This is a genomic window from Pseudomonas sp. R2-60-08W (assembly GCF_003852335.1).
Taxonomy (GTDB): Bacteria; Pseudomonadota; Gammaproteobacteria; order Pseudomonadales; family Pseudomonadaceae; genus Aquipseudomonas.
Window position 1 is genome coordinate 5,227,501 of record NZ_CP027731.1, and the last position, 57,671, is coordinate 5,285,171.

General features: G+C 60.1%; 50 protein-coding genes, 1 rRNA gene and 1 pseudogene (2 of these 52 only partly in view). 27 read left to right on the plus strand and 25 right to left on the minus strand.

What is annotated here, in order from left to right; all coding sequences use genetic code 11:
• Both C4J90_RS23935 and tyrS read right to left on the minus strand, forming a co-directional pair.
• A 16S ribosomal RNA gene (locus C4J90_RS23935) occupies window positions 1-665 on the minus strand; it reaches 872 nt to the left of the window's first position.
• A gap of 497 nt (window positions 666-1,162) precedes the next feature.
• Entirely contained in the window at window positions 1,163-2,362 is a 1,200-nt protein-coding gene (tyrS, locus tag C4J90_RS23945) for a tyrosine--tRNA ligase (RefSeq protein ID WP_124420957.1), read from the minus strand.
• 208 nt (window positions 2,363-2,570) lie between these two features.
• Here tyrS and C4J90_RS23955 point away from each other — a divergent pair, with 208 nt between their 5' ends.
• Both C4J90_RS23955 and C4J90_RS23960 read left to right on the plus strand, forming a co-directional pair.
• Entirely contained in the window at window positions 2,571-3,983 is a 1,413-nt protein-coding gene (locus C4J90_RS23955) for a peptidoglycan DD-metalloendopeptidase family protein (RefSeq protein ID WP_124421246.1), read from the plus strand.
• Between the two features lie 3 nt (window positions 3,984-3,986).
• Window positions 3,987-5,078 (plus strand): anhydro-N-acetylmuramic acid kinase, encoded by a 1,092-nt coding sequence (locus C4J90_RS23960; protein ID WP_124420958.1) that lies wholly within the window; start codon window positions 3,987-3,989, stop codon window positions 5,076-5,078.
• A gap of 74 nt (window positions 5,079-5,152) precedes the next feature.
• Here the strand turns inward: C4J90_RS23960 and erpA are convergent, their stop codons facing one another.
• On the minus strand, window positions 5,153-5,503 hold the full coding sequence (gene erpA / locus C4J90_RS23965; protein WP_003176443.1) for an iron-sulfur cluster insertion protein ErpA: 351 nt from the start codon (window positions 5,501-5,503) through the stop codon (window positions 5,153-5,155).
• Between the two features lie 154 nt (window positions 5,504-5,657).
• Entirely contained in the window at window positions 5,658-6,692 is a 1,035-nt protein-coding gene (gene argC / locus C4J90_RS23970; RefSeq protein WP_124415718.1) for an N-acetyl-gamma-glutamyl-phosphate reductase, read from the minus strand.
• A 135-nt stretch (window positions 6,693-6,827) separates the two neighbouring features.
• On the opposite strand from argC, the gene hemJ reads away from it, so the two are divergent.
• The 6 genes from hemJ to coq7 all read left to right on the plus strand — a co-directional run bounded on the left by hemJ (window position 6,828) and on the right by coq7 (window position 11,243).
• Window positions 6,828-7,256, plus strand: a complete 429-nt coding sequence (gene hemJ / locus C4J90_RS23975; RefSeq protein WP_124420959.1) for a protoporphyrinogen oxidase HemJ — start codon at window positions 6,828-6,830, stop codon at window positions 7,254-7,256.
• Between the two features lie 24 nt (window positions 7,257-7,280).
• Complete coding sequence (locus tag C4J90_RS23980) at window positions 7,281-8,243, plus strand: nitronate monooxygenase family protein (protein ID WP_124364623.1); 963 nt, start codon at window positions 7,281-7,283, stop codon at window positions 8,241-8,243.
• A 69-nt stretch (window positions 8,244-8,312) separates the two neighbouring features.
• A complete protein-coding gene (locus tag C4J90_RS23985) occupies window positions 8,313-9,275 on the plus strand; it encodes a DUF805 domain-containing protein (RefSeq protein ID WP_124364624.1) in 963 nt (320 codons plus the stop codon).
• 62 nt (window positions 9,276-9,337) lie between these two features.
• Window positions 9,338-10,126, plus strand: a complete 789-nt coding sequence (locus C4J90_RS23990) for an SDR family oxidoreductase (protein WP_124420960.1) — start codon at window positions 9,338-9,340, stop codon at window positions 10,124-10,126.
• A gap of 45 nt (window positions 10,127-10,171) precedes the next feature.
• A complete protein-coding gene (locus tag C4J90_RS23995) occupies window positions 10,172-10,510 on the plus strand; it encodes a histidine triad nucleotide-binding protein (RefSeq protein ID WP_124364626.1) in 339 nt (112 codons plus the stop codon).
• A gap of 85 nt (window positions 10,511-10,595) precedes the next feature.
• Window positions 10,596-11,243, plus strand: coding sequence for a 2-polyprenyl-3-methyl-6-methoxy-1,4-benzoquinone monooxygenase (coq7, locus tag C4J90_RS24000; protein WP_124364627.1), 648 nt, complete (start codon window positions 10,596-10,598; stop codon window positions 11,241-11,243).
• A gap of 141 nt (window positions 11,244-11,384) precedes the next feature.
• On the opposite strand, the gene C4J90_RS24005 is transcribed toward coq7, so the two are convergent.
• Window positions 11,385-11,807 carry an OsmC family protein gene (locus tag C4J90_RS24005; RefSeq protein ID WP_124364628.1) on the minus strand — a complete coding sequence of 141 codons (423 nt, stop codon included), beginning with the start codon at window positions 11,805-11,807 and terminating at the stop codon, window positions 11,385-11,387.
• A gap of 245 nt (window positions 11,808-12,052) precedes the next feature.
• On the opposite strand from C4J90_RS24005, the gene crp reads away from it, so the two are divergent.
• Window positions 12,053-12,697, plus strand: coding sequence for a cAMP-activated global transcriptional regulator CRP (crp, locus tag C4J90_RS24010; protein WP_124364629.1), 645 nt, complete (start codon window positions 12,053-12,055; stop codon window positions 12,695-12,697).
• Here the strand turns inward: crp and C4J90_RS24015 are convergent.
• The 4 genes from C4J90_RS24015 to C4J90_RS24030 form a co-directional block, all read right to left on the minus strand.
• Entirely contained in the window at window positions 12,694-13,389 is a 696-nt protein-coding gene (locus tag C4J90_RS24015; protein WP_124364630.1) for a lipoate--protein ligase family protein, read from the minus strand. The genes crp and C4J90_RS24015 overlap by 4 nt on opposite strands.
• A 157-nt stretch (window positions 13,390-13,546) precedes the next feature.
• Window positions 13,547-14,383, minus strand: a complete 837-nt coding sequence (gene trpC, locus C4J90_RS24020) for an indole-3-glycerol phosphate synthase TrpC (protein WP_124415722.1) — start codon at window positions 14,381-14,383, stop codon at window positions 13,547-13,549.
• Entirely contained in the window at window positions 14,380-15,429 is a 1,050-nt protein-coding gene (gene trpD / locus C4J90_RS24025; protein ID WP_057723690.1) for an anthranilate phosphoribosyltransferase, read from the minus strand. The genes trpC and trpD overlap by 4 nt, the downstream gene beginning before the upstream one ends.
• A 9-nt stretch (window positions 15,430-15,438) precedes the next feature.
• On the minus strand, window positions 15,439-16,032 hold the full coding sequence (locus C4J90_RS24030; RefSeq protein WP_124364632.1) for an aminodeoxychorismate/anthranilate synthase component II: 594 nt from the start codon (window positions 16,030-16,032) through the stop codon (window positions 15,439-15,441).
• 425 nt (window positions 16,033-16,457) lie between these two features.
• Here C4J90_RS24030 and estP point away from each other — a divergent pair.
• A pseudogene (gene estP, locus C4J90_RS24035) lies at window positions 16,458-18,380 on the plus strand (esterase EstP).
• Between the two features lie 137 nt (window positions 18,381-18,517).
• Here the strand turns inward: estP and trpE are convergent.
• From trpE to C4J90_RS24085, 10 genes are all read right to left on the minus strand, one after another.
• Window positions 18,518-19,999, minus strand: a complete 1,482-nt coding sequence (gene trpE / locus C4J90_RS24040; protein WP_124408325.1) for an anthranilate synthase component I — start codon at window positions 19,997-19,999, stop codon at window positions 18,518-18,520.
• 68 nt (window positions 20,000-20,067) lie between these two features.
• Complete coding sequence (locus C4J90_RS24045) at window positions 20,068-20,886, minus strand: phosphoglycolate phosphatase (RefSeq protein ID WP_124364635.1); 819 nt, start codon at window positions 20,884-20,886, stop codon at window positions 20,068-20,070.
• Window positions 20,883-21,557 carry a ribulose-phosphate 3-epimerase gene (gene rpe, locus C4J90_RS24050; RefSeq protein ID WP_065937054.1) on the minus strand — a complete coding sequence of 225 codons (675 nt, stop codon included), beginning with the start codon at window positions 21,555-21,557 and terminating at the stop codon, window positions 20,883-20,885. Before rpe ends, C4J90_RS24045 begins: the two co-directional genes overlap by 4 nt.
• Window positions 21,558-21,641: 84 nt before the next feature.
• Window positions 21,642-22,790, minus strand: coding sequence for an iron-containing alcohol dehydrogenase (locus C4J90_RS24055; RefSeq protein ID WP_124364636.1), 1,149 nt, complete (start codon window positions 22,788-22,790; stop codon window positions 21,642-21,644).
• Between the two features lie 215 nt (window positions 22,791-23,005).
• A complete protein-coding gene (locus tag C4J90_RS24060; protein WP_124364637.1) occupies window positions 23,006-23,830 on the minus strand; it encodes an ABC transporter permease in 825 nt (274 codons plus the stop codon).
• A gap of 12 nt (window positions 23,831-23,842) precedes the next feature.
• Complete coding sequence (locus C4J90_RS24065; protein ID WP_124420961.1) at window positions 23,843-25,069, minus strand: ABC transporter permease; 1,227 nt, start codon at window positions 25,067-25,069, stop codon at window positions 23,843-23,845.
• Window positions 25,070-25,209: 140 nt separating this feature from the next.
• The gene (locus tag C4J90_RS24070) at window positions 25,210-26,250 is read right to left on the minus strand and encodes an ABC transporter substrate-binding protein (protein WP_124420962.1); all 1,041 of its coding nucleotides are present in this window, start codon (window positions 26,248-26,250) and stop codon (window positions 25,210-25,212) included.
• 43 nt (window positions 26,251-26,293) lie between these two features.
• The gene (locus tag C4J90_RS24075) at window positions 26,294-27,406 is read right to left on the minus strand and encodes an ABC transporter ATP-binding protein (protein WP_124364640.1); all 1,113 of its coding nucleotides are present in this window, start codon (window positions 27,404-27,406) and stop codon (window positions 26,294-26,296) included.
• 204 nt (window positions 27,407-27,610) lie between these two features.
• Window positions 27,611-28,240 carry a response regulator transcription factor gene (locus C4J90_RS24080; protein ID WP_124364641.1) on the minus strand — a complete coding sequence of 210 codons (630 nt, stop codon included), beginning with the start codon at window positions 28,238-28,240 and terminating at the stop codon, window positions 27,611-27,613.
• A gap of 18 nt (window positions 28,241-28,258) precedes the next feature.
• Window positions 28,259-30,253, minus strand: coding sequence for a histidine kinase (locus C4J90_RS24085; protein ID WP_124420963.1), 1,995 nt, complete (start codon window positions 30,251-30,253; stop codon window positions 28,259-28,261).
• 77 nt (window positions 30,254-30,330) lie between these two features.
• Here C4J90_RS24085 and C4J90_RS24090 point away from each other — a divergent pair, with 77 nt between their 5' ends.
• Window positions 30,331-31,305, plus strand: a complete 975-nt coding sequence (locus C4J90_RS24090) for an alpha/beta hydrolase family protein (protein WP_124420964.1) — start codon at window positions 30,331-30,333, stop codon at window positions 31,303-31,305.
• A gap of 132 nt (window positions 31,306-31,437) precedes the next feature.
• Here C4J90_RS24090 and C4J90_RS24095 read toward each other — a convergent pair whose 3' ends face one another.
• Genes C4J90_RS24095 through C4J90_RS24105 form a run of 3 tightly spaced genes read right to left on the minus strand, consistent with a single transcriptional unit; the run spans window position 31,438 to window position 33,903 of the window.
• Window positions 31,438-32,205 (minus strand): TerB family tellurite resistance protein, encoded by a 768-nt coding sequence (locus C4J90_RS24095; RefSeq protein ID WP_124420965.1) that lies wholly within the window; start codon window positions 32,203-32,205, stop codon window positions 31,438-31,440.
• A gap of 1 nt (window position 32,206) precedes the next feature.
• Window positions 32,207-32,881: an N-acetylmuramate alpha-1-phosphate uridylyltransferase MurU gene (gene murU / locus C4J90_RS24100; protein WP_124364645.1), complete on the minus strand. Its 675-nt coding sequence runs from the start codon at window positions 32,879-32,881 to the stop codon at window positions 32,207-32,209.
• Window positions 32,878-33,903, minus strand: a complete 1,026-nt coding sequence (locus C4J90_RS24105) for an aminoglycoside phosphotransferase family protein (RefSeq protein WP_124420966.1) — start codon at window positions 33,901-33,903, stop codon at window positions 32,878-32,880. The genes murU and C4J90_RS24105 overlap by 4 nt, the downstream gene beginning before the upstream one ends.
• 130 nt (window positions 33,904-34,033) lie before the next feature.
• Between C4J90_RS24105 and C4J90_RS24110 the strand changes: the two genes are divergently transcribed.
• From C4J90_RS24110 to C4J90_RS24160, 11 genes are all read left to right on the plus strand, one after another.
• Complete coding sequence (locus tag C4J90_RS24110; protein WP_124420967.1) at window positions 34,034-36,835, plus strand: LPS-assembly protein LptD; 2,802 nt, start codon at window positions 34,034-34,036, stop codon at window positions 36,833-36,835.
• On the plus strand, window positions 36,816-38,150 hold the full coding sequence (locus tag C4J90_RS24115) for a peptidylprolyl isomerase (protein WP_124365212.1): 1,335 nt from the start codon (window positions 36,816-36,818) through the stop codon (window positions 38,148-38,150). Before C4J90_RS24110 ends, C4J90_RS24115 begins: the two co-directional genes overlap by 20 nt.
• Window positions 38,147-39,136 carry a 4-hydroxythreonine-4-phosphate dehydrogenase PdxA gene (gene pdxA / locus C4J90_RS24120; RefSeq protein ID WP_124420968.1) on the plus strand — a complete coding sequence of 330 codons (990 nt, stop codon included), beginning with the start codon at window positions 38,147-38,149 and terminating at the stop codon, window positions 39,134-39,136. The genes C4J90_RS24115 and pdxA overlap by 4 nt, the downstream gene beginning before the upstream one ends.
• Window positions 39,133-39,945 (plus strand): 16S rRNA (adenine(1518)-N(6)/adenine(1519)-N(6))-dimethyltransferase RsmA, encoded by an 813-nt coding sequence (rsmA, locus tag C4J90_RS24125; RefSeq protein WP_124364649.1) that lies wholly within the window; start codon window positions 39,133-39,135, stop codon window positions 39,943-39,945. The genes pdxA and rsmA overlap by 4 nt, the downstream gene beginning before the upstream one ends.
• Before the next feature lie 209 nt (window positions 39,946-40,154).
• Entirely contained in the window at window positions 40,155-40,535 is a 381-nt protein-coding gene (gene apaG, locus C4J90_RS24130; protein WP_124420969.1) for a Co2+/Mg2+ efflux protein ApaG, read from the plus strand.
• Complete coding sequence (locus C4J90_RS24135; RefSeq protein WP_124420970.1) at window positions 40,535-41,386, plus strand: symmetrical bis(5'-nucleosyl)-tetraphosphatase; 852 nt, start codon at window positions 40,535-40,537, stop codon at window positions 41,384-41,386. The genes apaG and C4J90_RS24135 overlap by 1 nt, the downstream gene beginning before the upstream one ends.
• A gap of 9 nt (window positions 41,387-41,395) precedes the next feature.
• The gene (gene glpE / locus C4J90_RS24140) at window positions 41,396-41,725 is read left to right on the plus strand and encodes a thiosulfate sulfurtransferase GlpE (RefSeq protein ID WP_124372048.1); all 330 of its coding nucleotides are present in this window, start codon (window positions 41,396-41,398) and stop codon (window positions 41,723-41,725) included.
• A 285-nt stretch (window positions 41,726-42,010) separates the two neighbouring features.
• Window positions 42,011-43,933 (plus strand): PrkA family serine protein kinase, encoded by a 1,923-nt coding sequence (locus tag C4J90_RS24145; RefSeq protein WP_124364653.1) that lies wholly within the window; start codon window positions 42,011-42,013, stop codon window positions 43,931-43,933.
• Between the two features lie 99 nt (window positions 43,934-44,032).
• Complete coding sequence (locus tag C4J90_RS24150; protein ID WP_124364654.1) at window positions 44,033-45,304, plus strand: YeaH/YhbH family protein; 1,272 nt, start codon at window positions 44,033-44,035, stop codon at window positions 45,302-45,304.
• On the plus strand, window positions 45,301-46,866 hold the full coding sequence (locus C4J90_RS24155; RefSeq protein WP_124420971.1) for a SpoVR family protein: 1,566 nt from the start codon (window positions 45,301-45,303) through the stop codon (window positions 46,864-46,866). The genes C4J90_RS24150 and C4J90_RS24155 overlap by 4 nt, the downstream gene beginning before the upstream one ends.
• Before the next feature lie 63 nt (window positions 46,867-46,929).
• Window positions 46,930-48,162, plus strand: a complete 1,233-nt coding sequence (locus C4J90_RS24160) for a multifunctional CCA addition/repair protein (protein ID WP_124420972.1) — start codon at window positions 46,930-46,932, stop codon at window positions 48,160-48,162.
• A 72-nt stretch (window positions 48,163-48,234) separates the two neighbouring features.
• On the opposite strand, the gene folK is transcribed toward C4J90_RS24160, so the two are convergent.
• The gene (gene folK, locus C4J90_RS24165) at window positions 48,235-48,753 is read right to left on the minus strand and encodes a 2-amino-4-hydroxy-6-hydroxymethyldihydropteridine diphosphokinase (RefSeq protein ID WP_124364657.1); all 519 of its coding nucleotides are present in this window, start codon (window positions 48,751-48,753) and stop codon (window positions 48,235-48,237) included.
• Window positions 48,744-49,097 carry a dihydroneopterin aldolase gene (gene folB, locus C4J90_RS24170; RefSeq protein WP_015886183.1) on the minus strand — a complete coding sequence of 118 codons (354 nt, stop codon included), beginning with the start codon at window positions 49,095-49,097 and terminating at the stop codon, window positions 48,744-48,746. The genes folK and folB overlap by 10 nt, the downstream gene beginning before the upstream one ends.
• Window positions 49,098-49,171: 74 nt before the next feature.
• On the opposite strand from folB, the gene plsY reads away from it, so the two are divergent.
• Window positions 49,172-49,741: a glycerol-3-phosphate 1-O-acyltransferase PlsY gene (gene plsY, locus C4J90_RS24175; protein ID WP_124420973.1), complete on the plus strand. Its 570-nt coding sequence runs from the start codon at window positions 49,172-49,174 to the stop codon at window positions 49,739-49,741.
• A 19-nt stretch (window positions 49,742-49,760) separates the two neighbouring features.
• Here the strand turns inward: plsY and tsaD are convergent, their stop codons facing one another.
• Window positions 49,761-50,786, minus strand: a complete 1,026-nt coding sequence (gene tsaD, locus C4J90_RS24180) for a tRNA (adenosine(37)-N6)-threonylcarbamoyltransferase complex transferase subunit TsaD (protein ID WP_124364659.1) — start codon at window positions 50,784-50,786, stop codon at window positions 49,761-49,763.
• 202 nt (window positions 50,787-50,988) lie between these two features.
• Here tsaD and rpsU point away from each other — a divergent pair, with 202 nt between their 5' ends.
• From rpsU to C4J90_RS24200, 4 genes are all read left to right on the plus strand, one after another.
• On the plus strand, window positions 50,989-51,204 hold the full coding sequence (gene rpsU, locus C4J90_RS24185; RefSeq protein WP_002551877.1) for a 30S ribosomal protein S21: 216 nt from the start codon (window positions 50,989-50,991) through the stop codon (window positions 51,202-51,204).
• A gap of 440 nt (window positions 51,205-51,644) precedes the next feature.
• A complete protein-coding gene (gene dnaG / locus C4J90_RS24190; RefSeq protein ID WP_124415732.1) occupies window positions 51,645-53,615 on the plus strand; it encodes a DNA primase in 1,971 nt (656 codons plus the stop codon).
• Window positions 53,616-53,682: 67 nt separating this feature from the next.
• On the plus strand, window positions 53,683-55,533 hold the full coding sequence (gene rpoD / locus C4J90_RS24195) for an RNA polymerase sigma factor RpoD (protein WP_124364661.1): 1,851 nt from the start codon (window positions 53,683-53,685) through the stop codon (window positions 55,531-55,533).
• Window positions 55,534-55,666: 133 nt separating this feature from the next.
• Window positions 55,667-57,671 carry the 5' portion of a bifunctional diguanylate cyclase/phosphodiesterase gene (locus C4J90_RS24200; protein ID WP_124420974.1) on the plus strand. The gene runs 1,739 nt beyond the window's last position, so the window shows 2,005 of its 3,744 coding nt (coding positions 1-2,005); it begins with the start codon at window positions 55,667-55,669; the stop codon falls past the right edge of the window.

The following is a 57,671-nucleotide window of genomic DNA, read 5'->3' on the forward strand; positions in this document are numbered from 1 at the left end:
CCACCCTCTACCACACTCTAGTCAGTCAGTTTTGAATGCAGTTCCCAGGTTGAGCCCGGGGATTTCACATCCAACTTAACAAACCACCTACGCGCGCTTTACGCCCAGTAATTCCGATTAACGCTTGCACCCTCTGTATTACCGCGGCTGCTGGCACAGAGTTAGCCGGTGCTTATTCTGTCGGTAACGTCAAAACAATCACGTATTAGGTAACTGCCCTTCCTCCCAACTTAAAGTGCTTTACAATCCGAAGACCTTCTTCACACACGCGGCATGGCTGGATCAGGCTTTCGCCCATTGTCCAATATTCCCCACTGCTGCCTCCCGTAGGAGTCTGGACCGTGTCTCAGTTCCAGTGTGACTGATCATCCTCTCAGACCAGTTACGGATCGTCGCCTTGGTGAGCCATTACCTCACCAACTAGCTAATCCGACCTAGGCTCATCTGATAGCGCAAGGCCCGAAGGTCCCCTGCTTTCTCCCGTAGGACGTATGCGGTATTAGCGTCCGTTTCCGAACGTTATCCCCCACTACCAGGCAGATTCCTAGGCATTACTCACCCGTCCGCCGCTCTCAAGAGAAGCAAGCTTCTCTCTACCGCTCGACTTGCATGTGTTAGGCCTGCCGCCAGCGTTCAATCTGAGCCATGATCAAACTCTTCAGTTCAAACATCTTTGGGTTTTTAAGAAACCCTAAACTTGGCTCAGCAATCGTTGGTTACATCTTTGATTTCTCGCGGAGTAACTTGTGATGCTGATAATCTTGTTGACTATCAGTCTGACTCCACAAGCACCCACACGAATTGCTTGATTCAGTTGTTAAAGAGCGGTTGGTTAAGAGCTATTCGTCTCAACCGAGGCGCGCATTCTACAGCAGCCTCATTTGCTGTCAAGTGGTTATTTTCAGAAGTTTTCGAAGTTTTCTTCAACAACTTCAACCACTTGCGCTTGCGATCTCTCGTAAGCGGGAGGCGAATTCTACAGCGTTACACGCTGCTGTCAACACCTCTTTTTCAACTTCCTTTTGGCTTCGATGAACTGAAGCAACTTACTGTCAAAACTTACTTAACTCATTGTTTACCAAGAAGTTTTCCGTTTCGACTGCGCCGGAAGTGGGGCGAATTATAGAGCGATATAATTCGCCGTCAAGCCCTAATTAACGACTTATTCGGATTTGAGCGTGATACGCGCAAATGCCTTCTTGCCCGCCTGGCAAACGTGAGTCGCGCCCAGCTCGTATATAAAGGTGCGATCAACCACCTCGCCATCTATACGCACACCACCCGAACCGAGAAGGTCACGGGCAACCGCTGAGTTCTTCACCAGGCCCGCCTTATTAAGGACAGCTGCGATCGGCATTGCCTCTGCCGCCGTCAACTCGATCTCCGGCAGATCGTCCGGCAACTCGCCATCCTTCATACGATTACCGGCCGCACGGTGAGCGTTGGCCGCAGCCTCTTCACCATGAAAGCGCGCCACGACCTCTTCGGCCAGCTTGATCTTCACATCACGCGGGTTGGCACCTGCCTCCACATCAGCACGCAGCGCATTGATCTCATCCATCGAGCGGAAGCTCAGCAACTCGAAGTAACGCCACATCAACGAGTCCGGAATGGAAACCAGCTTGCCGTACATCACGCCCGGGGCCTCCTGGATACCGACATAGTTGCCCAGCGACTTGGACATCTTCTTGACACCGTCCAACCCCTCCAGCAACGGCATGGTCAAAATGCACTGAGCTTCCTGCCCATAGGCACGCTGCAGCTCACGCCCCATCAACAGGTTGAACTTCTGATCCGTCCCGCCCAGCTCGACATCCGCACGCAACGCCACCGAGTCATACCCCTGGACCAACGGGTAAAGAAACTCATGGATAGCGATCGGCTGATTGGTGGAATAGCGCTTGTCGAAGTCATCGCGCTCGAGCATGCGCGCGACGGTGTATTGCGACGTCAGGCGGATGAAGTCCGCCGGCCCCATCTGGTCCATCCAGGTGGAGTTGAATGCCACCTCGGTTTTGGCCGGATCAAGGATTTTGAATACCTGGGTCTTGTAGGTCTCGGCATTGTCGAGCACTTGCTCGCGAGTCAGCGGCGGACGCGTTGCGCTCTTGCCGCTCGGGTCGCCGATCATCCCGGTGAAGTCACCGATAAGGAAGATGACTTGATGACCCAGCTCCTGGAACTGACGCAGCTTATTAATAAGCACGGTATGGCCAAGGTGCAGATCCGGCGCGGTTGGGTCAAAGCCGGCCTTAATACGCAGGGGCTGGCCACGCTTGAGCTTTTCGACCAGCTCAGCTTCGACCAACAGTTCTTCCGCACCACGTTTTATCAGCGCTAGCTGCTCTTCAACCGACTTCATAACAGACCCGCAAGGCTCAGATTCAAAAGGGAACCAACCATACAAGATCAGGGACTAATTACAAGTTTTGCCCTGCGCACGGACACCATTGCGCAAGCCCAGCGTTCGCGAGCTTGCGCCACAGATGATTTGGTTATATTTTATACAGTTATTTCATCTTCATCATGTCATTCATCTTTTCCATTTCATCTTCAAAGTCAAAATACCTATGACCACTGAACCGTCTAAAGCGCCGCCGCTTTACCCGAAGACCCACCTGCTCGCCGCAAGTGGTATCGCCGCCCTTCTCAGCCTGGCACTCCTGGTATTCCCTTCCAGTGAGGTAGAAGCCAAACGAACATCCCTAAGCCTCGACCTGGAAAGCCCTGTCGAGCAACTGACACAAGATCAAGACGCTTCCGACGCGCAACAAGCCACAAATACCCCTGCTGAGTCTCCGTTCGCACAGATTGAAAATACGCCCGAAGAAACTCAGGAAGCCGCCCAGGAAAAGCCCGCAGCAGTTGCAGCCAAGAGTCCTCAGCACCGTGAAGTGATCGTGAGTAAAGGCGACACACTGTCAACGCTGTTCGAAAAGGTCGGATTGCCTGCCGCCACCGTCAATGACGTCCTGGCCACTGATAAGCAAGCCAAGCAATTCACCCAGCTCAAACATGGGCAGAAGCTTGAGTTCGAACTGACGCCCGATGGCCAGTTGAACAACCTGCACACCAATATCAATGACCTGGAAAGCATCAGCCTGAGCAAAGGCGCAAAGGGTTTTGCCTTCAATCGCATCACCACCAAACCGGTCATGCGCTCTGCCTACGTACACGGCGTGATCAATAGCTCGCTGTCGCAATCCGCCGCCCGGGCGGGCCTGTCCCACAGCATGACCATGGACATGGCCAGCGTATTTGGCTACGACATCGACTTCGCCCAGGACATTCGCCAGGGTGACGAATTCGATGTGATCTACGAGCAGAAAGTTGCCAACGGCAAGGTGGTCGGCACTGGCAACATCCTTTCTGCGCGCTTCACCAACCGCGGCAAAACCTATACCGCAGTACGCTACACCAACAAACAGGGCAACAGCAGTTACTACACCGCAGATGGCAACAGCATGCGCAAGGCGTTCATCCGTACACCGGTGGACTTCGCTCGTATTAGCTCGCGTTTCTCCATGGGTCGCAAGCATCCAATTCTGAACAAAATCCGCGCTCACAAAGGTGTCGACTATGCCGCTCCCCGTGGCACGCCAATCAAGGCAGCTGGCGACGGTAAGGTTCTGTTGGCCGGGCGTCGCGGTGGTTACGGCAACACGGTGATCATCCAGCACGGCAACACCTACCGTACGCTGTATGGCCACATGCAAGGGTTTGCCAAGGGCGTCAAAACCGGGGGCAACGTGAAGCAAGGGCAAGTGATCGGTTACATCGGCACGACCGGCCTGTCCACCGGGCCGCACTTGCATTATGAATTCCAGGTCAACGGAGTACACGTTGATCCATTGGGCCAGAAACTGCCGATGGCCGACCCGATCGCCAAAGCAGAACGCGCGCGCTTCATGCAACAAAGCCAGCCGCTGATGGCCCGTATGGATCAGGAGCGCTCCACCCTGCTGGCTTCGGCGAAGCGTTAAGGCATGCCGCGTTATATCGGTGTGATGTCCGGGACCAGCCTCGATGGCCTGGATATCGCCCTTATCGAACAAGATTCGGCGATCAGTCTGATCGCCACCCATTACATCCCCATGCCTGCCCCCCTGCGCGCCGAGCTGCTCAGCCTGTGCGCCAGCGGCCCGGACGAGATCGCCCGTTCGGCAATCGCCCAGCAATCCTGGGTGACACTCGCCGCTCAAGGCATCCACACTTTGCTGGACCAGCAAAACCTCACACCCCAGGACATCCGTGCGATTGGCAGCCACGGGCAGACCATCCGCCATGAACCTTCCCGAGGTTTTACGGTACAGATCGGCAATCCTGCGTTGCTCACCGAGCTGACTGGCATCACGGTGGTCAGTGACTTCCGCAGCCGCGACGTTGCCGCAGGCGGTCAGGGCGCACCCTTGGTACCTGCCTTCCACGAGGCGCTGTTCGGTGAAAGTACCGGCAAGCGTGCGGTGTTGAATGTCGGCGGTTTCAGCAACCTGAGCCTGATAGAAACCGGCAGGCCGGTATCGGGCTTCGACTGCGGCCCGGGTAATGTCTTGCTGGACGCGTGGATTCATCATCAACGTGGCGAGCACTTTGATCGTGACGGGCAATGGGCAGCCAGCGGCAAGGTTCAGCCGCAGTTACTCAACACGCTGCTCAGCGACCCTTTTTTCGCGACCAAAGGCCCGAAAAGTACCGGCCGGGAAGTTTTTAACCTGCGTTGGCTGCAGCAACATCTCGACGGGCTGCCAGCGTTTCTTCCCGAGGACGTGCAAGCCACATTGCTGGAGCTGACCAGCCTGACCATCGTCGAATCTCTGCAAAGCGCCCAACCTCAGACAGAAACCCTGTTGATATGCGGCGGCGGCGCCCACAACGGGACGCTGATGCATCGATTGGCCGCGCTGCTACCGTCCACACAGGTCAGTAGCACCGCGCTCTATGGCGTAGACCCCGACTGGGTGGAAGCCATGGCCTTCGCCTGGCTGGCCCACTGCTGCCTGGAAGGCATCGCCGCGAACCGACCTAGCGTCACAGGTGCTCGCGGGCTGCGCGTGCTGGGCGCGATCTACCCGGCCTGATCTCCAGGCAGCAAAACGCCGCTTGGCCGATCAAAGCCAAGCGGCGTTTTTTATGCGTGCAGATCAGGCTTCGATCAGATCGAGAACGAAGACCCACAACCACAGGTCGTCGTAGCGTTAGGGTTCTTGATCACGAAACGCGACCCCTCGAGCCCTTCCTGGTAATCCACTTCAGCACCCGCCAGGTACTGGAAGCTCATCGGATCAACGACCAGGCTCACGCCCTCGCGCTCAACGATGGTGTCGTCATCGGCCACATCTTCATCGAAGGTAAAACCGTACTGAAACCCTGAACAACCGCCGCCCGTAACGAATACGCGCAGCTTCAAGCGATCATTACCCTCTTCATCGACCAGGCTCTTCACCTTGTGCGCAGCACCGTGGGTGAATTGCAAAGCCGTGGGGGTGAAGGATTCAACGCTCATGCTGATAATCTCCCGGCGTAGCGCCGCCATATGCGTAATGGCCGGTATTATCCGCTTCTCCTAGAAAAGCGGTCAACTATTATGGGAGCAGCGACAAGCTTCAAGAAGTTGAGGTCCAAGCTTGCCGCTGACAACTTGAAGCTTGCGGCTGCCTTTAAGGCAACATGCCCGCATGGGACAAGCCCAACTTCTCATCCAGACCAAACAGGATGTTCATGTTCTGCACCGCCTGGCCCGATGCGCCCTTGACCAGGTTATCGATCACCGACAATACCACCACTAGGTCGCCATCCTGCGGACGATGCACCGCAATCCGGCACACGTTGGCGCCCCGCACGCTACGGGTTTCCGGATGGCTGCCCGTCGGCATCACATCGACGAACGGTTCGTTGGCATAACGCTTCTCGAACAATGCCTGCAGGTCTACCGAGCGATCGACAACGGTCGCGTACAACGTGGAGTGGATCCCACGGATCATCGGCGTCAGGTGCGGTACGAAGGTCAGGCCCACATCCTTACCCGCAGCACGGCGCAACCCCTGGCGGATTTCAGGCAGGTGACGATGCCCTTTTACCGCATAGGCCTTCATGCTTTCCGACGTCTCGGAGTACAGCGAGCCCACTGCGGCCCCACGACCGGCTCCGCTGACGCCCGACTTGCAGTCCGCGATCAGACGCGAAGCATCCGCCAAGCCGGCTTCCAGCAGCGGCAGGAAACCCAGCTGGGTCGCAGTCGGGTAGCAACCCGGCACCGCGATCAGGCGGGCCTGCTTGATCTGTTCACGATTGACTTCCGGCAAGCCGTACACCGCCTCCTCGAGTAACTCTGGCGCGCCGTGGGGCTGGCCGTACCACTTGGCCCACTCATCGGCATCTTGCAGGCGGAAGTCCGCCGACAGATCGATAACCTTGGTGCCCGCCGCCAATAGCTCGCCAGCCAACGCGTGCGCAACCCCGTGAGGCGTGGCGAAGAACACCACATCGCAGGCGCCCAACGTCTTGATGTCCGGCACACTGAAGGCCAGGCCGTCATAGTGGCCTCGCAGATTGGGGTACATATCGGCCACGGCCAGGCCAGCCTCGGAGCGTGAAGTGATAACCACCACCTCAGCCTGCGGATGCTGAGCCAACAGACGCAGCAATTCGACACCGGTGTAACCCGTGCCGCCGACGATACCGACCTTGACCATAAACCTGCCCTCAACGAACCCACTGGAAAGCCGTCGATAATAGGGGCCGTATCGCCCTGCGACAACCGCCAACGTGACGTACGGGCGCATGAGCTACTACTATCTTCGCTACCGTGAACCTGGGAATTACTGAAAATGCTCTATCTATGGGTCAAAGCCTTCCATATCGTCAGCATCGTCTGCTGGTTTGCCGGGTTGTTCTACCTGCCACGCCTGTTTGTCTACCACGCCCAAAGCGAAGACACCGTCAGCAAGGAGCGCTTCAGCGTCATGGAACGCAAGCTGTACCGGGGCATCATGGGCCCGGCGATGGTTGCCACGCTGGTCTTCGGCATCTGGTTGCTGGTGCTCAACCCCGGTATTTTCCAATCGGGCGCGTGGATCCACGCCAAACTCACCCTGGTCGTCCTGCTGATCGGCTACCACCACATGTGCGGCGCGCAGGTAAAACGCTTTGCCCGTGGCGAAAACACCCGCAGCCATGTCTTTTATCGCTGGTTCAATGAAGTGCCCGTTCTGATATTGCTGGCGGTCGTAATTCTGATCGTGGTCAAACCGTTTTAACGTCAATTACCCGGGGAACCTCCAATGTCGCTGCCCGCCCTGCTTGAACAACGTTTGCGCCTGCCTGTGGTGGCTGCGCCGATGTTCCTGATTTCCAACCCGCAACTGGTGCTGGCCTGCTGCCGCAACGGGGTCGTCGGCAGTTTCCCGGCGCTCAATCAACGCGAAAGCAGCGGTTTCAAGGCCTGGCTGGAGGAAATCGAAGCCGGCCTGGCGCTGTTGGATAACCCGGCGCCCTATGCCGTCAACCTGATCGTGCACAACAGTAACCCACGACTGGCGGCCGACCTGGCGATCTGCGTCGAGCACAAAGTGCCCATCGTTATCACCAGCCTCGGTGCGGTGAAGGAACTGGTCGATGCCGTGCACAGCTACGGCGGCCTGGTGTTTCATGACGTAACTACTCGTCGCCATGCCGAAAAAGCCGCTGAAGCGGGCGTCGACGGCCTGATCGCGGTCGCCGCCGGCGCGGGTGGTCACGCCGGCACCTGGAGCCCGTTTGCGCTGATTGCCGAGATACGCCAGTTCTTCGACAAAACCCTGTTGCTGGCCGGCTGTCTCAACCACGGTCGGGAGATTCTCGCCGCCCAAGTGCTTGGCGCGGACCTGGCGTATTTCGGCACGCGCTTTATCGGCACCACCGAAAGCCATGCCCCGGATGCGTATAAAGAGATGCTGCTCACAGCGCGCGCCGCCGACATCGTGCACACTCCGGCTGTTTCCGGCGTACCTGCAAGCTTTATGCGCCAAAGCCTGGAAAACGCCGGTTTTGATCTCGCTGCTCTTCAAGGCAAAGGTGAGGTCAACCTCGGCTCCAAGCTCAAACCGTTGAGCGATGAGGCCAAAGCATGGAAGACTGTATGGTCTGCCGGCCAAGGCGTCGGTGAGATCAATGATTTGCCGAGCGTGGATGAACTCGTCGCGCGACTGGATGCGCAATACCGCCAGGCACGCGAAAACGCGGCACAATTACGCTGGCCACGTTGAACCAAATACCAGGCCTGCCAATTGGACAGCCTGCATACCCTCCCCTGATCAAGTGACAAGGATGCCCGCATGAGCGACAGCCGTTTCAAGATTGTGTTCGACGGAGCCTTGCGCCCGGGTGTCGAAAGCACCACCGCCAAACTGAACCTCGCCGAGCTGTTCAAGAGCGATGTCGAAGCGATCGAAAAGCTTTTCACCGGCCGCCCGGTCGCGCTCAAGCGCGATCTGTCCCGCGCCGATGCCGACACCTACCTCACCGCCTTGCAAAACGCCGGCGTCGAGGCACGTATCGAAGCCGAACAACCCGTGGCTTTCAGCCTTGCCGAAACCCACGAGACAGGCGCATCGGCCTCGGACTTCTCGCACGCCGCCGCATCGCCTTACGCACCGCCACGCGCTGCGGTCGGTGATAACTTGCCGGAGTACGCCACGCTCAAAGTCTTCACTATCCACGGGCGTATCGGTCGCCTGCGCTATCTCGCCTGGACGCTGGCACTGACCGTCGCGATGCTTGTGGCTGCAGGCATCATCAGCACCGTGGGTTTCGCGGTGGCCACTGCCTCGCCAACGATCGCGATCATTCTCGGTTCGCTGCTGGGCTTTGCACTGTTCGTTGCGCTCGTCGTGGTAAGCGTGCAAATCGGCGTGCAGCGCCTGCACGACCTGGGCTGGTCTGGCTGGCTGTACTTGCTGAACCTGGTTCCGCTGGTGAACAGCGTGTTCCCTCTGCTGCTGCTGGTACTGCCGGGTAACACTGGCGCCAACCAGTACGGTGCGCCCCCACCGCGCAACTCCACAGCGGTTAAAATCCTGGCTTCGTTGTGGCTGGCGTTTATCCCGTTGATGCTCATCGTCGTGGTCACCCTGGGCATGAACGGCTACCTGGATCAACTCGAAGCCAACATGGGCAGCAGCTATGAAAGCAGCTCCCTGAGCACCGATGAAGACGCCGACCAGAGCGGCATCGTTGATGAAGACGCCGCGCAAAGTGCTGACGACGCGGCCGAACCTGTAGACTCTCCAGAACAGTGAAGAAACGCCCGCCGCCTGTGATGCCTCTGTCACAGGCCGGCGGCGTTGCGATGGAGAAAGGCATGACCCGTTACGCTCTGATCACCGGTGCCTCCAGTGGTATCGGCCTGGCTTTGGCCGAAGCCCTGGCCCGACGTGGCCGCAGCTTGATTCTGGTGGCCCGCCAGCGTGATCAGTTGGAAAGCATTGCGATCGAATTGACTCAGCGTTTCGGCGTCGAGGTGCTATTTCGCGCCTGTGACCTCGGCGAGCCGCTGCGGTTGTCGGGTTTTTTGCTGGAACTCGAAGAAGGTGAGCGGCAGATCGACCTGCTGGTCAACTGCGCCGGTATCGGCACCAGCGGGCCGTTCCTGGCCCAGGACTGGATGACCGAGCAGGACCTGATCGAAGTCAACATCCTCGCCCTGACCCGCATGTGCCATGCGTTGGGCAATGCCATGGCGCTGCACGGCGGCGGGCAGATTCTCAACGTAGCCTCGATCGCCGCCTTCCAGCCAGGCCCGTGGATGAGCAGCTACTACGCAAGCAAAGCCTATGTGCTGCATTTTTCCGAAGGCTTGCGCGAGGAACTGAAGACCTGTGGCATCAAGGTCTCGGTGCTGTGCCCAGGCCCCACGCGCACCGCCTTCTTCGGTAGCGCGCAAATGGACACCGCAAAGCTCGACCGCAGCCAACAGTTGATGAGCCCCGAAGAAGTCGCGCTCTATACCGTGCGTGCGCTGGAGAAGAACAAGGCCATCATCATCCCCGGACGGCGCAACCGCTGGCTGGCATTCAGCCCACGCCTGAGCCCGCGCTGGCTGACCCGCAAAATTGCCGGCGCCATCAACAAGGCCTATTGCCCGCGTTGACCGCTTAAGTACACTCACCTTCACTTTCACCCTGGAGAAACAGCTGTGGATACTCTGTTCACCAAGATCATCAACCGGGAAATACCCGCGAACATCATCTATGAAGATGACCAAGTCCTCGCTTTCCACGACATCGCCCCACAGGCGCCGGTCCATTTTCTGGTCATCCCGAAAAAGCCCATTCGCACCCTCAATGACCTGACCGAAGACGACAAAGCCCTGGCCGGCCATATCCTGTTCACCGCCCAGCGCCTGGCGGTGGAACTAGGCTGCGAAAAAGGCTTCCGCGTGGTGATGAACTGCAACGAAGACGGCGGGCAGACCGTTTACCACATTCATATGCATGTGCTGGGTCAGCGCCAGATGAACTGGCCGCCGGGCTGAGTGCGCAGGGGCAAATTGACTCAGCGCAAACGCGCCGTCCTCTCTTGCGGTAAACTGGCCGCCGAGATTCTTCCCGGAGGTCAGCATGACTACCCAACGTCACTACTCGCCGATTGACCGTCTGTTGCTGCAAGCCGACACGGCCATGCGTACGCTGCTGCCGTTCAGCGGCCAACCGTACCGCCCGTCACCCGCCATCGTGCAGCCGGACGCACAGATGAGCGAGACCGAAACCCGCCATGTGGCCGGGCTGATGCGCATCAACCACACCGGTGAAGTCTGTGCCCAGGCGTTGTACCAGGGCCAGGCCCTGACCGCCAAGTTACCGCAGGTACGTGCAGCGATGGAGCACGCGGCCGAGGAAGAGATCGACCACCTGGCGTGGTGCGAACAACGCATTCGCCAGCTGGGCAGTCATCCCAGTGTGCTGAACCCGCTGTTCTATGGTTTGTCGTTCGGTATCGGCGCCGCTGCCGGCCTGATCAGTGACAAGGTCAGCCTCGGTTTTGTCGCAGCCACCGAACGTCAGGTCTGCAAGCACCTGGACGAACACCTTGAACAACTGCCGGCCGAGGACGAAAAATCCCGAGCCATTCTTGAGCAGATGCGCATCGATGAAGAACATCACGCTGAAAGCGCACTGGATGCCGGTGGCTTCCGCTTTCCTGCGCCGGTGAGATTCGGCATGAGCATGCTGGCCAAGGTCATGACCAAGAGCACCTACAGAATCTGAAGCATGAAGATCATTCCCACGCTCCGCGTGGGAATGCCACCCAGGACGCCCCGCGTCCCGCTTTCAGCGCAAAATCCGGCACCTGCGCAAGGGTGACGCGGAGCGTCACGAGATGCATTCCCACGCAGAGCGTGGGAACGATCAACCCAACTCGACGATTTCGTAGTCATGGGTAATGGCCACACCGGCCGCGCCCAGCATGATCGACGCCGAGCAGTACTTCTCCGCCGACAGCTCGATGGCACGCTTGACCTGCGCTTCCTTCAGCGCGCGCCCCTTGACCACAAAATGCATATGGATCTTGGTAAACACCTTGGGATCTTCGGTTGCGCGTTCGGCTTCCAGAAAGGCTTCGCAGCTTTCCACGGCCTGACGGGATTTTTTCAGGATACTGACCACGTCGAAATTGCTGCAACCGCCGACACCCAGCAGCAACATTTCCATCGGGCGTACACCCAGGTTGCGGCCACCGGCTTCCGGCGGGCCGTCCATCACCACCACGTGGCCACTGCCCGATTCACCGAGGAACATGGCTTCGCCCGCCCATTGGATGCGTGCCTTCATCGCCCAGACTCCACTGCTAAAAAAGGGTCGCCAGCTTAGCACATGGCCTCGCAGCGGCAGCGCTCTGCAGGAAAACGATCAATAACAGCGTTTGCCGGTGAAATACGCTAATCGAGTCAGAATGTGTCTGGTAAGCTGGCGCCAAATCAATGGCGCATTGCCATCGTTTGTACAGCGTGTATCAATGCCGGTCGCGCTGATAAAAACAAATCCAACCACATCGTGCAGTTTTTCGGGATACAACCATGGTTGCTCTTACTCCCACACCCAAGATCAAGAACCTCGACAAGCTGCTGATGCATTGCCAGCGCCGGCGTCATCCGGCCAAGCACAACATCATCTGCGCGGGCGAGCGCTCCGAAACACTGTTCTTCATTATCAAGGGCTCGGTCACCATCCTGATTGAGGACGAAGACGGTCGCGAAATGATCATCGCCTACCTCAACACCGGGGATTTCTTCGGCGAGTTGGGGCTGTTCGAGCAGGCCGGCAAGGAGCAACAGCGCAGCGCTTGGGTGCGCACCAAGGTGGAGTGCGAAGTGGCTGAGATCAGCTATACGAAATTTCGCGAACTGGCCCAACATGATCCCGACATTCTGTATGCCCTGAGTGGGCAGATCGCCCAACGTCTGCGCGATACCACGCGCAAGGTCGGCGACCTGGCGTTCTTCGACGTGACCGGGCGTGTCGCTCGCTGCCTGCTGGAGCTGTGCAAGCAGCCAGACGCCATGACCCACCCCGACGGGATGCAGATCAAGGTCACGCGCCAGGAAATCGGGCGCATCGTGGGCTGTTCGCGGGAAATGGTGGGGCGTGTGCTCAAGGATCTGGAAGAGCGCAACCTGGTGCACGTCAAAGGCAAGACGATGGTGGTGTTCGGAACCCGTTAGCCTGGCAGCAAGCCTGCCAACATCTGACGGTACAAGGTGTCGAGCCGGCTGAGCGCGTCCGGCACGGGAAACACTTCGTGCAGCGCGATATGGCTCTCGGCACGCACGCGCTGTTCCAGGCCACAGGCTTGATTGAAACGATTGACCGCCGCAACCAACTCATCGCGATCGTTATCCAGCAATAAAGCTCCGTGTACCAACCCCACTGGGCGACCACCGCTCTGCCGCCAGCGTTGGGCCGTGCCGACCATTTTTCGACCGTTGAGATTGACGTTGTAACGACCGTCGCAGAACGCGCCATCGATTTCGCCAATAGACGCCTCGCCGCCCAATTCAAGCAACACATCGCAGATCGGTTGGCACAGACGCTGGTAGCCGGTTTCGATGCGCCCTTGATCCCCCTCACTGCGCGGCGGCGCATAGACCAAGGCAATATTGACCGTGGCGGCCGACTGCGGCACCGGCTCACCGCCGGTTTCGCGCAACAGCACCGGCCAACCGGCCTCTGCCGAGACTCGGCTGGCCGCTTCAAAAGCCGGCAATCGGCTCAAACGTCGCGGCATGACCAAGGCTTGATCGTTGGGTTGCCAGAACAACAGCCCGTATTCCCGCTCACCTGCGCAGACGGCGGCCAGCAAGTCCTGCTCGGCGGCAAGGCCTGCTTGCACAGTCATCGAAACCAGCTTAGTCATCAACATTGACCTACCTGAATAAGCACAAGACCAATGTGGGAGGGGGCTTGCTCCCGATGGCGGTGTATCAGTTGTGAATCAGTCAACCGACCACCGCTATCGGGAGCAAGCCCCCTCCCACACTTTTACTGCATTTCACATACCGACTGCGCCGGAATCAATCCAGTGTGGAACCGCTGACCGCCCCACCCCGCTCGGGGAAGAACAGACGCTGCAGTTCCGCCCCTGGGTTCTCGGCGCGCATGAACGTCTCGCCGACCAGGAACGAATACACCTCGCTGATCTCCATCAGCTCCACATCGGCGCGGTTGACGATGCCGCTCTCGGTGATCACCAAGCGGTCACGCGGAATACGCGGCAGCAGGTCGAGGGTGGTTTCCAGGCTGACATCGAAGGTGTGCAGGTTACGGTTGTTGACCCCCACCAGCGGTGTGTCGAGGGTTTTCAGTGCGCGCTCCAGCTCGTCGCCGTCGTGCACTTCGACCAGTACATCCAGGCCCACGCTCTTGGCTACAGCGGCCAGCTCGGCCATCTTCACGTCATCCAGTGCGGAAACGATCAGCAGCACACAGTCAGCGCCCAAGGCACGGGCTTCGACGATCTGGTAAGGATCAACCATGAAGTCCTTGCGGATCACCGGCAACGTGCACGCGGCGCGCGCCTGCTGCAGGAACAGGTCGGAGCCTTGGAAGAAATCGACATCGGTCAGTACGGACAGGCACGTCGCCCCGCCCTTTTCATAGCTGACGGCGATTTCCTGTGGCACGAAGTGTTCGCGGATCACGCCTTTGCTCGGTGAGGCCTTCTTGATCTCGGCGATCACCGCCGGCTGCTTCTTCTTGGCCTGTTCGAGCAAGGCCTTGGCAAACCCTCGTGGCGCATCAGCAGCTTTTGCCAGGGCTTCCAGCTCGGCCAGGCTCACACGGGCACGGCGCTCGGCGACTTCTTCAGCCTTGCGCGCCAGGATTTTTTCCAGAACGGTCGGAACACTCATGCTTCATTCTCCATCTTGAATACGGCGGTGAATGCTCCGAGTTCTTCAAGTTTCTCGCGAGCCAGACCGGTGTGCAGCGCATCGTGGGCCAAGGCGACACCTTCCTTAAGACTATAGGCATGGTCGGCTGCGTAAAGTGCCGCGCCAGCATTGAGCACAATCATTTCCGCGGCTTTTTGACCGTTTTCGGTCTTGCGTCGCCCCAAGGCATCACGAATCAATTCCAGCGACGCCGCCGGGCTTTCCACCGCCAGGCCGTGCAGGCTTTGGCTCTTCATGCCCAGGTCCTCAGGCTCGACCCAATATTCTGTAACTTGGTCGTTCTTCAACTCCGCCACGAAGGTTGGCGCCGCCAGGCTGAATTCGTCCAGGCCATCTTTGGAGTGCACCACCAGCACATGCTTGCTGCCCAGGCGCTGCAGCACTTCGGCCAATGGCCGGCACAACGCCTGGCTGAATACACCGACGACTTGATGCTTCACACCGGCCGGATTCGTAAGCGGGCCGAGCATATTGAACAGGGTACGCAGGCCGAGGTCCTTGCGCGGGCCGGCCGCGTGTTTCATCGCGCCGTGGTGGGATTGGGCGAACATGAAGCCAATGCCGACGCTGTCGATGCAGCGTGCCACCTGTACCGGCGTCAGGTTCAGGTAGATGCCGGCCGCTTCCAGCAGGTCCGCGCTGCCACTTTTGCCGGACACCGCGCGGTTGCCGTGCTTGGCCACGGTGCAACCCGCTGCCGCGACCACGAACGAGGACGCCGTCGATACGTTGAAGATGTTCGCACCGTCGCCGCCGGTGCCGACCACATCGACCACGCCGTCGAGGGTCTTGAGTTCGACCTTGTCCGCCAGCTCGCGCATCACCGATACGGCACCGACGATTTCGTCGATGCTTTCGCTCTTCATGCGCATGGCCATCATAAAGGCGCCGATCTGTGCGTCGGAGCATTGGCCGGTCATGATCTCGCGCATCACATCGCTCATTTCAGCGGTGCTCAGGTCCAGGTGACCGACGATACGGCCCAGGGCAGTCTTGATATCCATGGAAAGTCCTTAGCGCGTGCCGCCGCTCTGCTTGAGAAAATTGGCGAACAGCTCGTAGCCCTGCTCGGTCAGGATCGATTCAGGGTGAAACTGCACCCCTTCGATATTCAGTGTCTTGTGGCGCAGGCCCATGATCTCGTCGACCGAGCCGTCTTCCAGCTGGGTCCAGGCCGTCAGTTCCAGGCACTCGGGCAGGGTGTCGCGCTTGACCACCAACGAGTGATAACGGGTCACGGTCACGGGCAGGTTCAAGCCGTGGAACACTCCCAGATCCTTGTGGAATACCGGGCTGGTCTTGCCGTGCATCACCTGGCGCGCGCGCACCACATCGCCGCCAAACGCCTGGCCAATGGACTGATGGCCCAGGCACACGCCGAGAATTGGCAGCTTGCCGGCAAAATACTGAATGGCTTCCAGGGAGATGCCCGCTTCGTTCGGTGTGCACGGGCCAGGCGAAACCACGATGCGTTCCGGATTCAGTGCGGCGATCTCGGCGACGGTCAGTTCGTCGTTGCGCACGACCTTGACCTCGGCACCCAGCTCGCCCAGGTACTGCACAACGTTGTAGGTAAAGGAATCGTAGTTATCAATCATCAGCAACATGTGGGTTCAAACCTCTTGAATTCACTGATTTCAAATGACCGCCTTCCAAGCGTGTGGCCCGCTGCCAGACGCACGTTCCGGTTGCCGGGGTGAACGGCAAGGGGCGTCAGACAAAGGGTAAAAGAAGGCAAATCGGTACAGATCCGGCCAGGCCGGCAGGGAAAAATGTCAGGCGCGCCAACGCCAACGGGCGTGTGCCTTGACTACTCGCATCAAGAGTTTGCTGATGATCAACACGGGGAGGGTCTCATTCATACGTTCAGGCACAGTAACGTAGCCTCGCCAGCGGTGCAATATAGAGCAGCAAATACGGGCTTATGCTCGTTGGGATGCGCGTAGGAAAATTCGGTTTTGCGCTATAGAAAACGCTCAATACTTTGCTAGTGTTTCGATTCCGACATAAAAACAACTCAATGGAATTTTCCATGCCCAGAGCTCCGTTCTTCGCCCCCCTGGCTGCCGGCCTGCTTTCCCTGGCTTGCGCGCAGGCCTATGCGGCACCGTCACCCTACTCAACCATGGTGGTGTTCGGCGACAGCCTGGCTGATGCCGGTCAGTTCCCCGACGGCAGCGCCGGATCGACGTTGCGCTTTACCAACCGCACCGGGCCGACGTTCCAAGGGGATTACGGTCTCGTTTCTTCGACCTTGCTCGGCGCAAAGCTGGGTGTAGCGCCAAGCGACCTGAATGCCTCCACCTCACCGGTGCGTGCGGTCCAGGGTTTGCCGGACGGCAACAACTGGGCAGTCGGCGGCTACCGTACCGACAATATCCTCGACTCGATTACCTCGGTCTCCAACGCTGCGATCCCACCCGGCAATGCCGGGGGCGGCACGGTGCTGCGCAGTCGACAGGGTTACCTGCCGGCAAACGGCGGGCTGGCCGATCCAAATGCGCTGTACTTTCTGTCCGGAGGCGGCAATGACTTTCTCCAGGGTCGCGTACTCAGCCCCGCCCAAGCGGTCGCCGCCGGCGGGCGCCTGGCGGACAGTGCCCAGGCCCTGCAACAAGCCGGCGCGCGTTACATCATGGTATGGATGCTGCCCGACCTCGGACTGACGCCGGCCATCAACGGCACCCCGCAGCAGGCAGCAACGTCGGCCTTGAGCACTGTGTTCAACCAGTCCCTGGTACAGCGCCTGTCGCAGATCGATGCGCAGGTGATCCCGCTGAACATTCCATTGTTATTGAACGAAGCCTTCGCCGATCCGGCACGCTTCGGCCTCGCCACCGGGCAAAACTTGACCGGCACCTGTTTCAGTGGAAACAGTTGCACCGCCAACCCGGTCTACGGCATCGGCGGCACCAATCCGGACCCGACCAAGCTGATCTACAACGACTCGGTCCACCCCACGGTGGCGGGGCAACAGCTGATCGCCGACTACGCCTATTCCCTGCTCGCGGCGCCCTGAGAGCTGACCCTGCTGCCGGAAATGGCCCAAGGCACATTGCGCGCCCATCAAGATGAGTTGCGCAACCAATGGCAGGCAGACACCGGCCACTGGCAAGCCGTGGGCCAATGGCGAGCGATCGTGGCGGGAGGGGGTCAGCGTCTGGATTTCGATGACCAGAGCAGCTCGGCCAGCGGCGATGGCAGTGGCTATAACCTCAACATCGGTGGCAGCTACCGACTCAACGAGGCCTGGCGCGTGGGCGTCGCCGCAGGCCTGTACCGCCAGACACTGGAAGCCGGCGCCAGCGATTCGGATTACAAGCTCAACAGCTACATGGGCACGGCGTTCGCCCAGTATCAGCAGAATCACTGGTGGGCCGACGCCGCCTTGACCGGCGGCAAGCTGGACTTCGACAGCCTCAAGCGCAAGTTCGCCCTGGGCGTCAGCGAAGGTTCGGAAAAGGGTGACACCGATGGCTGGCTGTGGGCCTTGAGCGGTCGCGTGGGTTATGACATCGCCGCGCCGGGCAGTGACTGGCACCTGTCACCCTTCATCAGCGCCGATTACGCGCGGGTCGAAGTGAACGGCTACTCGGAAAAAGACAGCCGCTCCACCGCCCTGACCTTCGATGACCAGCAGCGCGACTCCAAGCGCCTGGGCGTCGGGCTGCAGGGCAGCTATCGCATTAACCCGCACACCCAGGTGTTTGGCGAAGTGGCCCACGAGCACGAGTTCGAAAATGACACCCAGAGGGTGAATATTTCGCTCAACAGCGTGCAGGGGATCGACTTCAAGCTGGACGGGTATACGCCGCGCAGCAATTCGGATCGCTTGAGCCTGGGGGTCAGCCACAAGCTGACGCAGGACCTGGCGTTACGGGCGGCGTATAACGTGAGGAAGGATGACAATTTGACCCAGCAAGGGGTCAGTGTCGGGGTGAGTCTGGATTTCTAACGAGACCTTACAACCAACACAAAATCCATGTGGGAGGGGGCTTGCTCCCGATAGCAGAGTCTCAGTCACTGCATCTGTAACTGATACACCGCCATCGGGAGCAAGCCCCCTCCCACATTTTTGATCGGCGCCAGCCGCTAGCCCTGCGGCGTTTGCTCAGCCAACGCCACCGCACGGAACATCGCCCGGCGCTTGTTCAGGGTTTCTTCCCATTCAAGGGCGGGCACCGAGTCAGCCACGATGCCGCCACCGGCCTGCACATGCAGTTCGCCGTCCTTGATCACTGCCGTACGGATCGCAATCGCCGTGTCCATGTTGCCGTTCCAGGCGAAATACCCCACGGCGCCGCCGTAGACGCCCCGCTTGACCGGCTCCAGTTCGTCGATGATTTCCATGGCGCGAATCTTTGGTGCGCCCGACAAGGTACCGGCCGGCAGAATCGCACGCAGTGCGTCCATCGCAGTCAGGCCGGCCTTCAGCTCACCGGTGACGTTGGACACGATATGCATCACATTGGAATACCGCTCGATGACCATCTTCTCGGTCAACTTCACCGAGCCGATTTCCGAGACACGCCCGGTGTCATTACGCCCCAGATCGATCAGCATCAGGTGCTCGGCGATTTCCTTGTCGTCGCTCAACAGGTCTTCTTCCAGCGCCAGATCCGCTTCTTCGGTGGCGCCACGCGGGCGCGTGCCGGCGATCGGGCGCACGGTGATCAGGTTGTCTTCGACGCGCACCAGCACTTCCGGCGAGCTGCCCACTACGTGGAAGTCACCGAAATTGAAGAAGTACATATACGGCGTCGGGTTGAAACAGCGCAGCGCTCGGTACAGGTCGATCGGCGCGGCCTTGAAGTCGATGGACATCCGTTGCGAAGGCACCACCTGCATGCAGTCACCGGCGAGGATGTATTCCTTGATGGTATCGACTGCCCGCTCGTAGTCCGCCTGGGTAAAACTGGAGCGAAATACCGGGTCGGCGGCGGGCGGACGGCTGAGGTCCAGGCCACGGCGCGGGGTGATCGGCTGGCGCAGTTTTTCCAGCAGCGCTTCGAGGCTGGCCTGGCCTTGCTCGAAGGCATCCGCCTGGGCAGGGTCGGCCAGCACAATCGCGTGCATCTTGCCGGCAAGGTTGTCGAACACCACCACCGCGTCGGAGACCATCAGCAAGATGTCCGGCACGCCGAGCGGGTCCGGGTTCGGGCATTTACCCAAGCGCTGCTCCACGTAGCGCACGCAGTCGTAACCGAAATACCCCACCAAACCGCCGTTGAAACGCGGCAGGCCGGGAATGGTCGGCACGTTGTAGCGCGCCTTGAAGGCTTCGACGAAGGCCAGCGGGTCTTCTACGTCATGGCTTTCGATCTCGAGGCCATCATGGGTGATGCTCACATGATGGTCATGCACGCGCAGTACCGTGCGGCACGGCAGGCCGATGATCGAATAACGGCCCCACTTCTCGCCGCCCTGTACCGATTCCAGCAGATAAGAGTTCGGCTCGTCGGCCAGTTTCAGGTAGATCGACAGCGGCGTGTCGAAGTCGGCCAGGGTTTCACAGGCCATGGGGATACGGTTATAGCCGGCAGCGGCCAAACGCAGGAATTCTTCGCGGATCATCAGGTGCCTCGTGGTGTGAGGGTCAATCGGTCAGGTAGGCAAACGGGCCGCAGCGCGGCGGGGATCAGTCAGGCGCGCCAACGCCAACGGGCCAGGGCCTTGATGACTTTCATCCAGAGTTTGCGAGTGACCACCACGATGGCATTTCCAGTAGGGGACGGGTCGATGTCGGGCAACGTTATCTCAGCGCCCGCGCCCAAGCAACCGGGGATTAACAGGCGCAGGTCATCGATGACCAGCGCTGGCGATTCTTCTGCAATCGGCCGGCCATGGTTGTAGCCGTAACTCAAGGCCACGCACTGCACCCCCGCCGCTTTTGCCGCCAAGACATCACTGCGCGAGTCGCCGACGAACAACGATTGGGACGCCGGAATATTCGCCATTTTCATCACGAAAAACAGCGCCGCCGGATCAGGCTTTTTCTGCGGCAGGGTATCGCCGCCGATGATCCAGCGAAAATACCGGCCGATCTTCATCTGGTCCAACAGCGGAGCGACGAAGCGCTCCGGCTTGTTGGTGATCAGGGCCATTTCCACGCCCTGCTTGCTCAACCACTTGAGCGTGTCACGCACGCCGGGATACACCACCGTCCGTTCGTGGCTGCTTTCGTAGGCGGCATTGAAGAGTTCCAGGGCATGTTCGGCTTCAACCTCATCCACACCGGTGGCGTCGATATGGCCTGCCAGTGCCCGTCGCACCAACATCGGCGCACCGTTGCCGACCCATTCACGCACCGCTTCGATTCCCACAGGCTTGCGCCCCAGCTTGAGCAGCATCTGGTCCACCGCCGCCGCCAGGTCAGGCACCGAGTCGATCAAGGTACCGTCCAGATCGAACATCACCAGCCGTGGCAATTTGCCGGGGAACAGCTGCTCAAAGCCGCTCATGGACGCGCCAGCGCCAGTTCGGCATGCATCTTGGCGATCACTTCCTGGTAATCCGGCGCATTGAAGATCGCCGAGCCGGCCACAAAGGTGTCGGCGCCCGCCGCAGCGATTTCACGGATATTGTTCACATTGACCCCGCCGTCGATCTCCAGACGGATATCCCGGCCCGACGCATCGATCAGCGCCCGCGCTTCGCGCAGTTTGTTCAGGGTGCCGGGGATGAACTTCTGCCCGCCAAAGCCTGGGTTGACGCTCATCAGCAGGACCATGTCGACCTTGTCCATCACGTACTCCAGCACACTCAGCGGCGTGGCCGGGTTGAACACCAGGCCGGCCTTGCAACCGCCTTCGCGGATCAATTGCAGGGTACGGTCGACGTGCAGCGTGGCTTCCGGGTGGAAGGTGATGTAGGTCGCGCCGGCGTCGATGAAGTCGCCGACGATGCGGTCCACCGGGCTGACCATCAGGTGCGCGTCGATCGGAGCGGTAATCCCGTATTTACGCAGCGCAGCGCACACCATCGGGCCGATGGTCAGGTTGGGCACGTAATGGTTGTCCATGACGTCGAAGTGCACGAAGTCGGCACCGGCGGCCAATACCTTGTCCACTTCTTCGCCCAGGCGGGCGAAGTCGGCGGAGAGAATCGATGGAGCAATGACGAAGGGCTGCATGACGCACCTTTTTTGAGCTAAATCACGATGGCGCGCATTGTATACCTCATGCTTTGCCGTGCGCACCGTGACCTACCTCAACGGCTAGTACGCAGCCCGGTAGATTTTCTCGATATCGGCCGCACTGAGCTGGCGCGGATTGTTGCGCATCAGGCGTTCAATACCCGCCGCTTCAGTGGCCATCGCCGGGATAGCCTCCTCCGGCACGCCGAAACTGCGCAGGCCCGATGGAATCTCGACGGCGGCGCACAGTCGCGTCATCGCCTCGACGGCCTGGTCGGCGGCATCATTCACACTCAGCCCGCTGACATTTACCCCCATGGCCTGGGCGATGTCGCGCATCCGCTCGACACAGGCCAGCTTGTTCCAGTGCATCACATAGGGCAGCAACAGTGCGTTGCTCACGCCGTGGGCGATGTTGAACCGGCCGCCCAACGGATACGCCAGCGCATGCACCGCGCCGACGCCCGCGTTGCCAAAGGCCATGCCGGCCATCAGGCTGGCGGTGGCCATATCGTCACGGGCCTGCAGGTTGGCCGGGTTGGCATAAACCTTGGGCAAGGCGCCGGCAATCAGCTTGATCGCGCCGATCGCCAGGGCATCGGTGATCGGCGAGGCGTTCAGCGACAGGTAGGATTCAATGGCATGCACCAGTGCGTCGACGCCACTGGCGGCCGTGACGCTGCGTGGGCAGGTCAGGGTCATTTGCGGGCTGATCAGCGCGACATCCGGCAGCAGGTAGTCGCTGACGATGCCTTTTTTCAGCTGGGCGACCTTGTCGGAAAGAATCGCCACATTGGTCACCTCGGAGCCGGTGCCGGCGGTAGTGGGAATCGCGATCAGCGGCGGGCCCTTGCGCGGCACCTGGTCGACGCCGAACAAATCCGCCAGGGCGCCGTGGTAACCGGCGTACGCGGCCACGCTCTTGGCGATGTCGATGGCACTGCCGCCGCCCACGCCGATCAACCCGTCGTGCCCGCCATCGCGGTAGGCCTGCATGCAGTCTTCGACAATGGCGACTTCCGGGTCGGGCAGCACGCGGTCGAAAATTTCATAAGTCCGCCCGCCCAGATGCTCAAGTGCCAGCGCGACGGTGCCGGACTTGACCAGCGCGGCATCGGTGACAATCAGCGGGTTATCCACATCCAGGCGCGTCAACTCGGCGCCGAGTTGCTCAATGGCGCCAGCGCCGGTCAGCAGTTTGTGGGCGATCTTGAATGAGGAAGTACTCATGTGCGCGGCCTCTTGTCGGTGATGGGCTGGCACAAGAATAGCTGACCGAAACAGGTTGTCTGCTATTCAGGATCCGAATACTGATTTCCGAGCCAATATAAATCCACTGTGGGAGGGGGCTTGCTCCCGATAGCATTTTGTCAGTCGACTTATTCATCAACTGAAGAATGCTATCGGGAGCAAGCCCCCTCCCACATTTTGATCTCCTACAGGCTTTAGACCTGGGCGGTGCGCAGCTTCTCGCTACGGCCACGCAGCCATTCCAGGGTCAGCAACAGCACCACCGAGAACCCGATCAGCAGGGTCGCCGCTGCGGCAATGGTGGGGCTGAGGTTTTCACGGATGCCGCTGAACATCTGCCTGGGCAATGTGGCTTGCTCCGGCCCGGCGAGGAACAGCGTCACCACCACCTCATCGAACGACGTGGCGAAGGCAAACAGCGCCCCGGAAATCACCCCCGGAGCGATCAGCGGCAAGGTCACCCGGCGAAACGCGGTCAATGGTGATGCGCCCAGACTGGCCGCCGCCCGCACCAGATTGTGGTTGAAACCCTGCAAGGTCGCCGACACGGTGATGATCACAAACGGCACGCCCAGTACCGCATGTACCACGATCAGCGAGAAGAAGCTGTTGCCCAGGCCCAGCGGGGCAAAGAACAGGTAACTGGCCACGCCAATAATCACCACCGGCACCACCATCGGCGAAATCACCAGGGCCATCACTAAGGCTTTGCCAGGGAAATTGCCACGGGTCAGGCCAATCGCCGCCAGCGTGCCGAACACCATCGCCAGCACCGTGGCTGCCGGGGCGACGATGATGCTGTTTTTCAGGGCACGCATCCATTCGGCCGACGCGAAGAAGTCCTGATACCACTGCAGCGAAAAGCCCTGCAACGGGTACACCAGGAAACTGCCGCTGTTGAACGACAGCGGGATGATCACCAGCACCGGCAGGATCAGGAACAGCAGGATCAGGCCACACAGAATCCGCAGGCTGTAGAACCACAGCCGCTCCACCGGTGACATATAAGGGCTCAGCATCGCAAGGTCTCCTCAGCTCAGGCGCAGGCGACTGGCGCCCACCAGCCGGTTGTAGATCAGGTACAGCAACACCGTCGCCAGCAGCAGCAAGCCGCCCAACGCCGTGGCCATGCCCCAGTTGATGCTGGTGTTGGTGTAGAAGGCCACGAAGTAGCTGACCATCTGGTCGTTCGGGCTGCCCAGCAACGCCGGGGTGATGTAGTAACCAATCGCCAGGATGAACACCAACAGGCAACCGGCGCCGACACCGGCGTAGGTTTGCGGGAAGTACACGCGCCAGAAGCTGGCGAACGGGTGGCAGCCCAGGGAAATCGCCGCACGCATATAAGTCGGTGAGATACCTTTCATCACGCTGTAGATCGGCAGAATCATGAACGGCAGCAGGATATGCACCATGGAGATGTACACGCCGGTACGGTTGAAGACCAATTCCAGCGGCGTATCGATCAGCCCCAGGCCCATCAGAGCGCTGTTGATCAGGCCGCCGGATTGCAGCAATACGATCCACGCCGCCACCCGCACCAGGATCGAGGTCCAGAATGGCAGCAGTACCAGGATCATCAGCAGGTTGCTTTTGCGCGCCGGCAGGTTGGCCAGCAGGTAAGCCAGGGGATAGGCCAGCAGCAGGCAGATGACCGTGATCACCAGGCCCATCCAGAACGTTCGAGCGAAGATATCCAGGTAGATGGCCTGGTCGGGGGTGGCCGGAGCGATTTCGCCCAAGTCGTCAATACGATGATCGACGGCCGCCAGCAGGTAGTAAGGCGTCAGGCTGCTGGTATTGCGCCGGATCGCCTGCCAGTACGCCGGGTCGCCCCAACGTTCGTCGAGGGTTTCCAGCGCGGCTTTATAAGAGGCCGGCGCTTCGGTAAACGGCAGCGCCCGCGCGGTTTTGGTCAGCAGGCTGCGATAGCCGGCCAGTTCCATGTTCAAGCGTTTGGACAGATCGCCAAGGGTCTGGTTTTTGCGCGCTTGGGCCAAGTCTTCACTGAGCGCCTGGTACACCGGCTCGCCGGGCAAGCCACGGCCATCCCAAGCCGTGACCGCCACCACCGTACGCGGCAAGCCGCCCACCACTTCCGGGTTGCCGACGCTCTTGTAGAGCAACGCAACGATGGGCACCAGGAACACCAGCAGCAAAAACAGCACTAATGGCGCAATCAAGGCCTGGGCTTTCCAGCGATTGAGCCGCTCGGCACGGGCCAGGCGCTGCTTGAGGGTGGGAATGGCGAGGGCCATGGCTGAACTCCGGATCTTGAAGATAAATGCAGATCCCTTGTGGAAGGGGGCTTGCTCCCGATGGCGGCAGATCAGCTATAGATTGGCTGACTGACACTCCGCTATCGGGAGCAAGCCCCCTCCCACAGGGTGATGCAGTGTTACTTGGCTGCCCAGGAATTGAAGCGCTGCTCGAGCTGCTCGCCGTTATCGGCCCAGAAGCTCACATCGATCTGCACCTGGTTGGCAATGTTTTCCGGGGTGGTCGGCATGTCCTTCAGCACGTCCTTGGCCAGCAACGGGACGGCCTGGGTGTTGGCCGGGCCGTAGGCGATGTTTTCGGAGTAGGTCTTCTGCTGCTGCGGCTGCACCGAGAAGGCGATGAATTTCTTCGCCGCTTCGGCGCGGTCCTTGGCCAGGCCCTTTGGAATGGCCCAGGCATCGAAGTCGTAGATGCCGCCGTGCCACACCACTTTCAGATTGCTTTCTTTCTGCACGGCGGCGATGCGGCCGTTATAGGCCGAGCTCATCACCACGTCGCCCGAAGCGAGGTACTGCGGCGGTTGCGCACCGGCCTCCCACCATTGGATCGAGGCTTTGAGTTCGTCGAGTTTCTTGAACGCACGGTCCTGGCCATCTTTGCCGGCCAGCACTTTGTAGACGTCCTTAGGCGCGACGCCGTCGGCCATCAAGGCGAACTCCAGGGTGTACTTGGCGCCTTTGCGCAGGCCACGCTTGCCCGGAAATTTCTTGGTGTCCCAGAAATCCGCCCAGCCGGCGGGTGCGGACGCCAGTTTGTCGGCGTTGTAGGCCAGCACCGTCGACCACACGAAGAAGCCTACGCCGCAAGGCTGGATCGCGCCTTTGACGTAGTCCGCCGTGTTGCCGAACAGTTTCGGGTCCAGGGGCTCGAACATGTCTTCGTCGCAACCACGGGAAAGCTCAGGCGACTCCACTTCCACCAGGTCCCAGGACACGCTCTTGGTGTCGACCATGGCTTTGACCTTGGCCATCTCACCGTTGTATTCACCGGCGATGATCTTGCCGTTGCCCGCGCTTTCCCACGGTGCATAGAAGGCCTTGACCTGGGCCGCCTTGTTGGCGCCGCCAAACGATACGACGGTCAGGTCCGGGCCTGCCATGGCCTGTGTCGCGCCCATCAGGCCGATAGCCAGGACGGAAAACTTAAGGGATCTCAACATTGTTGTGCTCTCCACGTGCAGGGTTGGTGAAGCCAGGGGGCGATCAGTTCGCCTCTAGAAGTGGGTCGAGTGCGCGAACGTGCTCGACTTGCCAGCCAATCGGTACTACGTCGCCGACCGCCAGGGCCGGGTCCAGCTCGGCGATCGGTTGTTTCACGAAAAAATCGGTCTTGCCGCAGACTTCCAGGCGCAAACGCACGTGGTCGCCCAGGTAGATGAACTCCGCCACCCGCCCGGAAAAACGGTTGATGCAGCTGTCACTTGCGCCATTGAGGCTGACACGCTCCGGGCGTACCGACAGGGTCACCGGGCCGCCGATCTGGCCGACGTTCACCGCCAGCGCCTCCACCTTCTCGCCGCGCGCCAGTTCCACCACGCAGCGCTCGCCGGTGTGGCTGTACAGACGGCCATTGAGGCGGTTGTTTTCGCCGATGAAGTTGGCCACAAAGGTGTTTTTCGGTTCTTCGTAGAGGGTGCGCGGCGCGGCGATCTGCTGGATTTCGCCCTGGTGGAACACCGCCACGCGGTCGGACATGGTCAAGGCTTCGCCCTGGTCGTGGGTCACATACACCACGGTGACGCCAAGGCGCTGGTGCAGGTGCTTGATTTCCATCTGCATGTGTTCGCGCAGTTGCTTGTCGAGGGCGCCGAGGGGTTCGTCCATCAGCACCAGTTGCGGCTCGAACACCAATGCGCGGGCCAGAGCCACCCGCTGTTGCTGGCCCCCGGACAGTTGCGCCGGGTAGCGCTGGGCAAAGGCGTCGAGCTGCACCATGCTCAACACGCGCTTGACCCGCTCGCTGATGTCGGTCTTGCTCAAGCCACGTACGGACAGGGGAAATGCCAGGTTCTCGGCCACGGTCATGTGCGGAAACAAGGCGTAGTTCTGGAACACCATGCCGATATCGCGCTTGTGCGGCGGCACGTTATTGATCGAGCGACCAGCCAGCTGGATTTCGCCAGCGGTGGGCGTTTCAAAACCGGCCAGCATCATCAGGCTGGTGGTCTTGCCCGAACCGGACGGCCCGAGCAAGGTGAGGAACTCGCCCTTGCGAATCTCCAGGTTGAGGTCTTTGACGATCAGGTTTTCGCCATCGTAGCTTTTCTGCACGCCACGAAAGCTGACCAGCACATCATTTGAATCCACCTCGCTCATACCCGCACCTTTGTGTTTTGGACTGCTGTGACACAAGCGTAGTCCAGGCGCGAGGCCCCGGAAATCGGGGGCCAGGAGAGAATCGCATCAGCCGGATGGAAGGTTCGGGGTAGGGATCGCCCTACACACATGGCGGGCATGGGACAGTGCAGCGACAAGCCTTCGCCGGGCGGCGCTTGCGCGGTGTCGTTAATGGATACGCCGCTACAGCAGCTTGTGTTCCATGGCGTATTTCACCAGCTCGGCCAGGGAGCTGATATGGAGCTTTTGCATCAAGCGCGCCTTGTGGGTGCTGATGGTTTTGCTGCTCAGGGCCAGTTGCACGGCGATGTCATTCACGTTGGCGCCCTGGGCCAGGCGTTCGAACACCGAGAACTCGCGCTCCGACAACAGCGAATGCAAGGGCCGAGAGTCCGTCAGGCCGACTTCGAAGACCATGCGGTCGGCCAGGTCCGGGTCGATATAACGCCCGCCCGCCGCGACCTTGCGAATCGCCATCAGCAACAGCGCCGGGTCGCTGTCCTTGGTGGCATAGCCGGCCGCGCCAACCTTGAGAGCACGGGCGGCCATTTGCGCTTCATCGTGCATGGACAGCACCAGGATTGCCGGCGGGTTATTCAGCGCACGAATGCGCGCGATGGCTTCCAGGCCATTCACACCGGGCATGGAGATATCCAGCAACACCACCTCGCAGGGCACATGACGCAGCGTCTCCAGCAACTGCTCGCCATTGCTCGCTTCGCCCACGACCAGCAGGTCTTTGGCCAGGCCAATCAATTGCTTGATGCCTTCACGAACAATGGTGTGGTCTTCGGCTACCAGTACGCGGATCACGGGAATTTCCTTTTAGTGTCATGCATTCAACGGCACCGTGACACTCAGGGTGGTGCCCTCCCCCAACTCACTGACCAGCGACAACTGCCCGCCCATGATCAGCACTCGCTCGCGCATGCCGACCAGGCCGAACGATACCGGCCGCCCTTGGGCCTGCACGAAGCCGATACCGTCATCGCTGATGGTCAGCCGCAGGTCCGGGCCGTCCACCTCCAGCGTGAGTTCTACAGTATGCGCCTGGGCATGGCGCATCACATTGGTCAGGGCCTCCTGCAGAATGCGAAACAGGCCGATGGCCTTGGCATCGCTCAGCACCGGCACGTTTTCCGGGACTTTGACCAGGCAGGGAATCTGCGTGCGCGCTTCGAAACGTCGCGCCTGCCATTCGATGGCCGAAGCAATGCCGGCATCGAGAATCGGCGGGCGCAGCGCGGTTGCCACATCCCGCACCAGTTGGAAGAGCTGGGCGATCAGGCGTTTCATACTGTTCAAACGCTCGTTGAGGCCCGGGTCGAGCTGCGCATAGGCCAACTCACACATTGAGGTTTCCAGCTTGAGCACGGTGAGCATCTGCCCGAGTTCGTCGTGAACCTCGCGGGCGATACGCGCCTTTTCTTCTTCGCGCACCGTTTCCAGGTGAGCTGACAATTCGCGCAACTGCGCCTCGCTTTGCAGCAAGGCGGCCACATAGCGGCGGCGCTCGGTGACGTCCGTCAGGTACACCACCAGGTACTCGCCGTCGGCAAAGCGCAGAAAGCTCAAGGACACATCGGCGGGCAGGATGCTGCCGTCAGCGCGCAGGCAATCGGTGGCGAAGGTCTGGGCACCGTCCTCGCTGGCACGTGCGCGTTTCCACAGGTTGAGCCAGCGGTCCATGCTCAAGGCCGGGTCAAGATCGATCAGCGGCCGCTCGATCAACGCGCCAGGGCCATAGCCGAGCATGCTTTCGGCGGCGCGGTTGGCATACCGCACATGGCTGTCCCAATTGACCCACAGGATGCCGACCGTACTTTGATCGATGGAAAACTGCGTCAGCCGCAAGGCTTCGGCACCGGCGGCACGCGCTGCGCTTTCCTCCCGCGCCGCCAGCAGGGCGTGCTCCAGGCTGCGCTGCTGGCGGCGCTGCCAGAGCACTGCCGCGAGGCTGGCGAGCAGCAACAGGCCCAGCAACACGCTGAGGTTTTTCCACAAGCCCATTGATTCGGAAAAACGCGGGTACTGGGGTTGCAGCCAGCGATTGTGCAACTGGTCGAGGTCGCGGGCGGGTATCGCCCGCAAGGCACTTTGCATGATGCTCGCCAGTTCCGGCCACTCATGCCGCGTGGCCACCCGCAGCAACTGCGGCAAGCCGATATCGCCGACCACCGCCAGCCCGGCAAACTCCGCCTCGCCGGCCAACCGGCTCAGTTGCGCCTCATCCACCACCGCATAGCGCGCCTGCTGGCTCACCAGTAACTGCAGGGCCTGGCGTTCCATGGGCACGCCTTGCAGGTTGAGGTTGGGATACGTACTGCGCAGGTAGTCGGCCACCGCGCTGGGCATGCGCACAGCGATGCGCGCGTGTGCGTCGAGTTTTTCCAGCTCCACCGCGCCGCCGCCTTCGCGAATGCCGACGATATGCTGGGGCACCCGCATATACGGGTCGCTGAACAACCACAGGCGCAAGCCGGCCGGGGTTTGCTGCAGGCCGGGAGCGATATCCACCTCGCCGTCACGCACGGCGGCTTCCAACTGCTCCTGATCAGGAAAGTTTCGCCAGGTCAGCTCGATACCCAGCGCCTTGGCCAGCCACTGCATCAACTCGACATTGGCTCCGGACAAGCGCTGCAGGCGTCGGTCGTATTGTGCGTAAGGCGCCTGCAGCACCAGGCCCACGCGCAATTGCGGGTGCAGCGCCAGCCATTCGCGCTGCTGCGCATTCAGTTGCGCCTGGGGTGTGGCGGGTGCCGGCGCGGCGTTCGCCATCAAGGCAACCCACAGACAGCCGATAACCAGCAGGAAGCGAAAACCCATGATCCACGTCTCACATCACTGACAAATACTGATCAACCCATTAGGCTGCTGGAATCATTTCTGGCCGGGATTTAACGATGCCACCTCGAAACCGTTCGGCACTGCCAGCATTGTGCCTGTCGCTGCTATTTACCAGCGCCTTTTCTGTCCAGGCCGCCGACGCGCCAGCGCCCGCCGCCGAAACACCCGTCGAGCGCCAGCCTTTGCCCGAGCGCAGCCAGGCAGAAGCCAGCGCGCTCGAACGCCAGGTCGCACAACAGGAACAACAACAATTGCAGGCCGGCAGCGATACGTTCCTGGCCCTGTGGAAGCCCGCCAATAGCGCTGAACCCCAGGGCGTGGTGATTATCGTGCCAGGCGCCGGCGAAAATGCTGACTGGCCGCAAGCAATCGGCCCGCTGCGCAGTAAATTGCCGAACGCTGCCTGGGGCACCCTCAGCCTGTCATTGCCGGACGTCAATCTGGACACCCTGCCGCCACGCGTCATCGAACCGCCCAAAGCGGCAGTCGACACCAGCAGCAAAGACGGCAGCACGGTCGCCCAGCCGGTCGAACAGGCCGCCAGCGCAGAAGCCGAAGGCACTGACCCGGCGGTGGTACCGGGCGCGGATGAACAGGACAAGACCGATGCCAAACGCATCTTCGACCGCATCGACGCCGCCGTCGCGTTCGCCCAGACCCAGGGCGCCCGCAGTGTGGTATTGCTCGGTCATGGCACCGGCGCATGGTGGGCCGCGCGTTATCTGAGCGAGAAACAACCTGCCCAGGTGCAGAAGCTGGTGATGGTGGCCGGAAAGACACCCGCCGCGCGTCAACCGGACCTGCAGCAATTGGCGCCAGCGTTGAAACTGCCTACGGCGGATGTGTTCTATCAAGACGGCGCCCAGGACGGCAAAAATGCATTGGCACGTGCCCAGGCGGCCAAACGCGGCAAAAATGACGGCTACAAGCAGGTGCAGCTCAAGGCCTTGCCCGGCAACAGCGCCGCCGAGCAGGAACAGCTGTACCGGCGCGTTCGCGGCTGGTTGAGCCCGCAGGCCAGCAAAGACTGAACACAGTGTCCGCCAATGCCAAAAAACAATGTGGGAGGGGGCTTGCTCCCGATAGCAGTGTGTCAGTCTCAGTAATTCAAACTGACCCACCGCTATCGGGAGCAAGCCCCCTCCCACATTAGGGCAATCGCCTCAGCGAAAGTCCCGCCGCTCGCGAATCAACGCATAGGCGTTATGCAGCTCACGGGTTCGCTCGGTCGCCTCGCGCACCTGCGCGGGGCTGGCGCCACTGCCGGCGATCTTGTCCGGGTGGTGGCGGCTGAGCAGGCGGCGATAGGCCCGCTTGATCACCGAAGGCTCGGCGGTGGCCGTCACCCCCAGAAGCCGCAACGCGTCCTGATAAGCCCCGCTACGATTGACCAATGGCTTGCGCGCCGGCGTGTAATCGGAGGCCAAGGCCCGGACCTGTTGCGGCGTCCAGCCCAGCCATTTGCCCCACAGCTCGATCAGGTCGCGCTCGGCATCATCCGCCCGGCCGTCCGCCCAGGCCATGCGCCAGCAGGCCCGTAAAACACCCTCGGCGGCATGGGGTTGCGCCTTGAGCACGCGCAGATAACTGCGCACTCGGTCACCGCCGGACTTGCCACGATTAAACGCCAGGATGGCTCGGCGCTGGGCCGACTCGGTCATCTCCAGTGCGCGCATTTCCTGGCGCGCCTGCTGGATATGCCCGTCCACGATCCGGCCGTTACTTTTGGCCAGGCGCCCCAGCAGCACGAACAACAACTCGTCGTTGCGCAACGCGGGGCGCCCGCCAAGGCGTTCGCGCAACTGCGCCCAGCTGCGCAACTGCAGGCGCCGGTCCAGCGCCTGTCCCAACAATGCACCCAACAAAGCCCCCGGAATACTGGCAATCGCAAAGCCAGCCCCGGCGCCGATCAGCGTCCCTGGCCACAACATCCTACGGCCTCGCTGTCAGCAAGGTTTCGACCTGCGCCAGACGCTCAAGCGTTCCGACATCAACCCAGCGTCCCTTCATGTGTTCACCCGTTACCAGACCTTTGTCCATCGCCGCGCGCAACAGCGGCGCCAGCTTGAAGGCACCCGCACTGCAGCCCGCGAACAACTGGGGGTCGAGCACGGAAATGCCACTGAAGGTCAGGTTATCGGCACCGGGCGCCGCATCATGAAGCAACCCGTCGTTCAAGTAGAAGTCGCCACCGGAGGGGTGATGCGCCGGGTTGTCGACCATCACCAGGTGAGCCAGGCCTTGGAGCGGTCGCTTCAACTGGCTGAAGTCGTAGTCGGTCCAGATATCACCGTTGACCACCAGAAACGGCGCATCCCCCAGCAACGGCAACGCCTTGAAAATCCCGCCGCCGGTTTCCAGCGGCTCGCCTTCGGCTGAATAGCGGATGCGCACGCCGAACTGGGCACCGTCGCCCAGGTAGCTTTCGATCTGTTCGCCGAGCCAGGCATGGTTGATCACGATCTCGGTGAAGCCGGCCTTGGCCAGCGCTTCAAGGTGATACTCGATCAGCCGCTTGCCGCCCGCCTGCACCAGCGGCTTGGGCGTATGCAGCGTCAGCGGGCGCATGCGCTCACCCTTGCCGGCCGCCAGGATCATCGCTTTCATACGCAGGCCTCGGCCGGTTGGCGCAGGCTGGCGAGCAGCTCGCCCAGGTCACTCAACTCCGGTCGGTCGGCGAGCACCGCTTCTATATAGGCAAAGAAGCGCGGCACATCCGCCAGGTAGCGTGGCTTGCCATCACGGTGGCAAATCCGCGAGAAGATACCGATGACCTTGAGGTGACGCTGCACGCCCATCAGGTCGCTGGCGCGCAGGAAGTCTTCAAATTCGGCCTGCACGGGGATCCCCAACTGCCCGGCGCGCTCCCAATAGCCACGCTGCCACTCCCGCACGCGAGCCTGGGGCCAACTGAGGAAGGCGTCCTTGAACAGGCAGGTAATGTCGTAGGTTACCGGGCCGTAGACCGCGTCCTGGAAGTCCAGCACGCCGGGGCTGGGCTCGCTGATCATCAGGTTGCGCGGCATATAGTCCCGGTGCACCAGCACTTTGGGCTGCGCCAGGGCACTGTCGATCAGCTGTTCGCTGGCGCGCTGCCAGAGGGCTTGCTGCTGGGTATCCAGCTCGATACCCAAGTGACGGCGTATGTACCATTCAGGAAACAATTCAAGCTCGCGGCGCAGCAACGCCACGTCATAGCTGGGCAGCGGCGCGTCCATGGGCAACTGCTGAAACGCCAGCAACGCGTCGATGGCGTCGGCAAACAATTGATCGGCGTTTTGTTCGTCAATCACGTCCAGGTAGGTGTTTCGGCCCAGGTCATTGAGCAAAAGAAAGCCACGCGGCAAATCTTCTGCATAAATTTTTGGCACATTAATTCCCGATTTCGCGAGCAAATGCGCGATATCGACGAAAGGTTTGCAGTTTTCCTGGGGCGGTGGCGCATCCATCACGACGAATGTATGCGCCCCACCCTCCCAGCGGAAGTAACGCCTGAAACTCGCGTCGCTGCTGGCCGCAGTCAATGTGGCCGGGGGTACGGCGCCCCAGTCCTGGGCGTTGAAGAGGATCGGCAACTGCTCATCCAGCCAGACTTCCAGCTGTTGTAAACGTAGATCGTGCTCGGGCATTACAAGGGTCTCCGACGGCGCTAGCCGTCAAGCGGGGCATGCTTTATTATCACGCATCTTTTTCAGACCATCGAGAGGCGTGCGGCCCAAACCGCGGGCAGATGGCACGCAGGAAGCCCGGACTAATAAGATGGCATTGAAATCCCCCGCGTTTCGTAGAAAATTTCCGTTGCTGGTAACCGGCAGTCTGCTGGCCTTGCAACCCTTCGCCACCTCATTCGTGGTCGCCGCGGAACAGTATGACTGCTCAGTCTCTGCTTCGGGTGCCTGGGATTGCGCGCCGAAAACCGCCGCTGCCCCATTGCCACCGCGCCCGGTGCATGACGGCTCTGCCGTCAGCTCGGCCAACAGCACGCCGCAAGGCGAGGCTGGCGGCAGCGTCGACGCCGAGCCCAAGACCATGCTGGTCACCGAAGCCAAGGGCCGTGGGCTGCGTTCGCGCAGCAAAGACTACAGCCACCTGGACTGGGTGCCTCGCGAGAAGCTGACCGCAGCGCAGCTGGCCGAAACCGGCCCTTACTGCGGCGGTGCCTACATCGAGCCGACTCGTCCTGGCATGAACGACAAGACGGACAAAAGCGATGCGCCGACCTTCATCGGTGCCAAGGCCTCTCGTTACGAGCAGGAACAGCAGGTCGCGACACTGGCCGGTGACGTCGTCATGCGCCAGGGCAGCATGCAGCTGGAGTCCCAGGAAGCCAGCCTGTATCAGGCCGAGAACCGTGGCGAGCTGAACGGCAACGTGCGCCTGCGCGACAACGGCGCCCTGATCGTGGGCGACCATGCCCAGGTCCAGCTCGATACCGGCGCCGCCCAGATCGACAACGCCGAATACGTGATGCACAAGTCGCGTATTCGCGGTAACGCGCTCTACGCCAAGCGTGCCGAGAACGCGATCATCCGTCTCAAGGACGGTACGTACACCACCTGCGAGCCGGACAGCAACGCCTGGCAGCTCAAGGGCAACAACATCACGTTGAACCCGGCCACCGGTTTCGGTACGGCCACCAACGCGACGTTGCGGGTCAAGAACATCCCGATCCTGTACACCCCTTACATCTACTTCCCGATTGACGACCGTCGTCAGTCCGGCTTCCTGCCGCCGAGCTTCAGCACCGGCAGTGAAACTGGCTTTACGCTGGTGACGCCGTACTACTTCAACCTGGCACCGAACTACGACGCCACGTTGTACCCGCAATACATGACCAAGCGTGGCATGTTGATGGAAGGCGAATTCCGCTACCTCACCAAGTCCAGCGAAGGGCAGTTTGGTGGGGCGTATCTGAATGATGATAGCGATGAGCGGAAGAAACAGACCGATTACGAAAAAACTCGCTATATGCTCAATTGGCAGCATAAGGGTGGGTTGGATTCGCGGCTGACGACCCAGGTTGATTACACCAAGATCAGTGATCCTTTCTACTTCCAGGATTTGAAGTCATATCAGGAAGGCGTTGAGAGTCAGGACTTCCTGAATCAGCAAGGTTCCGTGACCTACCGTGGTGATAGCTATCAAGCTCGCGTGAACCTGCAGTCGTATCAATTGGCGACGATTTCCCAGATCACTCCGTATGACCGATTGCCGCAGATCACCTTCAATGGGCAGTTGCCGTACCATCCGGGTGGACTCGACTTCTCCTATGAGACTGAAGCTGTAAGATTTGATCGGGACCTCAGAAACGGAAACGTAGTCAATGAAGATGGGGGGCCGTTCAACGCCGATGGCACTATAGGTGAGCGGCGCCTGGATAATTACGTGAGCGGCCTGACCCGTGCAAACGGTACCCGCCTCAACGTCGCGCCAGCTGTCTCTTATCCGATGAACTGGTCTTACGGCTTTGTGACGCCGAAGTTGAAGTACGTCTATACCAAATACGATCTTGATCTTGATGGTATCGGCAAGAGCCAAATGGCAGCTGCGGGTCAAACCTTCAAGAGTTCGCAGGACCGTGCGATACCTATCGCCAGTGTAGACAGCGGCCTGTACTTTGATCGCAAAACCAATTTGTTCGGTAAAGACTTTAACCAGACCCTTGAACCGCGTGCGTACTATCTCTACGTACCGAACAAGGACCAGAGCGATATTCCGGTCTTCGACACAGGTGAGTACTCGTTCAGCTACTCCTCGCTGTTCCGCGACAACCGCTTCAGCGGCTCCGACCGGATCGGCGACGAGAACAAATTGTCCCTGGGCGTAACCAGCCGCTGGATCGAAGATAACGGCTTCGAACGTCAGCGTGTTGCCGTCGGCCAGGCGCTGTATTTCAAAGACCGTGAAGTCCAATTGCCAGGCGTACTGGCCTCAGATCGCGACGACGCTCAGACCGATGTCTCGCCTATCGCTCTGGAATATGAGTTCCGCTTCAACCGCGACTGGCGCGCTACGGCCGACTACAACTGGGACACTGAAAGCCATGCTCCACGTTCCGGCAGTGCGATGTTCCACTACCAGCCTGAAGACAATCCGAACAAAGTTGTCAACCTCGGGTATCGCTATCGCAACGACCAGATCGTCTACAACCAACTGACCGGTAAATGGCAGTTCGGTGGCGATTACGGCCAACCGGGCGATGAGAACTACGTGAAGGATTATTACAAAATCCAACAACACGACTTCTCGATGATGTGGCCGATCATTCCGCAGTGGAACCTGATCACCCGCTGGCAGTATGACTACGCCCGCAACCGTACCCTTGAAGCCTTTGGTGGTTTCGAGTACGACAACTGCTGCTGGAAACTGCGCGTCATCAACCGCTACTGGGTTTCCAACGACGAATACAGCCAGATCGCCCCTCTCAACGAAAAGGGTGACCACGGGCTCTTCTTCCAGATTGTCCTCAAAGGACTCGGCGGCCTGACCGGCGCCAAGGTAGAGAGCTTCCTCGACAAAGGCATTGAAGGTTATCGTGAACGTGAAGACAAAGCTTTCTGAGTGTTTGCGCCCGCTCGTGCTGGGCGCGCTGTTCCTGGGTGCAGCCTCGGCGCATGCCGCGGTGCAACAGCTGGATAAGGTCGCAGCCATCGTCGATAACGACGTGATCATGCAGAGCCAACTGGACCAACGGGTCAAGGAAGTTCAGCAAACCATCGCCAAGCGTGGCGGTGGTGTGCCGCCGACCAGCGTCCTGGAACCCCAGGTGCTGGAACGCCTGATCGTGGAAAACCTGCAACTGCAGATCGGCGAGCGCTCGGGCATCCGTATTTCGGACGAAGAGCTGAACCAGGCCGTCGGTACCATCGCTCAACGCAACAATATGAGCATCGACCAGTTCCGCGCAGCTCTGGCGCACGATGGCCTGTCCTATGAGGACGCGCGTGACCAGATCAAGCGTGAAATGATCATTAGCCGTGTACGCCAGCGTCGCGTCGCGGAGCGGGTTCAGGTGTCGGAGCAGGAAGTGAAGAACTTCCTGGCCTCGGACCTGGGCAAGATGCAGCTTTCCGAAGAGCTGCACCTGGCCAATATCCTGATCCCAACACCCGACAGCGCCAACGCCGAGCAGCTCAATGCGGCCGCAGCCAAAACCCAGGCTATCTATGATCGCCTCAAGGCCGGCGCTGATTTCGCCCAAATGGCGATTGCCCAGTCCGGCAGCGACAACGCGCTCGACGGTGGTGACATGGGCTGGCGTAAAGCCGCTCAACTACCACCGCCGTTCGACCGCGAGCTGAGTGCGATGAACGTGGGTGACATTACCCAACCGGCACGTACCCCAGGCGGTTTCATCATCCTCAAGCTGCTGGCCAAGCGCGGCGGCGAGACCTCGCTGAAAGACGAAGTACACGTTCGTCACATTCTGGTCAAACCAAGCGAAATCCGTACCGAGGCACAAACCAAGGAACTGGCCCAGAAGATCTATGACCGCATCGAAAGCGGTGAAGACTTCGCCACCCTGGCCAAGAGCTTTTCGGAAGACCCGGGTTCTGCCCTCAACGGCGGCGACCTGAACTGGATCGATCCGAAAGCCCTGGTGCCCGAGTTCCAGCAGGTGATGGCCGATACTCCGCAAGGCGTACTGTCCAAGCCATTCAAGACCCAATACGGCTGGCATGTGCTGGAAGTCCTTGGCCGTCGCGCCACCGACAACACCAACCAGGCCCGCGAACAGCAAGCCCTGACCGTACTGCGTAACCGCAAGTACGACGAAGAGCTGCAAACCTGGTTGCGTCAGATCCGTGACGAAGCCTACGTAGAAAACAAGCTGCCAGGCGCCGAGCAAACAGGCACCGACCAGGCAACCCAGTGAAACCCCAGCGTTTCGCGGTAACACCCGGCGAGCCGGCCGGCATTGGTCCAGACCTGTGCCTGCTGCTCGCCTCGCAACCCCAGCCATATCCCCTGATTGCCATTACCAGCCGCGACCTGCTCCTTGAGCGGGCCGCGCAGCTGGGTGTGGCTGTCAACCTGCTGAGCGTCGCACCGGGCAACTGGCCCGACCTGCCGGCGCCGGCGGGCAGCCTGTATGTGTGGGACACGCCCCTGCAAGCCAAGGTCATCGCCGGGCAACTGGACAAGGCCAATGCGGCCTTCGTGCTGGAAACCCTGACCCGCGCCGGCCAAGGCTGCATCGACGGCGACTTCGCCGGCATGATCACCGCGCCCGTCCATAAAGGCGTGATCAACGAATCCGGTATCGCCTTTTCCGGCCATACCGAATTCCTGGCCGAACTCACACACACCGAACAAGTCGTGATGATGCTGGCCACCCGTGGCCTTCGCGTCGCGTTGGTCACCACGCACCTGCCGCTGCGCGAAATCGCCGACGCCATCACCGCCGAGCGCATAGAACGCGTCACACGCATCCTGCACGCCGACCTGCAACACAAGTTCGGCATTGCCCAACCGCGTATCCTGGTCTGCGGGCTCAACCCCCACGCCGGTGAAGGCGGGCATTTGGGCCGTGAAGAAATCGACATCATTGAACCGACATTAGAGCGTCTGCGCCAAGAAGGCATGGACCTGCGTGGCCCATTGCCTGCCGACACTCTGTTTACCCCCAAATATCTGGAGCACTGCGACGCAGTGCTGGCGATGTACCATGACCAGGGGCTGCCCGTGCTGAAATACAAAGGCTTCGGCGCCGCAGTCAACGTGACACTGGGCCTGCCGATCATCCGCACCTCCGTCGACCATGGCACTGCCCTGGACCTGGCAGGCAGCGGCAAGATCGATACCGGCAGCCTGCACGTGGCCCTGGAAACCGCCTATCAGATGGCCGAGACCCGTATATGACTGAGCATTACCAACACCGGGCGCGCAAGCGCTTCGGGCAAAACTTCCTGCACGACGCTGGCGTAATCGACCGCATCCTGCGCTCCATTCACGCCAAGCCTGAAGACCGCCTGCTGGAGATCGGCCCAGGCCAGGGCGCATTGACCCAGGGCCTGCTGGCCAGTGGCGGCCAACTGGACGTGGTTGAGCTGGACAAGGACCTGATCCCGATTCTCAACCAGCAGTTTGCCGACAAGCCCAACTTCAATCTGCATCAGGGCGATGCGCTGAAGTTCGATTTCAATACGCTCAACGCTGCGCCCAGCAGCCTGCGTGTGGTCGGTAACCTGCCGTACAACATCTCCACCCCGCTGATTTTCCACCTGCTGAACAACGCCGGAATCATCCGCGACATGCACTTCATGCTGCAAAAAGAAGTGGTGGAGCGCCTGGCCGCCGGGCCGGGTGGGGGTGATTGGGGCCGGCTGTCGATCATGGTCCAGTACCATTGCCGCGTCGAACATCTATTCAACGTCGGCCCGGGCGCATTCAACCCGCCGCCGAAGGTCGACTCGGCCATCGTGCGCCTGGTGCCGCATGCCGTGCTGCCACACCCGGCCAAGGACCACAAACTGCTGGAGCGCGTCGTGCGTGAAGCGTTCAACCAACGCCGCAAGACCCTGCGCAACACGCTCAAGGCGCTGTTGAGCAACGCCGAAATCGAAGCGGCCGGCGTCGACGGCAGCCTGCGCCCCGAGCAACTGGACCTGGCCGCGTTCGTACGCCTGGCCGACCAGCTTGCCATCCAGCCTGCGCCGACAGTGGAATAAGGCATCAGGCAAAAAATGTGGGAGGGGGCTTGCCCCCGATGGCGGCGCGTCAGTCAATGACTGTTTAACTGACCCACCGCTATCGGGGGCAAGCCCCCTCCCACCTTTGAACTGCGCGCCCCCGACACCATCTCTGGCCTAGTGCCCACCTATTGGCCTAGACTGGCCCGCATCTGCTGTCCTGCGCATCTGCTTTTAAGGCCTCTTGCATGTCCGATCCTCGCTACCAGATCGACGTCAGCGTCGTTACCCGCTTCCTGGCGGACCAATCGCAACCTGAACACAACCGCTTTGCCTTTGCCTACACCATCACGGTGAAAAACGACGGGCTGGTGCCGGCCAAGCTGCTGTCGCGCCATTGGGTGATCACCGACGGTGATGGTCAGGTCGAAGAAGTACGCGGCGCGGGTGTTGTCGGCCAGCAACCGTTGATCGACATCGGCGCCAGCCATACCTACAGCAGCGGCACGGTGATGACCTCCAAAGTCGGCACCATGCAAGGCACCTATCAAATGAAAGCGACCGACGGCAAGCTGTTCGACGCGATCATCAAGCCGTTCCGCCTCGCCGTACCCGGAGCCCTGCACTGATGGCAACGTATGCGGTCGGTGACCTGCAAGGCTGCCTGGAGCCCCTCAAGTGCCTGCTCGAACGCGTCACGTTCGACCCGGCAACCGATCGCCTGTGGCTGGTCGGCGATCTGGTCAACCGTGGTCCGCAGTCCCTGGAAACCTTGCGCTACCTCTATAACCTGCGTGATTCGCTGGTCTGCGTGCTGGGCAACCATGACCTGCACCTGCTCGCCGCCGGCCACAACATCGAGCGCCTGAAAAAAGGCGACACGCTGCGGGAAATCCTCGAAGCGCCGGACCGGGCCGAGTTGCTGGAGTGGGTGCGCCGACAAAAGCTCATGCATTACGACGAGGCCCGCAAAATTGCCATGGTCCATGCCGGCATCCCACCGCAATGGACGTTGAAAAAAGCCCTCAAGTGCGCAGCCGAAGTCGAAAGCGCCCTGGCCGATGACAACCTCTACACCGCCTACCTCGACGGCATGTATGGCAACGAGCCGGTGAAGTGGGACAACGACCTCAGCGGCGTTGCGCGCCTGAGGGTGATCACCAACTACTTCACGCGCATGCGCTTCTGCACGGCCGAGGGCCGACTGGACCTCAAGAGCAAGGAAGGCGCCGATACCGCGCTGCCTGGCTATAAGCCCTGGTTTGCGCACAAGGAACGCAAAACCCGTGACACGAAGATCATCTTCGGTCACTGGGCCGCCCTTGAAGGCAAATGCGAAGAACCCGGCGTGTTCGCCCTCGACACCGGCTGCGTTTGGGGTGGTGCCATGACCCTGATGAACATCGACACCGGCGAGCGCATCAGTTGCCAGTGTGAATCCCCCGTATCCAATACACAGACGGCCGCCGCCAAGCCCTAGGAGCCCGCCATGACAGAATTCAAACGTATTCCCCCCGAACAAGCCCAAGCCCTGCGCGAACAAGGCGCTGTGGTCGTCGATATCCGTGACCAGCCTACGTATGCCGCTGCGCACATTGCCGGCGCCCGGCATCTGGACAACGTCAACATCGCCGACTTCATCCGCGCCGCCGACCTCGACGCGCCGCTGATCGTTGCGTGCTACCACGGCAACTCCAGCCAGAGCGCAGCGGCCTATCTGGTCAGCCAGGGTTTCTCCGACGTCTACAGCCTGGACGGCGGCTTTGAGCTGTGGCGAGCGACCTATCCTGCGGAAATATCTTCAGGCGATTCGCAATAATTTTTTTCACACCCCGCTACCCCGCGTGACGCTTGGGCTTGCGCCGTTTCTGACGAACGGCGCGGCCAAACTAATTACGCATCGCGCCTTGACCTCCCCGATTCCGAACTATCCTTAGGCACAGGCCATCCAAATCAGGGGAGAGCCGGTACACCGGCGTGCGGGTCATCGGTAGCGTTTCAGGGTGTTCTGGGGGGAAAACAGCTATTGGCGAACGTCAATGACTGCCAGCATCGACTGATTGATCCGGCGTCGGCTCCACGTATCGAGCGAGGTGACGACGTCATGAGTATCTTTAGCCACTTCCAACAACGTTTCGCGTCCACACAGGAGGAGGAACTCACGCTTCAAGAGTACCTCGAACTGTGCAAACAGGACCGCAGTACCTATGCGTCTGCCGCCGAACGCCTGCTGCTGGCAATCGGCGAGCCGCAGCTGGTGGAAACCGCCAACAACTCGCGGCTGTCGCGAATATTCTCCAACAAGGTGATCCGCCGCTATCCGGCCTTTGAAGACTTCCACGGCATGGAAGAATGCATCGACCAGATCGTCTCCTACTTCCGGCATGCTGCCCAGGGCCTGGAGGAGAAGAAACAGATCCTCTACCTGCTCGGCCCCGTCGGCGGTGGCAAGTCGTCCCTGGCCGAAAAACTCAAGCAACTGATCGAAAAGGTGCCCTTCTACGCGATCAAGGGCTCGCCGGTGTTCGAGTCGCCCCTGGGCCTGTTCAACGCCACCGAAGATGGCGCGATCCTCGAAGAAGACTTCGGCATCCCTCGGCGCTACCTCAATACCATCATGTCGCCCTGGGCCACCAAGCGCCTGTCCGAGTTCGGCGGCGATATCAGCCAGTTCCGCGTGGTCAAGCTCTACCCGTCGATCCTCAACCAGATCGGCGTCGCCAAGACTGAACCGGGCGACGAGAACAACCAGGACATCTCCGCACTGGTGGGTAAGGTCGATATCCGCAAACTGGAAGAATACCCACAGAACGATGCCGACGCCTACAGCTACTCGGGCGCGCTGTGCCGGGCCAACCAGGGCCTGATGGAATTCGTGGAGATGTTCAAGGCGCCGATCAAGGTGCTGCACCCACTGCTCACGGCCACCCAGGAAGGTAACTACAACAGTACCGAGGGCCTGGGCGCGATTCCGTTTACCGGGATCCTGCTGGCTCACTCCAACGAATCGGAGTGGCACACCTTCCGCAACAACAAGAACAACGAAGCCTTCATCGACCGTATCTACATCGTCAAGGTGCCTTACTGCCTGCGGGTCAGCGATGAAATCAAGATCTACGACAAACTGCTGTTCAACAGCTCCCTGGCCAAGGCGCATTGCGCACCCGACACCCTGAAGATGCTCGCCCAGTTCACCGTGCTGTCGCGCCTCAAGGAGCCGGAGAACTCGAATATCTACTCGAAAATGCGCGTGTACGATGGGGAAAACCTCAAGGACACCGATCCCAAGGCCAAATCAATCCAGGAATACCGCGACACGGCGGGCGTCGATGAAGGCATGAACGGCCTGTCGACGCGCTTCGCGTTCAAGATCCTCTCCAAGGTCTTCAACTTCGACCCTCACGAGATCGCCGCCAACCCGGTGCATTTGCTGTACGTGCTGGAGCAGCAGATCGAACAGGAACAATTCCAGGCCGAAACCCGCGAGCGCTATCTGCGCTTCCTCAAGGAATACCTGGCGCCGCGCTACATCGAATTCATCGGTAAGGAAATCCAGACCGCTTACCTGGAATCCTACAGCGAGTACGGCCAGAACATCTTCGACCGCTACGTGCTGTACGCCGACTTCTGGATTCAGGACCAGGAATACCGCGACCCGGAAACCGGCGAAATCCTCAACCGCGTGGCACTCAACGAGGAGCTGGAGAAAATCGAGAAACCCGCCGGCATCAGCAATCCGAAGGATTTCCGCAACGAAATCGTCAACTTCGTGCTGCGCGCCCGCGCCAACAACAACGGCAAGAACCCAACCTGGCTCAGCTACGAGAAGCTGCGGGTGGTGATCGAGAAGAAAATGTTCTCCAACACCGAGGATCTGCTGCCGGTTATCAGCTTCAACGCCAAGGCCAGCAAAGAGGACCAGCAGAAACACAACGACTTCGTCACACGGATGGTCGAGCGCGGCTACACCGACAAACAGGTACGGCTGCTCTCCGAGTGGTATCTGCGGGTGCGCAAATCGCAATGACGTAGCTGCAAGCTTTTAGCTACAAGCTGCAAGTAAAAGCCGATCCGCTTTTACTTGTCGCTTGCGGCTTACGACTTGAAGCTCCCCGGAGGGGCCCCCATGAGCTATGTGATCGACCGACGCCTCAATGGCAAGAACAAGAGCACGGTAAACCGCCAGCGTTTCCTGCGGCGTTACCGTGACCACATCAAAAAGGCCGTTGAAGAGGCCGTCAGCCGCCGCTCCATCACCGACATGGAACATGGCGAACAAATCAGCATTCCCGGACGGGACATCGACGAACCCGTGCTGCACCACGGCCGGGGTGGTAAGCAAACCGTGGTGCATCCGGGCAACAAGGAGTTCACCACGGGTGACCACATTCAGCGCCCGCAGGGTGGCGGTGGGGGCAAGGGCGCGGGCAAGGCCGGTAACTCCGGCGAGGGCATGGACGAATTCGTGTTCCAGATCACCCAGGAAGAATTTCTTGAATTCATGTTCGAGGACCTGGAGTTGCCCAACTTGGTCAAACGCAACCTGACCGGCACCGACACGTTCAAAACCGTGCGTGCGGGTATCAGCAACGAAGGCAACCCGTCCCGTATCAACATCATCCGCACCCTGCGCTCAGCCCACGCCCGGCGTATCGCCCTGTCGGGCAGCAGCCGTGCAAAACTGAAGCAGGCCAAGGAAGAGCTGGAGCGCCTGAGGCGCGAAGAACCGGACAACTTCGGCGATATCCAGGAAATAGAGGCAGAAATCGAGAAACTCAGCGCGCGCATTCATCGCGTGCCGTTTCTCGATACCTTTGACTTGAAATACAACCTGCTGGTCAAGCAGCCCAACCCGAGTTCCAAGGCCGTCATGTTCTGCCTGATGGACGTGTCCGGTTCCATGACCCAGGCCACCAAGGACATTGCCAAGCGCTTCTTTATCTTGCTGTACCTGTTCCTGAAGCGGAACTACGACAAGATCGAGGTGGTGTTCATTCGCCATCACACCAGCGCTCGGGAAGTGGACGAAGAAGAATTCTTCTATTCCCGCGAAACCGGCGGCACCATCGTCTCCAGCGCGCTGAAGCTGATGCAGGAAATCATGGCCGAGCGCTACCCGGTCAATGAGTGGAATATCTACGCGGCCCAGGCGTCCGACGGGGACAACTGGAACGATGACTCGCCGATCTGCCGCGACATCCTGATCAACCAGATCATGCCTTTCGTGCAGTACTACACCTACGTCGAAATTACCCCCCGTGAGCACCAGGCGCTATGGTTCGAATACGAGCGCATCGGCGAAGCCTTTGCCGATACGTTCGCCCAACAGCAACTGGTCTCGGCCGGCGATATCTATCCGGTCTTCCGTGAACTCTTCCAGCGCAGGTTAGTGACATGACCGCCAAAAAAGAGCATAAGCGCCAACCCATTTCCACCGGGTCCGAATGGACCTTTGAACTGATCCAGGCCTATGACCGGGAAATCAGCCGCATCGCCGCGGGTTATGCGCTGGACACTTACCCCAATCAGATCGAAGTGATCACCGCCGAACAGATGATGGACGCCTACGCCTCCGTCGGTATGCCGCTGGGTTATCACCATTGGTCCTACGGCAAACACTTTCTCAGCACCGAAAAGTCCTACACCCGCGGCCAGATGGGCCTGGCCTACGAGATCGTGATCAACTCCGACCCGTGCATCGCTTACCTGATGGAAGAAAACACCATCTGCATGCAGGCGTTGGTGGTGGCCCACGCATGCTACGGGCATAACAGCTTTTTCAAGGGCAACTACCTGTTCCGCACCTGGACCGATGCCAGTTCGATCATCGATTACCTGGTGTTCGCCAAGCAGTACATCATGCAATGCGAAGAGCGCCACGGCATCGACGCGGTGGAAGACCTGCTCGACTCCTGCCACGCGTTGATGAACTACGGCGTTGACCGTTACAAACGCCCCTATCCGATTTCGGCCGAAGAAGAACGCCTGCGTCAGAAGGAACGTGAGGAACACTTGCAGAAACAGATCAACGATCTGTGGCGCACCATTCCAAAGCGCGCCGGCAAGAACAGCGACAAGGACAATGCACGCTTCCCCGCCGAATCTCAGGAAAACATCCTGTATTTTCTGGAAAAACATGCGCCGCTGCTGGAGCCATGGCAACGCGAAATCGTGCGCATCGTGCGCAAGATTGCCCAGTACTTTTATCCACAGCGCCAGACCCAGGTGATGAACGAGGGCTGGGCGACGTTCTGGCACTACACGCTGATGAACGACCTGTACGACGAAGGCCTGGTCACCGACGGGTTCATGATGGAATTCCTCACCTCCCACACCAGCGTGGTGTTCCAGCCCGGCTTCGATAGCCCGTACTACAACGGCATCAATCCCTATGCGCTGGGCTTTGCGATGTATCGGGACATCCGGCGCATGTGCGAACACCCCACCGAGGAGGACCGCCGCTGGTTCCCGGAAATCGCCGGTAGCGACTGGCTCTCCACCATCAAGTTCGCCATGAGCAGTTTCAAGGACGAGAGCTTCATCCTGCAGTACCTGTCTCCCCAGGTGATTCGCGACCTCAAGCTGTTCAGCATCATGGATGACGATCTCAAGGACGACCTGGTAGTGCCCGCTATTCATGACGAACCCGGCTACCGGACTATCCGCGAGACCCTGGCGGCGCAATACAACCTGGGCAACCGCGAGCCCAACGTACAGATCTACAGCATCGATGTGCGGGGTGACCGCTCGCTGACCTTGCGTCACCAGCAGCACGACCGCAAACCCTTGGGCGAATCCACAGAGGAGGTGCTCAAGCACTTGCACCGGCTGTGGGGCTTCGATATCCACCTGGAAACCCTGCAGGGCGACCAGGTGGTGAAAACCCACCACGTTCCCCCGCGCAGCGATCATAACGACACCGACTACGGCCGCCTGGACCTGGCCGTCGTGCATCTCTGAAGCGGCAAAGCCTCCATTGGCCCGGCACAGACGGTATCCTGTGCCGCTAATGGAGGCTTTTTCATGAAAATCTACAAAGTCGGCGGTGCGGTGCGTGATCGCCTGCTGGGCATCGAGGTCACCGATATCGATCGCGTCGTCGTTGGCGCCACCATCGAAGAGATGCAGGCCAAAGGCTTCAAGCCGGTCGGCGCTGACTTCCCCGTGTTCCTGGACCCGAAAAACGGCGATGAATACGCCCTCGCCCGCACCGAGCGCAAAAGTGGCAGGGGCTACGGCGGCTTCGTGTTTCACGCCAGCCCCGACGTCACGCTGGAAGAAGACCTGGTTCGTCGCGACCTGACCATCAATGCCATGGCCGAAGACGATGAGGGCAATCTGACCGACCCCTATCACGGCCAACACGACCTGGAAGCACGTGTTTTACGTCACGTTTCGCCCGCGTTCGCCGAAGATCCCCTGCGAGTGCTGCGGGTTGCGCGGTTTGCCGCTCGCTATGCGCACCTCGGATTCACCGTGGCTCCCGAAACCCTGGCACTGATGCGTCAGCTCAGCGAATCCGGCGAACTGGAAGCGTTGACGCCGGAGCGCAGCTGGAAGGAAATTTCCCGGGCATTGATGGAAGACCAGCCCCAGGTGTTTATTCAAGTGCTGCGCGACTGCCATGCGCTGAAAACCCTGATGCCGGAAGTGGATGCGCTGTTCGGCGTACCGCAGCCCGAAGCCCATCATCCCGAGATCGACACCGGCGTGCACACCCTGAGCGTGCTGGAACAGGCTGCAGTGCACAAACAACCGTTGACCGTACGCTGGGCCTGCCTGCTGCACGACCTGGGCAAAGGGCTGACACCTGTGGATAAGTTGCCGCAGCACATTGCCCACGAACACCGGGGCTTGAAGCTGATCAAGACGGTTAATGAACGTTTCAAAGTGCCAAAGGATTGCCAGGAACTGGCGCTGCTGGTGGGCCAATATCACACCCACGGGCATCGCGCTCTGGAGCTGAAGGCGTCGACGCTATTGGAGTTGCTGCAAAGTTTTGACGTCTACCGTCGACCGCAACGCTTCGAGGAATTCGTGGTCGCCTGCGAGATGGATGCGCGGGGCCGCAAGGGTCTTGAACAGCGCAGTTATCCACAGGCGGATTATTTGCGGGGGGCGGCGAAGGTTGCGCGCGAGGTGGCAGTGGCGCCACTGCTGGAAAAAGGCTTCAAAGGTCCGGAGCTGGGTGAGGCGCTCAAGCGTGAACGGCTCAACGCACTAAAAGCCTACAAAGAACAACACAAGCCTCTGTAGGAGCGAGCTTGCTCGCGAAGGACATCAACGATAACGCAGCGCCCTCTGGTTTTTCGCGAGCAAGCTCGGCTCCTACAGAAGCACATCTGCCGTGAGTGGCCGGCCCTGCCACTCAAACGCCACAGGCGCGAGCACCTGATCGATCTGCGCATCACGCCACAGCGCCGCCATGGTCTTGCCCGCTTCAGGATGCACACGATCCGGCGCCATCATCGACAGCGGCCAGAGCACAAAAGCGTTTTTCAGGATCTCAGCCCGTGGCAGGATCAAACCGTCGAAATTACCCACCAGATCGCCATACAGCAGCACGTCGATATCCAGGGGCAGCCCTTTACGATCTGGCGCATAGCGGCCGTTGTCGGCCTCGATGGATTTCAACCGACGGTCCAGCTCCATCAATGACAGGTCGGTCCAGGCCGACACCACCAGATTGAAGAACGGCCCGCTCTTGATACCCACCGGCTGGCTTTCGAACACCGCCGAACAGCGCATGTCCGTCAAAAAGCTCGCCAGCGCATCGAGTCCCGCACGTAAATTGAGCTCGCGCTCGATATTACTGCCTAGGCCAAGGTAAACCTGAGTCAGCGACATCCGCGCTCGATCTCCACGCCCACGCCTTTGGCCGCTGGGACGGCACCTGGCTTGGTCAATTTGAGGTGCAGCCAGGGAATCTGGAATTCACTCATCAACACTTCGGCCAGGCGTTCGGCGAAGGTTTCCACCAGTTGGTACTGGGACTGCTCGGCAAAGGCCTGGATACGCGCGGACACGCTGGCATAGTCCAGTGCCAGGGTCAGGTCGTCACCGGCGGCGGCCGGACGGTTATCCCAGGCAAAGCTCAGGTCCAGGCGCAGGCATTGACGGATTCCGCGCTCCCAGTCATAGGCTCCGATCACGGTGTCGACTTCCAGGCCTTCGATAAACACTCTGTCCAAGCACTCTTCTCCGCAGCACGACAAGGGCGCGATGCCCCGTTAGAATCAGGGCGTCCTCGCCCGGAATAGTTAGCATGTTTTGGTCACTGGCGATTCTCGCCTACCTGCTCGGCTCGCTGTCCTTTGCCATTTTGCTCAGCCGCCTGACGGGAAATCCCGATCCGCGAATGAGTGGCTCAGGCAATGCCGGTGCCACCAATATGTTGCGCCTGGCCGGCAAGAAACTCGCCGTGCTGACGCTGCTGGGCGACATCTGCAAGGGCCTGCTGCCCGTACTGCTCACCAGCCTCGTCGGCCTTACCCTGCAACAGCAGGCCTGGGTGGGCGTATGCGCCGTCCTGGGCCATCTGTTCCCCCTGTACTTTCGTTTTCGCGGCGGCAAAGGCGTCGCCACGGCGGCCGGCATGCTGCTGGGGATCTACCCGCCGGCGGCCTTGCTGGCGGTGCTCGCCTGGCTGCTGACGTTCTACCTGACCCGCACCAGCTCGCTGGCTGCGCTGATCGCCACACCGCTCACCCTGCCCTTGCTGGCCTGGCAAGCACCGGCGGCGCTGCTGCCGATGAGCGTGCTGACACTGCTGATCGTCTGGCGTCACCGCGGCAATCTACGCGACCTGTTTGCCGGGCGCGAACGGCATTTCTAACGGGCGTCCAGGCTAACCCTTACAACGGCGACAACTGCTCCATCGGCCAACGTGCCTGCACGCTGATCGCCAGGCTCTCATGCTGCCCGGCCTGCAGGCGTTGGCAGCCGGCGTAGGCGATCATCGCGCCATTGTCGGTGCAGAACTCAGGGCGCGCATAGAACACGTCGCCGTTCATCTCACCGAGCATTTTCTCCAACGCGCTGCGCAAAGCCTTGTTGGCACTGACGCCGCCAGCAATCACCAGGCGCTTCATGCCTGCCTGCTTCAGGGCGCGCTTGCACTTGATGGTCAAAGTCTCCACCACGGCCTGCTGGAACGCCAGCGCGATGTCGCAACGGGCTTGCTCGCCGTCGTCTCCGGCGCTGACGCTCTGCTGCCAGGTATTCAACGCCGAGGTTTTCAAGCCGCTGAAGCTGAACATCAGCCCCGGGCGATCGCACATCGGCCGTGGGAACGTGTAACGACCGGCCACGCCTTTTTCGGCAAGACGGGCGATTTCCGGACCACCGGGGTAATTGAGCCCCATCATCTTCGCGGTCTTGTCGAATGCTTCGCCTGCGGCATCGTCCAGCGACTCGCCCAACAACGTGTATTGGCCGATGCCGTCGACCTGAACCAGCTGCGTATGCCCCCCCGAAACCAACAAAGCGACGAACGGGAACGCTGGCGGTGTTTTTTCCAGCATCGGTGCCAGCAAATGCCCTTCCATGTGGTGCACACCGAGGGCCGGGATCCCCCAGGCAAACGCCAACGCCTGGGCACAGGAAGCCCCAACCAGAAGGGCCCCGACCAATCCCGGGCCTGCGGTATAGGCAATCGCGTCGATCTCGGTCGGCACGCAGCCGGCCTCATCCAACACCTGGCGAATCAACGGCAGCATGCGTTTGACGTGATCACGGCTGGCAAGCTCCGGCACCACGCCGCCATAGGCGCGGTGCAGGTCGATCTGACTGAACAGCGCATCGGCCAAAAGCCCGCGTTCACTGTCGTAAAGTGCGACACCGGTTTCGTCGCAGGAGGTTTCAAGTCCCAGTACTAGCATGGGTTTGCGCCTTGTAGAGGCTGAATTCGAAGGCGCGCATAATAGTCGCCACTCCCCCTCCCGACTAGCGGTTTTCGATCAGAGGCTTTGCATTCCTGCCAATGAGGGGTTAACATCCGCAACCCTTAAAAACCGACGACCTCAGCCGCGAATTGTTTGCGACGAGAACGTTGATCCCGGTAATGAAAGAAGGTAGCTCTGGATGCCAGCCGTCAAAGTAAAAGAGAACGAACCCTTCGACGTAGCTCTGCGTCGTTTCAAGCGCTCCTGCGAAAAAGCCGGTGTTCTGGCTGAAGTTCGTAGCCGCGAATTTTATGAGAAGCCAACTTCTGAGCGTAAGCGTAAAGCAGCAGCCGCTGTTAAGCGTCACGCCAAGAAAGTTCAGCGCGAACAGCGCCGCGCCGTTCGTCTGTACTAATACACAGACGTTCGTAGCAAGCTTCTGCCAAGCCCGGCCCTCAGCCGGGCTGTTGGCATTTGCGGATATCGCTTGATGCTTCATCGTCGACGCCGCACACGCGACCGAGACACCGCTTCACACGTCAGGACTGGCTCTTTTGCCAGCGGTGCACGTCTCTTCTGACGAGCCTAACAAGGCTACTGACGAGCACACCTATTCTTCAAGCAGGCGATCAACTGTGTCGACTGTGCCCATTGATGAGCTTCCGAGACCGCTCACAGGTCAAGACCGGACTCACGGGCAACTTTTATTCGTCGGACACTGATAGAGACTAACGTCAGCGAATGTTCGGCAGATACACTCCCTGACACCCCATGCAGACGATAATGCTCGAGCGCCCAACGTGCGCTTGAACATTTCACGGGTCCTCATTTACACGCAGTGATGACGAGAACGCCATGGCCGGGCTGATTCCCCAGAGCTTTATTGACGACCTTCTGAACCGCACCGACATCGTCGATGTTGTCAGCTCACGCGTGCAACTGAAAAAAGCCGGCAAGAACTACACCGCCTGCTGCCCGTTCCATAAAGAAAAAACCCCGTCGTTCAGTGTCAGCCCGGACAAGCAGTTCTATTACTGCTTCGGTTGCGGCGCCGGCGGCAACGCCCTCGGCTTCCTGATGGACCACGACAACCTGGATTTCCCCCAGGCCGTCGAGGACCTGGCGAAAGCCGCCGGCATGGAAATCCCCCGCGAAGAAAGTGGCCGTGCGCACAAACCGCGACAACCCACCGACTCGCCGCTGTATCCGCTGCTGACCGCCGCCGCCGATTTCTACCGGCAAGCACTTAAAAGCCATCCGCAGCGCAAAGCCGCTGTCGATTACCTCAAGGGCCGGGGCCTCACGGGGGAAATCGCCCGGGACTTCGGGCTCGGTTTTGCCCCGCCCGGCTGGGACAACCTGTACAAGCACCTGAGCAGCGATACGCTCCAGCAAAAAGCTATGATTGACGCCGGCCTACTGATTGAAAACGCCGAGACCGGCAAACGCTATGACCGCTTCCGTGACCGCGTGATGTTTCCGATCCGCGACAGTCGCGGCCGCATCATCGCGTTCGGTGGCCGAGTGCTGGGGGACGACAAGCCCAAGTACCTGAACTCCCCGGAAACCCCGGTGTTCCATAAAGGCCAGGAACTCTACGGCCTGTTCGAAGCGCGCAAGAACAACCGCAACCTCGACGAGATCATCGTGGTTGAAGGCTATATGGACGTCATCGCCCTGGCCCAGCAGGGCCTGCGCAATGCGGTGGCGACCCTCGGCACCGCCACCAGCGAAGAACACATGAAGCGCCTGTTCCGCGTCGTGCCCAGCGTGCTGTTCTGTTTCGACGGTGACCAGGCCGGCCGCAACGCCGCCTGGCGCGCACTCGAGGCCACGCTGTCGAGCCTGCAGGACGGGCGCCGTGCACGCTTTTTGTTCCTGCCCGAAGGCGAAGACCCGGACACCCTGGTGCGCTCCGAAGGCACCGACGCGTTCCGGGCGCGTATCAATCAACATGCGCAACCGCTTGCGGATTATTTTTTCCAGCAATTGACCGAAGAAGCCGACCCGCGCTCGCTTGAAGGCAAGGCCCATATGGCTACCCTCGCAGCGCCGTTGATCGACAAGGTTCCAGGCGCCAACTTGCGCACCTTGATGCGCAAGCGCCTGCTGGAAATCACCGGATTGAGCGGCGAAGCCGTGAGCCAGCTGGTGCACAGCGCTCCTCAGCATGCGCCGCCCGCCTACGACCCAGGCATGGATTACGACGCCATGCCGGACTATGCCGACTTCCACCAACCGCAGGAGGCGTTTACGCCCCAGCAGGAGTGGACGCCGAAGAAGCCCGGGGCCGGCGGCAAGAAGTGGGACAAAAAGCCCTGGAGCAAGAATGGCAAGCGCGGCGATCGCGATGAGGCTTATGCCCCGCGCACGCCGGTTGCCGTAGAAGCGCCAACGCTGATTGCGTTGCGCACGCTTATCCACCACCCGCAATTGGCGGGCAAGGTTGAAAGCGCCGATCATTTCGCCAACGAAAGCAACACCTACGCTCAGGTGCTTATCGCCCTGATCGAGGCCGTGCAGAAAAATCCTAAGCTAAACTCAATTCAGCTGATGGCTCGCTGGCATGGCACGGAACAGGGCCGCCTATTGAAGGCACTCGCGGAAAAGGAGTGGCTAATTGACGGCGATAACCTTGAACAACAGTTTTTAGACACCATTAACAGGTTATCCGCGGGTCAACATACACAGACCCTCGATGAGCTCATCAAGAGAGCAAGACAGCCGGGATTGTCGGCTGAAGAGCAAATTCAGATAGCAAAACAGATGCGCGACCTCTTAAAACAGAACGTTTGCACATCAAACCCGACCTCAGCTGGCGTGTGAGGTCATAGCTCGGGTATAATCCTCGGCTTGTTTTTTGCCCGCCAAGACCTTCAGTGGATAGGGTGTTATGTCCGGAAAAGCGCAACAGCAGTCTCGTATCAAAGAGTTGATCACCCTTGGTCGTGAGCAGAAGTATCTGACTTACGCAGAGGTCAACGACCACCTGCCTGAGGATATTTCAGATCCAGAGCAGGTGGAAGACATCATCCGCATGATTAATGACATGGGGATCCCCGTACACGAGAGTGCTCCGGATGCGGACGCCCTTATGTTGGCCGACGCCGATACCGACGAGGCAGCCGCTGAAGAAGCCGCTGCCGCGTTGGCCGCGGTGGAGACCGACATCGGTCGCACGACTGACCCTGTGCGCATGTATATGCGTGAAATGGGTACCGTCGAGCTGCTGACACGCGAAGGCGAAATCGAAATCGCCAAGCGTATCGAAGAGGGCATCCGTGAAGTGATGGGCGCAATCGCGCACTTCCCTGGCACGGTTGACCACATTCTCTCCGAGTACACTCGCGTCACCACCGAAGGCGGCCGCCTGTCTGACGTCCTCAGCGGTTATATCGACCCGGACGACGGCATTGCGCCGCCTGCCGCCGAAATACCGCCGCCTGTCGATCCGAAGGCGCCGAAAGCGGACGACGACGCCGACGAAGACGAGGCTGAAGCCAGCACCGACGACGAAGAAGAAGTCGAAAGCGGTCCAGACCCAGTCATCGCTGCCCAGCGTTTCGGTGCGGTTTCCGATCAAATGGAAATCACCCGCAAGGCCCTGAAGAAGCATGGTCGTGCCAACAAGCAGGCAATTGCCGAGCTGCTGGCCCTGGCTGAGCTGTTCATGCCGATCAAGCTGGTACCGAAGCAATTCGAAGGCTTGGTTGAACGCGTTCGTAGCGCCCTTGAGCGTCTGCGTGCACAAGAGCGTGCGATCATGCAGCTCTGTGTCCGTGATGCGCGCATGCCGCGTACCGACTTCCTGCGCCAGTTCCCGGGCCACGAAGTTGACGAAAGCTGGAGCGACGCCCTGGCCAAAGGCAAGGCGAAATACGCCGAAGCCATTGGTCGCCTGCAGCCGGACATCCTCCGTTGCCAGCAGAAACTGAGCGCACTGGAGGCTGAAACCGGCCTGACGATTGCCGAGATCAAGGACATCAACCGTCGCATGTCGATCGGTGAGGCCAAGGCCCGCCGCGCGAAGAAAGAGATGGTTGAAGCCAACTTGCGTCTGGTGATCTCCATCGCCAAGAAGTACACCAACCGTGGCCTGCAATTCCTCGACCTGATCCAGGAAGGCAACATCGGCTTGATGAAAGCGGTGGACAAGTTCGAATACCGTCGCGGCTACAAGTTCTCGACTTATGCCACCTGGTGGATCCGTCAGGCGATCACTCGCTCGATCGCCGACCAGGCCCGCACCATCCGTATTCCGGTGCACATGATCGAGACCATCAACAAGCTCAACCGTATTTCCCGGCAGATGTTGCAGGAAATGGGTCGCGAACCGACCCCGGAAGAGCTGGGCGAACGCATGGAAATGCCTGAGGATAAAATCCGCAAGGTATTGAAGATCGCTAAAGAGCCGATCTCCATGGAAACCCCGATCGGTGATGACGAAGACTCCCATCTGGGTGACTTCATCGAAGACTCGACCATGCAGTCGCCAATCGATGTCGCCACCGTTGAGAGCCTTAAGGAAGCGACTCGCGACGTACTCTCCGGCCTCACTGCCCGTGAAGCCAAGGTACTGCGCATGCGTTTCGGCATCGACATGAATACCGACCACACCCTTGAGGAAGTCGGTAAGCAGTTTGACGTGACCCGTGAGCGGATCCGTCAGATCGAAGCCAAGGCGCTGCGCAAGTTGCGCCACCCGACGCGAAGCGAGCATCTGCGCTCCTTCCTCGACGAGTGATACCAGAACCCCCGGCCCAGGCCGGGGGTTTTGCTTTCTAACAATTACTTCCACAGATAACTGCCCCGCAACCCCCCTCCCCCGCAATGCCCGTCTACACTCGAGAAATTCCCCGTGCCATAACGAGACCGTTATGCCCAGATTGCCGACCGTGATACTGCTGTCGCTGCTGACCTGGACCGCAACGGCTGGCGCGTTGACTCTCACGGATGATGAGCGTAGCTGGCTGACGGACCATCAGGAGCTGCGCCTTGGGGTGGATGCGTCCTGGCCGCCCTTTGAATACCGCGATGAAGAGAGCCGCTACCAGGGTTTGTCCGCCGATTATGTGCGCCTGATCCAGGATCGCCTGGGCATCCGGGTCAAGCTGATCGAGCCAGCAAACTGGACCGCTGTGCTTGAGCAGGCACGCAACAGTCAGCTCGACCTGCTACCTGGCGTCATGTCTACCCCGGAACGCCAGAGTTTCCTGGCCTTCACGCGCCCCTATCTCGACTTTCCCATCGTGATACTGGCCCATGAAGGCGGCGCCAAGCCGCGCAATCTCAACGATTTGTACGGACTGAAAATCGCCGTGGTGGAAAACTATGCGCCTCATGAATTACTACGCACCCACCACCCGGACCTCAATCTCGTCGCGATGCCGAACGCCAGCTCTATGCTGCAGGCCCTGGCCACCGATGAAGTCGATGCGGTCGTCAGCGACCTGGCTTCCAGCGTGTGGAGCCTGCGCCAACTGAAACTCGATGGTTTGTACGTGAGCGGCGAAACGCCCTACCGCTATCAGCTGGCAATGGGCGTTCCGCAGGATGAGAAAATACTGGTGGGCATTCTGGACAAGGTCCTCGCCGATCTCAGCCCAGCCGAAACCGATGCGATCCAGCAGCGCTGGGTCGGCAGCTTCAGCGATCACCGCACGTTATGGGCGGATTTGCTGATGTACGGTCTGCCTGCGGTATTGCTGCTGAGCACCGTGCTGGCCGTTGTGATTCGAACCAATCGTCGGCTCAGCTCGGAAATTTCCCGCCGGGTCGCCCTTGAGCAAGAACTGCGCAGCAGTGAGTACCACTATCGCGGCCTGGTGGAGAGCCTGTCCGCTATCGCCTGGGAAGCCAACATCAGCGATTTCACCTACAGCTACGTGTCGCCCCATGCTGAAGAATTGCTCGGCTACCCCCGCGCCCATTGGCTGATCCCCGGTTTCTGGCGCAACATCATTCACCCTGCCGACCTGACCCGCGCCGAAACGTATTGCTACCGTGAAACCCGCGCTAACCGTGATCACAGCATCGACTATCGCGTTATCACCGCCGATGGCCGCTGCCTGTGGGTACGCGACATTGTCAGCTTGATCCAATACGGCCATGAACCGGTGCTGCGCGGCTTGATGATCGACATCAGCGAAGCCAAGCGTACGGAAGAGGCACTGCAGCTGTCCGAGCAGAAGTTTGCCTCAGTGTTCCAGCAATGCCCGGACATCCTGGTGATCGCCCGCTTGTCCGACGGATGCCTGCTTGAAGTCAACAAGGCCTTTGAAGACCAGATCGGCCTGAGCGCCCAGGAGGTGGTGGGCAAAACCGCCACCGAGCTGAATATCTGGGGTGTTGAAGGCGTCGGTCCGGATCTGCTGCAACGCGTGCAGACCACCAGCATCCGCAACCTGGAGATGATTTTCTGGCGCAGCAATGGCCAGGCTTTTACTGGGCTTATTTCGACCGAGCCGTTCCAACTCGATACCACCGAGGCCCTGGTGGTCGTGGTGCGAGATATCACCCAGCTCAAGGAAACCCAACAGCAGCTGCAAACTTCCGAAGAGAAGTTTGCCAAGGCGTTTCATGCCTCCCCCGATGGCTTGTTGCTGAGCCGGCAAAGCGATGGGCTGCTGATCGAAGTGAACGAAGGCTTCAGCCACCTGACCGGCTACACCAGCGCCACGTCGCTCGACCAGTCGGCCCTGGACCTTGGCATCTGGGTCGACCTCAATGAGCGCAAGCACATGCTCGAGTTGATGCAGCGCGACGGCTTTGTCCGCGACTTCATCTGCCATATCCGCCGCGTTGACGGCCAGATTCGCCTCTGCGAACTGTCCAGCCGCCCGCTGCCCATCGGTGACGAAAACTGCATGCTGACCATCGCCC

What these genes read in the sequence shown, in the direction of transcription:
- coq7 (WP_124364627.1), top strand. Translation starts at nt 10,596, where the DNA reads ATGACTACCCAACGTCACTACTCGCCGATTGACCGTCTGTTGCTGCAA.
- tyrS (WP_124420957.1), bottom strand. Translation starts at nt 2,362, where the DNA reads ATGAAGTCGGTTGAAGAGCAGCTAGCGCTGATAAAACGTGGTGCGGAA.
- rsmA (WP_124364649.1), top strand. Translation starts at nt 39,133, where the DNA reads ATGACTGAGCATTACCAACACCGGGCGCGCAAGCGCTTCGGGCAAAAC.
- trpE (WP_124408325.1), bottom strand. Translation starts at nt 19,999, where the DNA reads ATGATCCGCGAAGAATTCCTGCGTTTGGCCGCTGCCGGCTATAACCGT.
- C4J90_RS23985 (WP_124364624.1), top strand. Translation starts at nt 8,313, where the DNA reads ATGAGCGACAGCCGTTTCAAGATTGTGTTCGACGGAGCCTTGCGCCCG.
- rpoD (WP_124364661.1), top strand. Translation starts at nt 53,683, where the DNA reads ATGTCCGGAAAAGCGCAACAGCAGTCTCGTATCAAAGAGTTGATCACC.
- crp (WP_124364629.1), top strand. Translation starts at nt 12,053, where the DNA reads ATGGTTGCTCTTACTCCCACACCCAAGATCAAGAACCTCGACAAGCTG.
- C4J90_RS23980 (WP_124364623.1), top strand. Translation starts at nt 7,281, where the DNA reads ATGTCGCTGCCCGCCCTGCTTGAACAACGTTTGCGCCTGCCTGTGGTG.
- C4J90_RS24155 (WP_124420971.1), top strand. Translation starts at nt 45,301, where the DNA reads ATGACCGCCAAAAAAGAGCATAAGCGCCAACCCATTTCCACCGGGTCC.
- C4J90_RS24005 (WP_124364628.1), bottom strand. Translation starts at nt 11,807, where the DNA reads ATGAAGGCACGCATCCAATGGGCGGGCGAAGCCATGTTCCTCGGTGAA.
- rpsU (WP_002551877.1), top strand. Translation starts at nt 50,989, where the DNA reads ATGCCAGCCGTCAAAGTAAAAGAGAACGAACCCTTCGACGTAGCTCTG.
- C4J90_RS23960 (WP_124420958.1), top strand. Translation starts at nt 3,987, where the DNA reads ATGCCGCGTTATATCGGTGTGATGTCCGGGACCAGCCTCGATGGCCTG.
- C4J90_RS24095 (WP_124420965.1), bottom strand. Translation starts at nt 32,205, where the DNA reads ATGTTGTGGCCAGGGACGCTGATCGGCGCCGGGGCTGGCTTTGCGATT.
- rpe (WP_065937054.1), bottom strand. Translation starts at nt 21,557, where the DNA reads ATGCAGCCCTTCGTCATTGCTCCATCGATTCTCTCCGCCGACTTCGCC.
- apaG (WP_124420969.1), top strand. Translation starts at nt 40,155, where the DNA reads ATGTCCGATCCTCGCTACCAGATCGACGTCAGCGTCGTTACCCGCTTC.
- C4J90_RS24135 (WP_124420970.1), top strand. Translation starts at nt 40,535, where the DNA reads ATGGCAACGTATGCGGTCGGTGACCTGCAAGGCTGCCTGGAGCCCCTC.
- C4J90_RS24105 (WP_124420966.1), bottom strand. Translation starts at nt 33,903, where the DNA reads ATGCCCGAGCACGATCTACGTTTACAACAGCTGGAAGTCTGGCTGGAT.
- folK (WP_124364657.1), bottom strand. Translation starts at nt 48,753, where the DNA reads ATGTCGCTGACTCAGGTTTACCTTGGCCTAGGCAGTAATATCGAGCGC.
- C4J90_RS24015 (WP_124364630.1), bottom strand. Translation starts at nt 13,389, where the DNA reads ATGACTAAGCTGGTTTCGATGACTGTGCAAGCAGGCCTTGCCGCCGAG.
- trpC (WP_124415722.1), bottom strand. Translation starts at nt 14,383, where the DNA reads ATGAGTGTTCCGACCGTTCTGGAAAAAATCCTGGCGCGCAAGGCTGAA.
- C4J90_RS24110 (WP_124420967.1), top strand. Translation starts at nt 34,034, where the DNA reads ATGGCATTGAAATCCCCCGCGTTTCGTAGAAAATTTCCGTTGCTGGTA.
- C4J90_RS24045 (WP_124364635.1), bottom strand. Translation starts at nt 20,886, where the DNA reads ATGAGCGGCTTTGAGCAGCTGTTCCCCGGCAAATTGCCACGGCTGGTG.
- C4J90_RS24160 (WP_124420972.1), top strand. Translation starts at nt 46,930, where the DNA reads ATGAAAATCTACAAAGTCGGCGGTGCGGTGCGTGATCGCCTGCTGGGC.
- C4J90_RS23990 (WP_124420960.1), top strand. Translation starts at nt 9,338, where the DNA reads ATGACCCGTTACGCTCTGATCACCGGTGCCTCCAGTGGTATCGGCCTG.
- C4J90_RS24030 (WP_124364632.1), bottom strand. Translation starts at nt 16,032, where the DNA reads ATGTTGCTGATGATTGATAACTACGATTCCTTTACCTACAACGTTGTG.
- erpA (WP_003176443.1), bottom strand. Translation starts at nt 5,503, where the DNA reads ATGAGCGTTGAATCCTTCACCCCCACGGCTTTGCAATTCACCCACGGT.
- C4J90_RS24145 (WP_124364653.1), top strand. Translation starts at nt 42,011, where the DNA reads ATGAGTATCTTTAGCCACTTCCAACAACGTTTCGCGTCCACACAGGAG.
- tsaD (WP_124364659.1), bottom strand. Translation starts at nt 50,786, where the DNA reads ATGCTAGTACTGGGACTTGAAACCTCCTGCGACGAAACCGGTGTCGCA.
- argC (WP_124415718.1), bottom strand. Translation starts at nt 6,692, where the DNA reads ATGGTCAAGGTCGGTATCGTCGGCGGCACGGGTTACACCGGTGTCGAA.
- C4J90_RS23955 (WP_124421246.1), top strand. Translation starts at nt 2,571, where the DNA reads ATGACCACTGAACCGTCTAAAGCGCCGCCGCTTTACCCGAAGACCCAC.
- trpD (WP_057723690.1), bottom strand. Translation starts at nt 15,429, where the DNA reads ATGGATATCAAGACTGCCCTGGGCCGTATCGTCGGTCACCTGGACCTG.
- dnaG (WP_124415732.1), top strand. Translation starts at nt 51,645, where the DNA reads ATGGCCGGGCTGATTCCCCAGAGCTTTATTGACGACCTTCTGAACCGC.
- C4J90_RS24055 (WP_124364636.1), bottom strand. Translation starts at nt 22,790, where the DNA reads ATGAGTACTTCCTCATTCAAGATCGCCCACAAACTGCTGACCGGCGCT.
- glpE (WP_124372048.1), top strand. Translation starts at nt 41,396, where the DNA reads ATGACAGAATTCAAACGTATTCCCCCCGAACAAGCCCAAGCCCTGCGC.
- murU (WP_124364645.1), bottom strand. Translation starts at nt 32,881, where the DNA reads ATGAAAGCGATGATCCTGGCGGCCGGCAAGGGTGAGCGCATGCGCCCG.
- C4J90_RS24075 (WP_124364640.1), bottom strand. Translation starts at nt 27,406, where the DNA reads ATGAGCGAGGTGGATTCAAATGATGTGCTGGTCAGCTTTCGTGGCGTG.
- C4J90_RS24085 (WP_124420963.1), bottom strand. Translation starts at nt 30,253, where the DNA reads ATGGGTTTTCGCTTCCTGCTGGTTATCGGCTGTCTGTGGGTTGCCTTG.
- C4J90_RS24065 (WP_124420961.1), bottom strand. Translation starts at nt 25,069, where the DNA reads ATGGCCCTCGCCATTCCCACCCTCAAGCAGCGCCTGGCCCGTGCCGAG.
- C4J90_RS24150 (WP_124364654.1), top strand. Translation starts at nt 44,033, where the DNA reads ATGAGCTATGTGATCGACCGACGCCTCAATGGCAAGAACAAGAGCACG.
- hemJ (WP_124420959.1), top strand. Translation starts at nt 6,828, where the DNA reads ATGCTCTATCTATGGGTCAAAGCCTTCCATATCGTCAGCATCGTCTGC.
- C4J90_RS24090 (WP_124420964.1), top strand. Translation starts at nt 30,331, where the DNA reads ATGCCACCTCGAAACCGTTCGGCACTGCCAGCATTGTGCCTGTCGCTG.
- plsY (WP_124420973.1), top strand. Translation starts at nt 49,172, where the DNA reads ATGTTTTGGTCACTGGCGATTCTCGCCTACCTGCTCGGCTCGCTGTCC.
- C4J90_RS24060 (WP_124364637.1), bottom strand. Translation starts at nt 23,830, where the DNA reads ATGCTGAGCCCTTATATGTCACCGGTGGAGCGGCTGTGGTTCTACAGC.
- C4J90_RS24070 (WP_124420962.1), bottom strand. Translation starts at nt 26,250, where the DNA reads ATGTTGAGATCCCTTAAGTTTTCCGTCCTGGCTATCGGCCTGATGGGC.